38 protein-coding genes (1 of these 38 only partly in view) are annotated in these 42,422 nt (G+C 44.8%); 11 read left to right on the forward strand and 27 right to left on the reverse strand.

Going from position 1 to position 42,422, the window contains the following annotated elements:
- Together GVO63_RS17465 and GVO63_RS17470 are read right to left on the reverse strand one after the other, a co-directional pair.
- Window positions 1-259: the 5' portion of a hypothetical protein gene (locus GVO63_RS17465; RefSeq protein ID WP_159494907.1), read on the reverse strand. Its footprint begins 224 nt before the window's first position; the window shows 259 of its 483 coding nt (coding positions 1-259); the start codon lies at window positions 257-259; its stop codon lies beyond the left edge, outside the window.
- 34 nt (window positions 260-293) lie between these two features.
- A complete protein-coding gene (locus tag GVO63_RS17470; protein ID WP_025255855.1) occupies window positions 294-545 on the reverse strand; it encodes a succinate dehydrogenase assembly factor 2 in 252 nt (83 codons plus the stop codon).
- 188 nt (window positions 546-733) lie between these two features.
- Here GVO63_RS17470 and GVO63_RS17475 point away from each other — a divergent pair, with 188 nt between their 5' ends.
- A complete protein-coding gene (locus GVO63_RS17475) occupies window positions 734-1,780 on the forward strand; it encodes a folate-binding protein YgfZ (RefSeq protein ID WP_159581542.1) in 1,047 nt (348 codons plus the stop codon).
- A 78-nt stretch (window positions 1,781-1,858) separates the two neighbouring features.
- Window positions 1,859-2,344 carry a peptidylprolyl isomerase gene (locus tag GVO63_RS17480; protein WP_159494910.1) on the forward strand — a complete coding sequence of 162 codons (486 nt, stop codon included), beginning with the start codon at window positions 1,859-1,861 and terminating at the stop codon, window positions 2,342-2,344.
- A 96-nt stretch (window positions 2,345-2,440) separates the two neighbouring features.
- Here GVO63_RS17480 and GVO63_RS17485 read toward each other — a convergent pair whose 3' ends face one another.
- Together GVO63_RS17485 and nadE are read right to left on the reverse strand one after the other, a co-directional pair.
- Window positions 2,441-2,779, reverse strand: coding sequence for a P-II family nitrogen regulator (locus GVO63_RS17485; protein WP_159494911.1), 339 nt, complete (start codon window positions 2,777-2,779; stop codon window positions 2,441-2,443).
- Between the two features lie 2 nt (window positions 2,780-2,781).
- Entirely contained in the window at window positions 2,782-3,618 is an 837-nt protein-coding gene (nadE, locus tag GVO63_RS17490; protein ID WP_159494930.1) for an ammonia-dependent NAD(+) synthetase, read from the reverse strand.
- Between the two features lie 460 nt (window positions 3,619-4,078).
- Between nadE and GVO63_RS17495 the strand changes: the two genes are divergently transcribed.
- Window positions 4,079-4,660 carry a GspH/FimT family pseudopilin gene (locus tag GVO63_RS17495; RefSeq protein WP_201281928.1) on the forward strand — a complete coding sequence of 194 codons (582 nt, stop codon included), beginning with the start codon at window positions 4,079-4,081 and terminating at the stop codon, window positions 4,658-4,660.
- 23 nt (window positions 4,661-4,683) lie between these two features.
- Here the strand turns inward: GVO63_RS17495 and GVO63_RS17500 are convergent, their stop codons facing one another.
- Window positions 4,684-5,076: a type IV pilin protein gene (locus GVO63_RS17500; protein ID WP_159581544.1), complete on the reverse strand. Its 393-nt coding sequence runs from the start codon at window positions 5,074-5,076 to the stop codon at window positions 4,684-4,686.
- A 78-nt stretch (window positions 5,077-5,154) separates the two neighbouring features.
- Between GVO63_RS17500 and GVO63_RS17505 the strand changes: the two genes are divergently transcribed.
- The 4 genes from GVO63_RS17505 (at window position 5,155) to GVO63_RS19640 (ending at window position 7,585) form a co-directional block, all read left to right on the forward strand.
- Window positions 5,155-5,709: a prepilin-type cleavage/methylation domain-containing protein gene (locus GVO63_RS17505; protein ID WP_159581546.1), complete on the forward strand. Its 555-nt coding sequence runs from the start codon at window positions 5,155-5,157 to the stop codon at window positions 5,707-5,709.
- Entirely contained in the window at window positions 5,703-6,350 is a 648-nt protein-coding gene (locus GVO63_RS17510; RefSeq protein ID WP_236552200.1) for a potassium:proton antiporter, read from the forward strand. Before GVO63_RS17505 ends, GVO63_RS17510 begins: the two co-directional genes overlap by 7 nt.
- A 79-nt stretch (window positions 6,351-6,429) precedes the next feature.
- Window positions 6,430-7,260 (forward strand): hypothetical protein, encoded by an 831-nt coding sequence (locus GVO63_RS17515; RefSeq protein WP_236552201.1) that lies wholly within the window; start codon window positions 6,430-6,432, stop codon window positions 7,258-7,260.
- Window positions 7,247-7,585 (forward strand): hypothetical protein, encoded by a 339-nt coding sequence (locus GVO63_RS19640; RefSeq protein WP_236552202.1) that lies wholly within the window; start codon window positions 7,247-7,249, stop codon window positions 7,583-7,585. Before GVO63_RS17515 ends, GVO63_RS19640 begins: the two co-directional genes overlap by 14 nt.
- Before the next feature lie 87 nt (window positions 7,586-7,672).
- Here the strand turns inward: GVO63_RS19640 and GVO63_RS17525 are convergent, their stop codons facing one another.
- From GVO63_RS17525 to murJ, 11 genes are all read right to left on the reverse strand, one after another.
- Entirely contained in the window at window positions 7,673-8,137 is a 465-nt protein-coding gene (locus GVO63_RS17525) for a type IV pilin protein (protein WP_159581592.1), read from the reverse strand.
- A 2-nt stretch (window positions 8,138-8,139) separates the two neighbouring features.
- Window positions 8,140-12,210 (reverse strand): PilC/PilY family type IV pilus protein, encoded by a 4,071-nt coding sequence (locus GVO63_RS17530; RefSeq protein WP_159581550.1) that lies wholly within the window; start codon window positions 12,208-12,210, stop codon window positions 8,140-8,142.
- 8 nt (window positions 12,211-12,218) lie between these two features.
- Window positions 12,219-12,782 (reverse strand): PilX N-terminal domain-containing pilus assembly protein, encoded by a 564-nt coding sequence (locus GVO63_RS17535; protein ID WP_159494914.1) that lies wholly within the window; start codon window positions 12,780-12,782, stop codon window positions 12,219-12,221.
- Entirely contained in the window at window positions 12,779-13,639 is an 861-nt protein-coding gene (locus tag GVO63_RS17540) for a PilW family protein (protein WP_159581552.1), read from the reverse strand. Before GVO63_RS17540 ends, GVO63_RS17535 begins: the two co-directional genes overlap by 4 nt.
- Window positions 13,636-14,286: a prepilin-type N-terminal cleavage/methylation domain-containing protein gene (locus GVO63_RS17545; RefSeq protein WP_159581554.1), complete on the reverse strand. Its 651-nt coding sequence runs from the start codon at window positions 14,284-14,286 to the stop codon at window positions 13,636-13,638. The genes GVO63_RS17540 and GVO63_RS17545 overlap by 4 nt, the downstream gene beginning before the upstream one ends.
- 404 nt (window positions 14,287-14,690) lie before the next feature.
- The gene (ispH, locus tag GVO63_RS17550) at window positions 14,691-15,635 is read right to left on the reverse strand and encodes a 4-hydroxy-3-methylbut-2-enyl diphosphate reductase (protein WP_159494917.1); all 945 of its coding nucleotides are present in this window, start codon (window positions 15,633-15,635) and stop codon (window positions 14,691-14,693) included.
- 2 nt (window positions 15,636-15,637) lie between these two features.
- Entirely contained in the window at window positions 15,638-16,105 is a 468-nt protein-coding gene (gene fkpB / locus GVO63_RS17555) for an FKBP-type peptidyl-prolyl cis-trans isomerase (RefSeq protein WP_159581556.1), read from the reverse strand.
- Between the two features lie 14 nt (window positions 16,106-16,119).
- Complete coding sequence (gene lspA, locus GVO63_RS17560; RefSeq protein WP_159581558.1) at window positions 16,120-16,668, reverse strand: signal peptidase II; 549 nt, start codon at window positions 16,666-16,668, stop codon at window positions 16,120-16,122.
- On the reverse strand, window positions 16,661-19,480 hold the full coding sequence (gene ileS, locus GVO63_RS17565; RefSeq protein WP_159581560.1) for an isoleucine--tRNA ligase: 2,820 nt from the start codon (window positions 19,478-19,480) through the stop codon (window positions 16,661-16,663). The genes lspA and ileS overlap by 8 nt, the downstream gene beginning before the upstream one ends.
- Window positions 19,481-19,695: 215 nt before the next feature.
- Window positions 19,696-20,616 carry a bifunctional riboflavin kinase/FAD synthetase gene (gene ribF / locus GVO63_RS17570; RefSeq protein ID WP_159494921.1) on the reverse strand — a complete coding sequence of 307 codons (921 nt, stop codon included), beginning with the start codon at window positions 20,614-20,616 and terminating at the stop codon, window positions 19,696-19,698.
- A 185-nt stretch (window positions 20,617-20,801) separates the two neighbouring features.
- Entirely contained in the window at window positions 20,802-22,361 is a 1,560-nt protein-coding gene (gene murJ, locus GVO63_RS17575; RefSeq protein WP_159581562.1) for a murein biosynthesis integral membrane protein MurJ, read from the reverse strand.
- A gap of 548 nt (window positions 22,362-22,909) precedes the next feature.
- Here murJ and rpsT point away from each other — a divergent pair.
- Window positions 22,910-23,173: a 30S ribosomal protein S20 gene (rpsT, locus tag GVO63_RS17580; protein WP_012518968.1), complete on the forward strand. Its 264-nt coding sequence runs from the start codon at window positions 22,910-22,912 to the stop codon at window positions 23,171-23,173.
- 97 nt (window positions 23,174-23,270) lie between these two features.
- Here the strand turns inward: rpsT and GVO63_RS17585 are convergent, their stop codons facing one another.
- The 4 genes from GVO63_RS17585 to GVO63_RS17600 all read right to left on the reverse strand — a co-directional run bounded on the left by GVO63_RS17585 (window position 23,271) and on the right by GVO63_RS17600 (window position 27,162).
- On the reverse strand, window positions 23,271-24,023 hold the full coding sequence (locus GVO63_RS17585; RefSeq protein WP_159494923.1) for an SDR family oxidoreductase: 753 nt from the start codon (window positions 24,021-24,023) through the stop codon (window positions 23,271-23,273).
- On the reverse strand, window positions 24,023-25,153 hold the full coding sequence (locus tag GVO63_RS17590) for a phosphotransferase family protein (protein WP_159581564.1): 1,131 nt from the start codon (window positions 25,151-25,153) through the stop codon (window positions 24,023-24,025). Before GVO63_RS17590 ends, GVO63_RS17585 begins: the two co-directional genes overlap by 1 nt.
- Window positions 25,154-25,346: 193 nt before the next feature.
- Window positions 25,347-26,177 (reverse strand): SDR family oxidoreductase, encoded by an 831-nt coding sequence (locus GVO63_RS17595; protein ID WP_159494937.1) that lies wholly within the window; start codon window positions 26,175-26,177, stop codon window positions 25,347-25,349.
- Between the two features lie 94 nt (window positions 26,178-26,271).
- The gene (locus GVO63_RS17600; RefSeq protein WP_159581566.1) at window positions 26,272-27,162 is read right to left on the reverse strand and encodes a bile acid:sodium symporter family protein; all 891 of its coding nucleotides are present in this window, start codon (window positions 27,160-27,162) and stop codon (window positions 26,272-26,274) included.
- Window positions 27,163-27,282: 120 nt separating this feature from the next.
- On the opposite strand from GVO63_RS17600, the gene GVO63_RS17605 reads away from it, so the two are divergent.
- The 3 genes from GVO63_RS17605 (at window position 27,283) to GVO63_RS17615 (ending at window position 31,031) form a co-directional block, all read left to right on the forward strand.
- The gene (locus tag GVO63_RS17605) at window positions 27,283-28,188 is read left to right on the forward strand and encodes a LysR family transcriptional regulator (protein WP_159581568.1); all 906 of its coding nucleotides are present in this window, start codon (window positions 27,283-27,285) and stop codon (window positions 28,186-28,188) included.
- 92 nt (window positions 28,189-28,280) lie between these two features.
- A complete protein-coding gene (locus GVO63_RS17610; protein ID WP_159581570.1) occupies window positions 28,281-29,078 on the forward strand; it encodes a UDP-2,3-diacylglucosamine diphosphatase in 798 nt (265 codons plus the stop codon).
- Between the two features lie 234 nt (window positions 29,079-29,312).
- Window positions 29,313-31,031 (forward strand): lysophospholipid acyltransferase family protein, encoded by a 1,719-nt coding sequence (locus tag GVO63_RS17615; RefSeq protein ID WP_159581572.1) that lies wholly within the window; start codon window positions 29,313-29,315, stop codon window positions 31,029-31,031.
- Window positions 31,032-31,137: 106 nt separating this feature from the next.
- Here GVO63_RS17615 and dapE read toward each other — a convergent pair whose 3' ends face one another.
- The 7 genes from dapE to tig all read right to left on the reverse strand — a co-directional run bounded on the left by dapE (window position 31,138) and on the right by tig (window position 42,071).
- Window positions 31,138-32,337 carry a succinyl-diaminopimelate desuccinylase gene (gene dapE / locus GVO63_RS17620; protein WP_159581574.1) on the reverse strand — a complete coding sequence of 400 codons (1,200 nt, stop codon included), beginning with the start codon at window positions 32,335-32,337 and terminating at the stop codon, window positions 31,138-31,140.
- Window positions 32,338-33,042: 705 nt separating this feature from the next.
- Entirely contained in the window at window positions 33,043-34,935 is a 1,893-nt protein-coding gene (locus GVO63_RS17625; protein WP_159581576.1) for a SurA N-terminal domain-containing protein, read from the reverse strand.
- A 309-nt stretch (window positions 34,936-35,244) separates the two neighbouring features.
- Window positions 35,245-35,517 carry a nucleoid-associated protein HU-beta gene (hupB, locus tag GVO63_RS17630; protein WP_012518978.1) on the reverse strand — a complete coding sequence of 91 codons (273 nt, stop codon included), beginning with the start codon at window positions 35,515-35,517 and terminating at the stop codon, window positions 35,245-35,247.
- Between the two features lie 322 nt (window positions 35,518-35,839).
- Window positions 35,840-38,191 carry an endopeptidase La gene (gene lon / locus GVO63_RS17635; RefSeq protein ID WP_159581578.1) on the reverse strand — a complete coding sequence of 784 codons (2,352 nt, stop codon included), beginning with the start codon at window positions 38,189-38,191 and terminating at the stop codon, window positions 35,840-35,842.
- Window positions 38,192-38,689: 498 nt separating this feature from the next.
- Window positions 38,690-39,964 (reverse strand): ATP-dependent protease ATP-binding subunit ClpX, encoded by a 1,275-nt coding sequence (clpX, locus tag GVO63_RS17640; protein WP_159495452.1) that lies wholly within the window; start codon window positions 39,962-39,964, stop codon window positions 38,690-38,692.
- 74 nt (window positions 39,965-40,038) lie between these two features.
- Window positions 40,039-40,668, reverse strand: coding sequence for an ATP-dependent Clp endopeptidase proteolytic subunit ClpP (gene clpP, locus GVO63_RS17645; RefSeq protein WP_159581580.1), 630 nt, complete (start codon window positions 40,666-40,668; stop codon window positions 40,039-40,041).
- A 98-nt stretch (window positions 40,669-40,766) separates the two neighbouring features.
- Window positions 40,767-42,071, reverse strand: a complete 1,305-nt coding sequence (tig, locus tag GVO63_RS17650) for a trigger factor (protein WP_159581582.1) — start codon at window positions 42,069-42,071, stop codon at window positions 40,767-40,769.
- Window positions 42,072-42,422 lie beyond the last annotated feature (351 nt).

Genomic DNA, 42,422 nt, shown 5'->3' on the forward strand with positions numbered 1-42,422 from the left:
GGGTTCGGTGAGCGGCGCTTGGCAAGACTGTTTTTCCATCGTCAATGACCCGAACAATACCATCGCTCGAGAGGGAAAGAACGTATTGATTTGGCCCTCCATCGCGACCAGACGTTGTAAAAAAGCGCCATAAAAGCCAAGTTAGCGTTGCTAACGCGGCAAAGGCTAACGTGGCGGGATAATTAATCCATGTCAAGACGTTAAAGGGAAGACTCCATAGCACTGCATAGAAGCAAAGTACCAGGCACGCCTCCCCCATTACGGGTCTGTATTTGCTGAAGGAAATGTTGATTCTATACTTTAACACGATTTACGATGGTCGCTACCATGGCAGCTAACTCAGGGTCTTCACATTTTTGGTGCCCCATGATCCACGCAAACAAGTCAGGGTCATCACTGGTAAGTAACCGCTCAAATGTTTCTTGTTCCTCGTAGCTCAGAGAATCAAACGCCTCTTCTACGAAAGGTAGCAGCAGTACATCTAATTCCAGCATACCCCGACGGCAAGCCCATTTTAATCTCGCTAATCTTTTTGGTTCAAACATCTGTCATCCTTACCACTTATTATGTAAAGACAATAATACCATGGTGCGAGTGCGGGGATCACTGCTCTTTTGGTCTGATGATGAAACTAAATAGAACTTAATCTACACGCAATAGTAAGCTTCACCCTTGAATAATAATGGTTATGCCATACTTTGAGTACATAGACAGAATTTAACAAGTGATAAATATGACCTCTATCGCATCTTTAAACGACCTGCCGAGTGATTTTGTTGTTGCGCTTTCCAATACCATGATAATTTCTCTAGAAGGTGAGCAAGCCGACACTTACCTTCACGGTCAAATAACAGTGAATATCAACAAACTTGATGACATGACTGCGAGACACTTTGCACATTGTGACAATAAAGGTAAAACGTGGGCAACCGGTTATGTTACCCGTCATTCAAACAAGCTGTTGCTGATGACCAATGCCGATGCGGGTCACCATTCTCTCGCGCAACTTAATAAATACGGTGTGTTTTCTAAAGTCGATATAGTCGACGAAACGACGTCTTATCACGCATACTTTGTCTCTTCTAATGCAGCAAAAAACCGTCATTTTCAAACTATGCTTGAAGAACATTTCGCGAAAGTGGAATTAGACAGGTTGTTTGAATCCTCTCAAAGTGAGAGCAATACGCTTCAAAAAGTAGCGAGTGACCATGGCGTCATCTTTTCAGCCAACACAAGTCGTGAAGGTTTTTTATTACTCCTAGGTAAAGATGCTCATCAGCAATTTGAAGAGCACGTGCGGTCCCTGTCAATCCCCAGTTATTCCCAGCCTGTGTTTGACGCAATTCAAATTGAAAGCGTGCATGCCATGCTAGATAATGAAGCGATAGGTGAATACGTTCCTCAAATGATAAATGTGCAGGCCCTAAACGGTATTGATTTTGACAAGGGCTGTTATATGGGCCAAGAAGTCGTTGCTCGAACACGCTTTTTGGGGAAAAACAAGCGTGCGGCCTATAGTTTCAAGCTCGAAGGAAAGGTTGACGTGAAGCCGGGAGATAGCCTTGAAAAACAGCTAGGGGATAACTGGCGAGTAGCAGGTAAAATACTGAAAGTCGCCGCGCTTGAGAGCGAAACGTGGTTTATCGCTGTGCTTAATAATGACACGACTTCCGAAGATTTACACAGACTGGCTGATCATAGCGCTATTACCTGTTACCCTAATAGCTTGCCGTACAGTATTGAGCAACAAGCCAGCAATATTGTAAAAAAACGTCGCTAAGCAGCAATATTGCTGCATTTCATTTAATGCCCTATTTTTTGAAATCAGTTTAACAGTAGGGCCAAGATAGGATTTGTTATGACAATTACTTCTGACAGCGTTGTAACGCTACACTACACCGTATCAACCGAAGACGGCACAACGCTAGACTCTTCAGAAGGGAAATCGCCGCTAGTGGTTTTGTTAGGCCGCCGCTTTTTAATTGAAGGCCTCGAAGATGCACTTATTGGCAAAACGAAAGACGATAGTTTCAATGTGTCTGTATCGCCAGAAAAAGCCTACGGTGAGCGAGCTGATGAGTTAGTACAAACCGTTCCTCGCTCGATGTTTGAAGGAATGGATGTTGAAGTGGGTATGTCTTTCCGCGCAACTACGCCACAAGGCGAGCAGTCGGTCATTATTATCGAAACTACTGATGAAGAAGTCGTTGTAGACGGAAACCACCCGCTCGCGGGCATTCCGCTTACGTTCGATGTATCTGTTGTTGATGTGCGTGAAGCCACCCAGGAAGAACTAGAACATGGCCATGTTCATAGTGAAGGCGGTTGTGGACACGACCACTAAACCACACTGTTTTTGTGCTAAGCAAGTAACACAAAGTGTTTAGACGAAAAGGGAGCCATTGGCTCCCTTTTTCATATGTCAAAAGCGTAGACTATGTTAAATCGCGTCTTCGTTTTGCTCACCAGTACGAATACGCACGGCTTGCTCTACGCTGTAAACGAATATTTTACCATCGCCAATTTTGCCCGTTTTTGCTGAAGACTGAATAGCTTCAACGGCTTGTTCAACTCTCTCATCTTCAAGCACAAGCTCAATTTTTATCTTAGGTAGGAAGTCAACCTGGTACTCTGCACCGCGATAAAGTTCAGTATGACCTTTTTGACGGCCAAACCCCTTTACCTCAGATACTGTCATCCCTGCGATACCCACTTCAGCTAGCGCTTCCCTAACATCGTCCATCTTGAACGGTTTAATGATAGCTTCAATCTTTTTCATGACTACAACTCATCGTAAATTGTTGGAATTGGCACACGTTTGTGTTGTGTGCGCTCATAAATATAGAGCAATTTCTCTTCCACTTCTGCAGAAACAGGCTTACCTTCCAAAAAGTCATCGATTTGATCGTAAGACATCCCCAACGCCTGTTCGTCCGCCTTCTGCGGAGAAAGGCTCTCCAAATCCGCAGTGGGGGCTTTGGTAATAACGTTGTGAGGTGCACCTAAATGGGCTGCAACTGCACGTACTTGGCGCTTGCTCAAGCCAAACAATGGAGCCAAATCACATGCACCATCACCGTATTTGGTATAAAACCCTGTAATATTTTCAGCAGAGTGGTCGGTACCTAATACCAAGCCGTCAACCATACCGGCAATTTCATACTGTATAACCATTCGCGTACGCGCTTTAACATTTCCTTTGACAAAATCTTGCTTCGCTTCACTTGCAGGAAGTAGGTTCACATTGGATAGCGCTTGCAACGTTGACGCATGAATGGCATCGGCACCGGGCTTTACATTCACCGTAATGGAGTGAGTGGGCTGAATAAAGTCGATAGATTTCTGTGCATCTTCTTCGTCAGCTTGCGTATCGTAAGGCAAGCGAACGGCAATGAATTGATAGGTTTCATGATGCTCTTCGTTTAATTCATTAACGGCTAATTGAGCAAGTCGGCCCAATGTGCAGGAATCAATTCCACCGCTGATACCAAGAACTAGAGAATTCAGACCTGAAGTAAGCAACTGCTTTTTTATAAAAGAGACTCGACGTGCGACTTCATATTCCACGTCAATTTCAGGCAGCACTTTCATTTCATCAATAACTGCTTGTTTTTGCATTATAATATCCACGTATTTTTGAGGCGTCCTGGAGTTTGATTCTACGACAATATCACTTTAGATGTTAGTGTTATCATCGTCTCGACTAGGAAGATGTTGACCCACATAACGTTAAACAGGCCACGTCATCACTATTTTATTATGTTGCAGCGTAGGTGTATTACTTGATGCGCTATCAACCATAGGGCGTATGGTTGACGATGCGATAACACAGTAATACATACCTTTACCGTTGTTTTTTAGTTTACCCTAAAATAGAGAAGAGTAACGTATCATTATCTTTCGATTTCATTACATTGAAGATAGAAACACGACGCGATACAGTGTCCGCAGTGGCGCTATCTTTCTATCTTTACTGTTACACGGCGTTGGATGAGATAAAACCATTATTTTATTTATGGAAAGAAAAATGAAAGGTAGTACGGTTGATAGTTAGCACATTGGAAAATAGCGTTTTTACATGATAAAAATTAAGCAAAAAAAGCAACCTATGATAAGCGCTAAGCAAGCGGGACTTACTCTGTTAGAAATGCTTGTTGCCGTGGCAATTCTCGCCATAATTTTAACTACCGTTGCGCCTGGCATTCAAAATATTCTTATTAAAAATAGGATAACTGCTGACTTAAACAACTTAAGCGCCGTTGCACAGCGAGCGCGATTCACGGCTGTGGATGAACAGACTAATGTGGTGTTGTGCCCAACAAATAACTACACCGCATGCACGAACAACTGGAGAGATGCCAAAATGGCGTTTATTGACGCTAATGGCAACGGGACTCGAGACAACAGCGAAACATTGATCGTTGCTAGCGATCCCCTTAATAGCTCCAATACTATTTACGGCATTAACGGAAGCCTGATATTTAATGAACAAGGCGGTATCAACAATGCCGCTACGATCACCTTATGCCCTAATGATGGCGATACCGACTATGCGTCGGCCCTTTTGCTGTCCCTCTATGGACGAATATCAGTTGCCGTTGACAGTGATGGCGATGGAACGAAAGAAGACCTCGCAGGTAACGCGCTGACGTGCAGTTAGTCTATGCGGACTAGCGCTTTTTCTCACCAGCATTCTTTGGGCGCGAGCGTGGTTTCACTAATGCTTATAAACCGGCAACTATCGCCTGCCCTTGATGATAGGCGTGTAGCGACAATTTCATAACCTCCACTTTGGCTAGTTGACTGCGAAACACTCACGTTTTGTATATCAGCGCCGGGTAATGCATTCAAAGAAAGGTACTGCCCTGTTTCAAGCCACGTTTTCGACTGAATCGCTTGAATTGTTAATAGGTAAGCTTTAACTTTGTTTATCTCAATGAACTGCCGAGTCGTGTTTATAGCAGTTGTCATAGCAAGACCAAGTATTCCGATAATAGACACGGTTATTAATAGTTCCACAAGGGTAAAACCGGTGGATTTTGCAACGTTTTCATTCGTTTTGCATTTCCCTTCCATGGTACAGCTTCCTCTCATCAGTTTATTCAGTACATTAAGCCTATCAATTTTCATCGTTTGCTTTAACTGGACTTGCGCATGGCTTTTCAAATACTACGCAAAGGCGAAATCACTAAAAAGGTGCCTAGTACGATAGCGGGGATAACCCTATTTGAGCTTATTGTCTCCTTACTCGTTTTGAGCATTCTGTCTTTACTTGCTGCCCCGTCTTTTCAACAATGGCAGGAAAAAAATGCATTCAAACATTTCGCCACGCGCGTCGCTGAACTCGCAAAACAGACCCGTATACAGGCACTCGCCCAAAAAGAAACCTTCTTTTTGATAGCGAAAATAGAAAGTGATAATTGTCTCTTGATAAGCCGAGAAGAAAACTGCAGCTGTGCAACCTTTCAAACCTGCGCATTAAATGAGGCTTCATTTTGGGAGCTTCCCACTAGGTGGAATACCAAACTCAGTACATCAGATAACACTGACAAAGTTGTGGCTTTTAATCAGTATGGAACGCTTAACTTTGGCAGTAGTACAACATTTAACCTTTCCAGTGAGCACTTTAATGCAAAGCTAACCTTTAATTCTTTAGGCCGAGTCAGGCTATGCAGCGACCAGTATCTTGCGGGCATAGCACTATGCTAAGTTTTCGAATCGCGTCCTCTCACGGCAACACCGCTCGCAGCGTCATGGGTTTCAGCATCACAGAGCTTATGGTTGCGTGTGCGCTATCAGGCTTACTTGTTTCAATTGTTGCTTCCTATTCAGCCCGCTCTCATATCTCGCTCTCTTCGTTGCAGCATGCCACTAGCGTGGAAGAAGACATGCGCGCGTTAAAAAGCACTATTTCTCAACACCTAAGCAGAGCAGGTTTCGTTCAAACCCCAAATGTCCTTTCGTCTTTTTTAGCGTTGTCCAGCGGCAATATCGGTGTTGTAAATGTCACTCTTGGCCAACATCCAACTGAGTCGCCAAATAGCTGCATCACCTTTTCTTACGACAAAAATAAAAACGGCGTAATCTCGCAGCCCCAAGGTGAGTTGTTTGGCTACCGATTACACAACAAAGCGATAGAGTATCGAGTGAATGGAAAGACATGTGAACAAGGTGGATGGTTTGATTTGACCGATACAGATACGGTCTTGGCAACCCTATTCAGTGTAAACCGCATACAACAAAGCAGTTGGGGAGCGGCCTATGAAATACAAATAACGCTCCAAAGTGCCATCGATACGAATATACAAAGTCACGAAAGCTTTGTCGTAGAGGTTTCTAATGAAGGTTAAGAAAAGAGAAGCTTTTGACCACATTAGACTCAGTAGCCTGTGCTTAATTTATAGGGTAAAAATGCAGAGCGGAATGGCAATGCTTGCGGTCGTAGCTATTATTCTTAGCGTTGTCACGTTTGCTACCATAACTACGACACAAAGCGTCCAGCAGTTTTACACACATGAGAAAGTAAGGCGGGATAGCGAAAGTTCCAAGGTTTCACTAAAACAGCACCTTAAAAATGTGGCGGGTGCGCTGCGCTCGCAAAGCGTTACAAATGCATTGAACACAACCGATGTGGACTACTTGTCTACAACGATTGACGTGAGCGCGTTGGAAGGTACAGAGGGTCAACCCCTTACTCACTTTAAGGTAAAAGTATCTCACGACAGTGACAACTCGGCGTATACAACTCACTTTCTTCGCTACCCTTCCCTTTTAAGGCTGCCTACCCCCTCACAGCACCTTTCATGGGACAACCAAGTAACAAACTGGTTATTCAACCGTGATATATCATCACTGAGCGCTAGCTTTTTTGCAGAAAGCGAGAGCCTGACTCAATGCCATAATATGTTGCCAGCGAACGTATATTGGATAACGGGCAACTGTGTTTTGAACAGCAACGCTCTTGCTCATCACTCTGGTTCAAACCCTATATTACTGGTTATTGTAAATGGAAATTTAACACTTCAAGCAAACACGCATGTTCACGGCCTGATTGTCATGCTTTCAACTTCACATAATTCGTTTACGCTAAAAGTGTCTAGCTCCGCCTCTATAACGGGGACTTACGTAGCCAATACTCCTATTACTGAGCAGATAAATGGTGCAATAGTCCTTTCGACGCCACTACTTCAGACCCTACAAGCGAGTACTCCGTTAGCTAAAATAATGCCGATTCCAGGAACCGCGTATGACGATTTATAAAACAGAGACCAGTGATAGCAACATAAGTCTCTGCCCTCGTACCCATTCACCCATCAAACAATGGCGTTTCAATCGTCGTGATAGTCGAGGTGGAATACTTGTTGAAGTGATGATGACGTTACTGCTTTTTATGAGTACGAGTGCCTATCTTTTGAGCAGCCAAATAAGTTCGCGCGTGCTTTGGCAAACAATTCTTGATACCCAAGTCAATCGAACCGCAGTGATTAATTCAGCGCGCATGGATCACGCTAGCGATGATATAGACCAAAACTGGAGTGATATTGCTGTATTTGGTCTCCCTATCCTTGTCTCGACTTCTCCCTAATACCTTTCCTCAAAAGGTCTAATAAATGGTTATTACTTAGACGTTGAGAGGGCCGCAAGCCAGGCTTTCTGACATGCTCTACTGTGCTTAGCAAGACCAACAATATTCACTAGATTCGAGGCTACCATTATTATTTTTATCCCAGCCCTTTCTGCCATCACTGAAGTAATATAGCGCTCCATCTGCGGCCTGCCCTGTACTAGAGACGGGCGTCGCCTTTAGCTCAAAGCCCGTCGCATTAGCAGCAACGATAGAAAGTGTATAACGTTTATTGGCTTCTGGCTCGGAGGAGGGAGAATAAGGCGAAAAAATGGCCGGCGCCCCCGTATTCGCGCCGCCAGTGCCGGCTCCCTCGTAGCTAAAAGATCCGCTATGGTGGCGTTCCATGGCAGACGCAAGCCCCAATAAATCGGCCTGACCCGTGCCTCGGTATCCGTCGGCAATAACGCCCTGGTATGAGGGATAGGCAACTGCAGCAATGATGCCAACAATCGCAACGACAATCATAAGTTCAATTAGTGAAAAGCCCTGTTGGGATGCTCTTATATTCATCATTATTCTCTTTCTGTCTCCGAGTGCCAACTTCCACGCTGTACGCGTTCAAAGCGCCCATAAATATTTTCAGCTAAACACTCAAAAGCGTTTGTACACGCCTGCTCATTTCCGTCTTCGTCAACTTCTATCACCGCGGAAACGCATTCCGTACCCAGACACACGACTGGGCTGACAATGTCTTCGATAAGAATCTTCGTCTCAGGCGCAATCCCCGTTTGCTTTAAGTCTGCCGCACGGTCTAACGCATTCACTTCGCCGTCGTTATTAACATCCGTTACCGCGTTTGCGTTGAACATATTAACGAGATAAGCACGGCTGTTTCCAGTAGGCGGCGCACATGAGCTCGTACTGCTTACTGCCGGTACGTAAGTCGTAAAGAAAACTTTGTAGTCTATGATTAGCGGAGAAGACAAAACTTTCTCGCCGTTAATGGTTAAATTCAGATACCATCCATCTTTGTTGGCAAATTCTTGAGATGCGAGTTCACGCTCATTTTCATCACTACTGGTGAGTGCGTGACTTGACGCGTTGTACATATCGCTTTCGTATACCGTATCCATATAGGTATAATTGCCATTCGTGTCGCGATTAAATACGCCGCTATCTTTTAGCATATAAAACTTATCTTCAACCGCCGTATCTAGCGGTGACGCTCGCCAACCGCTTCCAAGCGCGACGCCATAATACAATTCACTACCTAAAGCAATTTCGGTCACATCTGGGCCGTAATAAAAACGACGATTGGTCTCGGCAGTATCCCCACCAAAATCAGCAAGACGCGCCCCTTTAATCAAGTCAGCTCCAGATTCTCCGTTGTAAATATCAAGTCTAAATAGCTGCCCGCCAGTATCAGCAACGTACATATGATCAGCAAACCCATCGTTATCCCTGTCAATTACAGAGATACGACCCGGAACACTGTACGTCATGTTTGTAAGATTTAAATCCGCATTCTCGTTGCTTGCATGCCAAAGAAGGCTTCCAGTATCAGCATCAAAGATAAATACCGCATTGCCAACGACATCATTCGCTCTTATCGCGCGATCATCCTGGGCGTCGTCGTAACCACCACCAACAATCATGACGTTTTTCACCTGACCACCCATATTAATTTTAGTGATCGTAGGCCTTGACCATGTTTGTCCCAACTTGGTCACGTTACCCTCACCGCCTTTAATTTCAAATTTTAGTTTTGGTGTGTCTTTCTGGGTAACATCAAAAACGTAATAGTTACGCCCACCCCTTCGCATGCCTACGTAAAGGTACTTCTTATCTTCAACGTTTCTTAAAATCATATCGCCATCGAGGCCATACTCGTGGCTTAACGACGGTGTATCTTTATAAAAGTGATGTAGGTTTTGAAGCAACGCTTTGGGCATTATGGCGAAGTTCTCTTCTCCCGTTACCGTGTCGAAAGAATGCAACATGCCCTGATTAGTGGCGACAAAGATGGCCGAATCGTTAGTCCCATAATTAACAATAATGGGTTGAGAATGGATAGGGTCGCCCATTTGTGGGCGATAATCGCTAGTACTGCCGTCACCATTACTGTCTTTTACATCCAAGCCTCTTGCCCACTTTAAAATCGCATCCCTTAATTCGTCAGCATCTGTTTCACCTTGAATGGCAAGGTCTGCCTTTGTAATAGTTGAATTATCCTCATGAAGCCGGTTAGCTTCATTAACAATTGATCCTGCAGCGTCGAACACATAGATGTTACGATTTGCGCCTAAACGGCTAGCCGCTCCCCCTTTGCTAACTTCACTACCGTCGACAAGTGTTGACCAATAGCTATGAGCGGTTTCAGCAAAAAATCCCGTTTCGCTATCTACAGCGCTTAGACTATTTTTGTCTAAAATTTTATCGCCACTCAAGCGATAGCGCTTTAAGTTTCCTGGCCACATGGCACCTTCGCTAGGCTTAAACAGTGCGAAATAAAGCTCATCTCGGTGAGTAAGACGGTTAAGTTGATTCACCGCTACACCAGGAGAAACAAAGGTTGCATTCACATCTTTAACCGAGCGAAGTATAGTGTTAAATGCTTCCAGCAGGTCAGTACTGTTATCAGCTTGATAAAAACCACCTCCGCTTTGCAAAGCGAGCTGATTGAGGAAATTGTTTGCTGTATTGTTTGCAGCAAAGCCGATGGTGTGCGTGATTACCCTTGGTCCAATTACAGATGTTGAGGAGTCACTGATATTTTTGACTAAATCCAAACCACATTTTTCGCCGCCACTCCCCGTGCAGTTTTGACCAAGCAATGTTTGAATTTTAGAGACGCTGTGGTTGTTGTTTGCTTCACCGTCAGATAGCAACACAATGTGGTTATTGGTCTGACACTGCAAATCTGATACCGGTGAAATATAGGTAGCAGGCGTAGGGATCTGTTCGTTAATGCAATCGCTGTCGGATAAGTTATCCTCAGAACATCCTGAAGGGAGAATCGAATCAGCCCCTAAGTAAGAACTACGATGACTCACTCGCGTGCTCCGTCTTACTGAACTATTGACGTCGCTTTCGCCTCGTTTGCGCCCATAATCGACATTTAAGCCCCCATAATAATTTGTCGCTTCCAAGAGCGTGTCAACAATCGGAGTGAACCCGTTAGCACTCAATTCATCTATTTTGCTCATAAGGTGCTCGCGCACTGATGCTGATGAGCCTGGCGTGGCGGAGCCATTAAACTTCACAATAAGTTTAGGTGCTCGTGAGGGCCAGTTGTTGTAGGTATGTGCGCCCCGATAAGAAACGAAATTATCAAGAACGAAGGCCATGTCATTGCCGGATATCCAACCCGAGCGATCAACAATTTGTTTGACGATGCTGCTGATATTCGGTGTTCGATAGTCATTATTGCTATAGAAGTCAGGCATTGACCAGGTTATACCTGAGGTTTTTGGCAGATTTCTTAACCGGTAGCGGCGTTCAGGGTGGAAATCAGAAGCATCGTTATCTGCAACGCCACGAATTCGCATGCTTGGATTTCCACTTGTTCTTGTACTGTAAGCAGTAAATTCCAAGTAAGCTTCTGTGATTTCAGCACCTTGTGGGATATTTACGTTCCGGAACCGAACACCAATATAATCGTTGTAGGAAGAGTTAAACGTCAGCTCATTTCCAGTATTGGGGTACCCATTCACATTTTCTTCTGAATTGTCTCTTGAACTCGCAACTTGGTATATGGCTTCCCCTTGGATACAGCCTGTAGCGGTAGAATCGTCGTAAGAAACGACTAATTGTGGAGCGCCACTTTGCCCTGCATCACTCGCACGGGCCTCTCGTGCACTTGCTGTATCTGAACTTGTACCTTCTATTAAAATATTTAAGTCTTTTCCACCACACCAGGCTGATAAATCGACGACTTCTTGGATGACGGCGCTTATATCTGGTGTCGTTATGACTTCACCCGCGCTAGGAAAACTGTTGTCAGTGAGCCACTCTACATTAGCGGCTGTCTTAACTCGGTCACTCAGGTTATTGCTTGACGAAGAAAACGCCGAGCTTGCTGCTGATGCTTCAGCCGATATCACTAAAGAGGTACCTGCAACATTAAACCTCTCAGACGTGAATCGAATGTTGGCACTAACTATCGTAGCCCCTTGCGGAATATTTAAATCGGTAAAGCGCAGACCGGAAGTGACCGTACTCGTGCCGCTACTCAAAACCAGATCGTTACTGTCTGTCGTTACGCTCCCGTCGATTTCATGTGCATCGTGGTCATCGTCATTGGTTGAAATGATAATTTCAGGCCGTACTGATTCATCGATATTACGAATAGGATATAAAATAGGCCCACCATAATCAGAGAAGCGCATCAGGCCAGCATTAATATTTGTTGCCGACGAAAGTGCCTCTTTAAGCGCGTTTTGCACGCGAAGCATCCTGGTTTGACTGGTATCATCGTAAGCCCCCATGCTTCCCGATGAGTCCATAATAAACAGAACATTAGGGTTATAGGTGACTGCACTGCTTGCGTTGCCTAAATAGATATCAAGGTCATCACCAAAAGCGGAAAAACCTATAGCGCTAAAAAGTGTAATAGAAGCGAGGTAAGACGTAAGTTTTTTCATGCTGATACCTATTGTGAAGCAGGGCCAAATACTGATGCAGCTAAGCTATTAGCGACAACTGCGGATTTACCTGCAACTTTGCCGCAGCCTCTTATAATAAAGACATGGCAGTTAACGTTACTCCCACCGATGACGTTACTAGAGCCTCGACAAGCTTGCTCGCGAATAAACGCAGTGCGCGACCAACTCTTAGACGATGCAGCGCTTTGGTAAGTGCCGTCGGTGGTGTGCCTATCACCCACAGATAGCCCACCTTCTGTCATATGGCGGTCAGTCCACTGTCCGTCATCAAAACAGCTCATCGTGTCAGCCTGAGGGTCAAACACATTTCCTTGACGAGCTTCTGACAATGGGTCTGTTTTAGTTGGGTCTGTGAGCAATGTCTCATCTTCGGACTCGAAAAACACACCGGCTATAGCGGCTTCAGCCGCATCAAACGCTAAACCACTTTGTTGCATCGATACCGCCATCTTAGATTGAGACAAGCTACTGGTCACTGCACTCACCCCTAAAACAGTGATAGAAAGCAATACTAGCAATGCAAAAACCATCACTAAGCCTTGTTGTTTCATTGCGAACTCCTGACAAAATTCTTCATATTCCGAAGTGCCAGCGTCTTTGAGAAAACCTGGTAATAATGTGCCGTATCCATGGTTTTAGACGCTTCATTAAGCAGTGCATATTTTTGTGCCTGAGTCTGCCTGACTTCATTCTGATAGCTTTTGAGCATAATGGCCCACCGCAGCGACACTACCTGCTGGTTTAAGGCTCTAAGCCCTGCAATTTGATCGGCGGTCACGTATGAAATGGCTTGTCCTCGTGAATTGGTAATCCTGTCAGACACACCAAATTGCACTTGAAAACTTTCAACATTATCAAGCAAAGTAACGGTGAGGGGTGCAACTGTCTGTGCTTTTAAACCACGAAGCACACGGCCATCATAGCCAGTACACTTGAGCGTACTGCCCGTCACGAAATAATGATTAACCACATGAAACTCGCTACCCACGGCATAACCGTGTGAATTCCCGGTGCAGTCTTCATCTGCTAGTAGGCTAACGACGAGTTTATCGCTACCGCCACTCGTGGTCTGTACACTGCCTAATGTGCCGTTTGTAGCGAAGTCGCCCACTATAGCGATGGGATGATTTTCCACATATGCCGCTTCAGCGACGACATCAACCGACGCATCAATATTTGCTGTTACTTGATCGTACCGACCTATTTCGTAAAATTCGGCGGATAAACGCCCCATGATAAATCGGCCAGACTCTTGCACCTGCGCTACAGCTTGATTGAGTTTATTTGTGACACTACTGCTTACCAGAACTTGAATAATTGCACCGGAGATCACTAAACCGAGCGTTAGCGTGATCATCAGTTCAACTAACGAGAAACCGCGCTGTAACCTCAACTGCCTCATATTCATAAAGTGATATCCTTAAACACACACGCATTGCTGTCGCCTGAATTTGGATTACACCTCGCGTTGAGGGTGTACGTTTGATTGCCTGATGATGAAACTGGCCAAGTGAGTAAAACTTCTACACGCGAACCCGCACTGCAGCTGTAAATATCCGCCGTATTGTTATCAGCGCAAGAAACCGAGACTTTGGTTTGAGGGTTAGTTTGCACAGCCGAACAGGAAAGTGCCCACCCGTCATAAGCAGCCATCTGTGCTTCGCTACAGGATTGTCCTTCACAATCAGGTACGCCTGCTGGTCTCGTCAAACAACAGCCGTAATAAGGCTGTGAAGACCCGGAACAGCTGAGTGTGGAAAAATTGTAGTTATTGCTGGAAAAGTAGGCATTATTCACCACCATGCCATCGCCAACGGTGGCCGGTCTCGCCGCTGCGCGCAGGCGTTCGGCAACTTGTGCAGCTACCATTTCAGCTTGTGTTCGACTTATCGCATCTTTGTTCGCAAATGACCCTGTGAACTGTAATGCAGCAACACCAAGCAAGCCCACTGCGAGGATGAAAAGCGTGATCAGGATCTCAATCAGACCAGCACCAGCTTGGTGGCGGCTAGTGTGTCCTTTCACGTGTTTGATTCCCATCTTTTCAGCTTTCATAACCTTTGACATATACCTAGCATTACAAATGGTTTTACTACCAATGTAGTATAGTAAGGCAAAAGCGCACAACGCTGGGTATCGTTGGTTATTAAAACGTATAATTTTAAGAATCCTTTCATATTGGCTTAGATAACCTGGTGCTAGTCTTCACTGCGGTTTTAATCTATACATACCCAAGATGCTCGTAGTTAACGCAAACGCGGGGAAACAGATATCAACACGTGGCCTTTCATACCTACAGGTACCACATCAAAAATTGAATGTGACGCATCTGAAGCGTGTTGGCAACCAGCGCTTGGGTATCATTATCTATCCGTAAGCCTCTGAATTTCCAGTAGACAAAAGCATAAAAAAACACCGCAGGGCGGTGTTCTTTTAAATTTCAAGGTAAGGATGAAAGGCTACACCACTTGCTTGACCCTAAGCTCTTTGGGCACAGCAAACTCAACATTCTCTTCTCTTCCAGAGCGCTCTGACGCTGAGGTTGCCCCCCACTCTTTTAGTCTATTGACAACGCCCTGTACCAAAACTTCAGGCGCAGACGCACCCGCTGTAACACCAATGTGTTCCACACCTTCTAGCCATTCCTTTTGTATGCAGTTTGCGTCTGCAATCAAATGGGCTTTAGCGCCAATCTTCTCCGCCAACTCGCGAAGACGATTCGAATTTGAACTGTTTTGTGCGCCAACAACAAGCAATATCTGACAATCTTGCGCTAAGTCTCGCACGGCATCTTGGCGGTTCTGCGTGGCATAACAAATATCGTCTTTTCGCGGGCCGTTTATTTTAGGGAATTTAGCGCGAAGCGCGTCAATGACATCAGCAGTATCGTCAACAGATAATGTCGTCTGACTACAATAATACAGATTTGACGGGTCTTTGACTTCAAGTGTCGCTACGTCTGCTTCAGACTCAACTAAATAGATACCGCCATCTTCATTGCTGTATTGGCCCATCGTGCCCTCAACTTCAGGGTGCCCCGCGTGGCCAATTAAAATGCATTCTGTTCCTGTTTTGCTAGCGCGCGTCACTTCCATATGCACTTTTGTCACAAGTGGACATGTTGCGTCAAATACCTTCAACCCACGGCTCTCTGCTTCTTTCCTTACCGCTTGCGACACACCGTGCGCTGAAAAAATCACAATACTGTCGTCTGGCACTTCGTGTAGCTCGTCAACAAATAGCGCGCCCCGCTCACGCAGTCCGTCTACCACAAACTTGTTGTGAACCACTTCGTGGCGCACATATATTGGCGGCTCGAACATCTCAAGCGCTCGCTCTACTATAGTGATCGCCCTATCTACGCCTGCACAAAACCCGCGAGGGTTAGCTAAATGTATTTGCATAACTAGTTTCCACCTTGTGCTGAAGCGCCAGGTTTAACATCAATAATCTCAACATCAAAAATAACCGTTTGGCCTGCTAGCGGGTGATTGAAGTCTACCGTGACAGAATCGCCAGCCGCACTTCGAATGATCCCCGGAATCTCTGAGCCATCTGGTTGAGAGAAAGCGAGTATCATGCCTTCTTCAATCTTCAGATCAGCGCCAAAGCGACTTCTATCCATATAATGGATGTTGTTCGGGTTAGGTTCGCCAAACGCGTCATTAGCCGCTAGCGTAAAGGCTTTCTTGTCACCTTTTTTAAGCCCGAGTAAACAGGCTTCAAAATTCGGTGTTAGACTTCCATCGCCCATTACCATTTTTGCTGGTTTGTTGTTTACGCGTGTACTGTCAGCTGCAGAACCATCTTCAAGCTTTAAATCAAAGTGAAGAATCACTTCGCTGTCAGCGCCAATTAATAATGAGTCAGTCATAACCTATCCAAATACTACTTTATGGTTTCGCTATTATCTGCAGAGCGAGCTCGCGTCTCTGCAGCGTTTGCTTCACTCTTTTTATCGCCATTTTTAAACATGTCGATAATCAGTAACGCCGCGCCTATAAATATCGCGCTGTCGGCAATATTGAACGCTGGCCAGTGGTAATTGTTTACGTAGAAATCGAGAAAGTCGATGACATAGCCGTGTACCAAACGGTCGTAAACGTTACCTAATGCGCCACCTAAGATAAAGGCAAAGGCCACCGGCAGCATTTTTTGAGAGCGAGGCGACTGCTTCAGCCACCATAGAATAACCACGCTAACTACGACAGCAATGGTGGTAAAGAACCAACGCTGCCATCCACCCGCATTCTCTAGAAAGCTAAATGCGGCGCCGTAGTTATGAACATACGTGAAATTAAAAAACGGCAATATCTGTATTGATTGATACAGTGACATGCTGTCGATGACCGTATACTTACTCCATTGATCAAGGATAAACGCAATTGCGCTTATCCATAAAAAACGCAAACCGGTCTCGCGAAAGAGCTTAAGCATAGTGGCGCTCTTCTCCATCACCGTCAATATTTGTTACACAGCGACCACAAAGCTCCTCGTGACCTTCGTGTGAGCCTACATCTTCACGGTGATGCCAGCAGCGAACACATTTTTCACCACTTGCTTTACTCACACTAAGCCATAGGCCGTCAATGTCCGTAGCTTTTGCATCAGATGGCGCACTGTCAACTTTCGTTAGCGATACGCCTGAGGTAATTAGCACGAAACGTAACTCGTCTTCTAGCTTAGCGAGTACGTTGTACAAAGACTCGGTAGCATAAAGCGAAATACTGGCTTCTAATGAACCACCTAGCTGGCCATCTTTACGCGCCTGCTCCATCGCTTGGTTTGCAGCATCTTTCACGCTTAGCACCTGATGCCATAAGGCATCGTTAAACGTGTCGCTTTGCGAAAAGTTATTGAAGCCCTCATACCAAGTCTCAGTAAATACAAACTCACTGCGCTCACCCGGTAGGGTTTCCCAGATCTCTTGAGCAGTAAAGCTGGTGATGGGCGCCATCCAACGAACCAAGGCTTCAATGATGTGGTACATCGCCGTTTGGCATGAACGACGAGCCAAGCCATCTGCTTTAGCTGTATATTGACGATCTTTAATGACGTCTAAATAGAAGGAACCCAGTTCAATCGAGCAGAAGTGCGTGAGCTTCTGTGACACTACTAGCAAGTCGTAGTTGTCATACGCTTCAATAAGCTCTTCTTGAAGTGCCTTGGCACGTGCAACAATCCAGCGATCTAGCGCGACCATGTCGTCTTCTGCAACCGCATCTTCAACAGCGAAACCATTAAGGTTAGCCAGCAAGAAGCGTGCGGTGTTACGTACGCGGCGATAGCCATCGGCAGCACGTTTTAAGATTTCATCCGATACCGCAATTTCACCGCGATAATCCGTCGATGCAACCCACAGGCGAAGGATATCTGCACCTAACTTGTTGGTGACTTCCTGAGGCGCCACAACGTTGCCTACCGACTTGGACATTTTTCTGCCGTGGGCATCTACCGTGAAGCCGTGTGTTAGTACTTCTTTGTAAGGTGCGTGACCGTGCATGGCAGTCGATGAAATAAGCGAAGACATAAACCAACCGCGATGCTGGTCAGAACCTTCAAGATATAAATCGGCAGAGGCAGGGATGTCGTCACGACGATCTACAACAAAGTAGTGCGTCACGCCTGAGTCAAACCATACATCTAGCGTATCGGTTACTTTTTCGTAGTTGTCTAATTCGCTACCAAGCAGTGCCGCATCGTCGAGATCCCACCACGCTTGAATACCTTTAGCTTCAACTTCCAGTGCCACTTTTTCCATTAATGCCGCAGACTCTGGGTGAATTTCACCGGTAAGCTTGTGCACATATAATGGAATTGGCACACCCCACGTACGTTGACGTGAGATACACCAGTCTGGACGACCTTCCACCATTTTTTCAATGCGGTTTTGACCCCAATCAGGGATCCATTTAGTTTGCTTGATTTGTTCAAGTGATTCAGCGCGAAGGCCTTTTTTATCCATGCTTACAAACCACTGAGGCGTAGCGCGGAAAATGATTGGCGTTTTGTGGCGCCAGCAGTGTGGGTAGCTGTGCTCGTATTTTACGTTTAAGACAAGATTGCCTTTCTCTTTCACCGTTTCGATAATTTCATCGTTAGCTTTAAATACAAACTGGCCTGCAAATAACGGTGTATTTTCAAGATACACGCCATTATTACCTACCGGGTTATACACTTCGATGTCGTACTGCTTACCGACATTGAAATCGTCTACACCGTGGGCTGGCGCTGTGTGAACACACCCCGTACCAGATTCAGTAGTAACGTGTTCGCCAAGAATTAGCGGCACTTCTAGGTCTAAGAATGGGTGACTCACTTTAAGCTTATCAAGCGCAGCACCGGTACACGTTGCTACCTCTCGGAAGTCTTCTACGCCGTAACGGTTCATACAGCTTTCTAGCAGATCCTGCGCTACCACTAGCCATTCATTTGATGGCTGAACTTCAACAATCGCATAGGTAAGCTCTGGGTGTAAGCTGATCGCACGGTTGGCCGGCAGTGTCCACGGTGTGGTGGTCCAAATGACAACGCCTGCTTTGTGTGTGGTTAAGTCGCCTTCAGACACGCCAAATGCTGCTGCAATAGCTGCGACATCAGCCACCGGGAATTTTACATCGATAGCAGGTGACACTTTGTCTTTGTATTCAACTTCCGCCTCAGCAAGCGCAGATCCGCAATCTGTACACCAGTGTACCGGCTTAAAACCTTTTTCAAGGTGACCAGAGTCAACAATTTTACTCAGTGCGCGAATGATGTCGGCTTCAGATTTGAAATCCATGGTTTTGTATGGGTTATCCCATTCACCGAACACGCCTAGACGTTTGAAATCAGCCATCTGGCCGTCAATTTGTTTTTGTGCATATTCGCGACATTTTTGACGAAACACAGCCGCTGTTACCTTGTTACCTGGCTTGCCGACTTTCTTTTCTACCATCAATTCAATCGGAAGACCGTGACAATCCCAGCCTGGAACATAAGGAGAATCGAAGTCAGAAAGGTTTTTCGACTTTACGATAATGTCTTTGAGAATTTTATTAACCGCGTGACCAATGTGAATATCGCCATTCGCATAAGGAGGTCCATCGTGAAGAATAAAGGGCTTTTTGCCTTTCTTTGCTTCACGAATTTTTGTATATACCCCTTTTTCCTGCCAGTCTTTAAGCATTTTCGGCTCGCGCTGAGCAAGGTTACCGCGCATCGGAAACGCAGTGTCTGGTAGGTTCAGTGTGGATTTGTAATCACTCATAAAATTGTATTATCCGGTTACCTTAATTTTCACCCAATGCACTAAAGCATTGTGAAGGCGATATTCATTTTGCGATATGTTGTTATTCTCGCTCATGCGAGAACTAATTCGATTTTTAGCGCAGTGATAAAATAAAGGTTTTTTGAGTACGCTTAATAAAAGCGATCAAAAAAACGAATACGCGCAGTTATTCACTGCGACTTTATCACGATCATCTATGCTAATAACAGACGAGCTTGTGCTGCATCTGCTTGAATTTGGTCTTTTAATGCTTCAAAAGAAGCGAATTTAATTTCATCTCTGATTTTTGCCATCGGGAACACCGTAATTGGCTTCCCATACAAGTCTGATGACAAATCGAAAATATGAACTTCCAGCTGATTTCTCACTCCATTGAGCGTCGGGCGTGTTCCAATATTTGCTACACCACTAAAGTGCTTACCATCAACGTCCACGCGAACAGCAAACACACCGTGAATAGGCGTTTTTTGGCGTTTCAACATGACGTTGGCTGTAGGGAAACCAATCGTGCGGCCTTTCTTCTCGCCGTGAACCACTCGGCCATGTATTGCAAAAGGGCGACCGAGCATTTCAGTCGCAAGCCCAAAGTCACTATCGGCAAGTGCATCGCGCACAGCCGTTGAACTTATGCGATGAGCGTGCATGGTGAAGCTGTGGGTACTTACCACGTCAAAGCCATATTGTTCACCTGCCGCTTGCAACATTTGGAAGTCGCCTTCTCGGCCATTGCCGAAGCGAAAGTCATCACCCACAACTAAAAACTTTACGCCGAGTTTATCAACGAGCAAGTCGTGCACAAAAGTATCCGCACTTTGTTTTGCAAATTCCGGGTTAAATCTTACCGCGAGTAATCTGTCCACCCCTTGCTGTCGCAGCAACTCGTATTTTTCACGAAGCGGACTTATGCGCGCTGGCGCCTTTTCGGGCATAAAGACTTCTTCTGGCTGAGGCTCAAACACCATAACGGTGGCAGGAAGTGATAGGGACTTCGCCTTTTCAAGCACATTAGCCAGCACAGCCTGATGACCACGGTGTACGCCGTCGAACTTGCCAATAGTGAGCACGCACCCTTTATGGTGCGGTTTTACATTGTTTAGCCCGCGGATAAATTCCACTGTTAGCCACTACCTTTTTACTGCTAGAAATTCGAGGCTCGCGATTATAGCCGACCCCGAGCACAATACCAAGGGCACAAGCCATACTTACCGCGCAGCTTCACAAGTATTAGAAACTTGTTTTCATTGATTATTACTTATACTGCTATGCGGCCTAATCCATGACGGTAAGGCACAGGGTAACGTCAACCTCCGCCACTTCTAAAGTGTCTAGGTCGCATACCCAAGATGACCATAGTGGCCATAAACAGTGTAATCGAGAGCGCAATAGTTACCCCAACCTCTAACATTTGGGCTGAAAGTGACAAATCAAAGAAGGATAGCCCCATATCTCGATAATAAATTAGCCCGCCCATGGCACCACTGGCAATCAATACACGTGCGATAAACAGTACTGAGGTACGACTTAGCGCGAAGACACCTTGACGGTGCAATGTTATGTAAAGCAAAGCAGCATTGAGTGTGGCTGACATGCTAGTAGCTACCGCCAACCCCACATAACCAAACGGAATAGCCAGCACGAGGTTGAACGCCATATTGGCGACCATGCACCAAATACCAAATTTAACCGGTGTTTTTGTGTCTTGTCTCGAATAGAAGCCAGGCGCTAAGATTTTCACGAGCATAAAACTGATAAGGCCGAACGAGTAAGCGGTTAATGAATATGACGCCATGATGGCCGTTTCAGCGGTAAACGCGCCACGCTGGAAAATAACCGTTAAAATGGGGCGCGCCATTACGCCTAGGCCCACAGCCGCGGGTATGCCTAGTAAACACACCATGCGAAACGCCCAGTCGATGTTTGCGGCGAACGCTTTAGGGTTGTTACTTACGTGATTTCGCGACAAGGTCGGAAGGATAACGGTAGCGATAGCAATGCCAAAAAGCCCTAAAGGAAATTCAAGCAGCCTATCAGAATAATAGAGCCAGCTTATGGAGCCGGTAACCAGAAAACTCGCGATAAAGGTGTCAAATAATAGGTTTATTTGCCCTACCGACACGCCAAACAACGCTGGGATCATAAGCGTGCGTACTTTCACGACGTTTTCATCGTGCCACCCCCACTTTGGCTTAACCAATAGTCCTGCCCGAAAAAGAAAAGGGAGTTGGAATACAAACTGTACTATACCGCCAATAAACACGCCCCATGCCAATGCATAGGCAGGCTCTGTTAACATGGGTGATAGGTAGATTGCACAGGCAATAATGCAAACATTGAGCAATACGGGGGTAAAGGCCGCTACGGCGAATTTATTTAGGGTATTGAGAATTGCGCCTGAGAGCCCCGTCAGTGAAATAAACGCCAAATAAGGAAAAGTAATTTTTAGCATCGTTGAGGCGAGCACAAATTTATCGCCGGCTTCATCGCCCTCTAGCCACGCGATAAACCATCCTGTACCAAAAAGTGCAGCAAGCACAGGTGAAGCGATCACCCCAATAATGGAAACAACAAAAACGATGGCTCCCAGCGTGCCGCTTACTTTGGCGACAAATTCCCGAAGTTGCTTTTTATCGTCATTTTCGTGAACTTCCGTCAAAACAGGAATAAAAGCTTGAGCAAACGCTCCCTCTGCAAATAAGCGGCGCAGAAAATTAGGGATTTTGTTTGCGAAAAAAAACACGTCGGCGGCAGCGCCATCCCCCATCAATCGAGCGACGACCACATCTCGTACCAACCCCAACACGCGAGAGACCAAGGTCATAACGCTAACTATAAGACCTGATTTTATTAACTTCCGTGACACGTCACATTTCCAGTTGAGAAGGTAAAAATTCGGCTTTTTAAAAAAGCCCGATTCATAAAACAATGCTCAGATGCGTTTGATAATGCAGCCTCCCAATTACGAGGTGAACATATCAACGAAGCCAATGTTATGTTTTCAGCAAGCCATCATAGCGAAAGGCTTTGGTAGGCGAAACGATTTCTTCAAAATAAGTTGTGCATCTTTACTTGGTTTCTTGCTATAATCCGCGCCCGATATGGGATGCTATGATTTCGTTTAGCTTTCCGCTCTGATGTTCGCAGGGAAATGTCATTAAGGCTCCTCAATTTATTGAGTATCGTTAATGATTTTTCTTTAAGTCGCTAAAGGCTGTTATACAAGCCACATAAGGCTTTGCTGTAAGAAAGATGTCGCAAAGAATGTGCAACGTGTTGAGCATGCTTTGTGTTCAATAGCTTGCGCGTTTTATCGCGAAACGATTAAAGTTTTAAATCGTTTGACATTTGGGCGTTTGGTAGGCACAATCCGCACCCTCGTTTTTGACATGAATTTATTTTGGGAGTTACACCTTGGCTAACATTAAGTCTGCTAAGAAGCGTGCAATCCAAGCCGAAAAGCGTCGCCAGCACAACGCTAGCCGTCGTTCAATGACACGTACAAGCATCAAGAAAGTTATCGCTGCAATTGCTAGCGGTGACAAAGAAGCGGCACAAGCTGCACTTTCTGCTGCTACTCCAGTACTTGACAGAATGGCAACTAAAGGCTTGATTCACAAGAACAAAGCTGCTCGTCATAAGAGCCGTCTAGCTGCACAAATCAAAGCACTAGGTTAATCTTTACGATTAGTAGTTAAAAAAGCGCCTCCCGGCGCTTTTTTTGTGTCTGTTTATTATCCCAGTCCGCAAAAGTAATTACCTATGCATTACTCACTCAACTCATTTTTCTTATTGAGCTAGCCGGTGCGATACGCATGATCCAGTGCAGAATTGCCCAAGGCCAACCTGGTACAAATGCATTCGCTTTTTCTTTGTTTATCGCATTCACCATCGCTCGACAGCCTACATCAGTATCCACAATAAATGGTACTTTCTCGACTTTTTCGTTTATTTCACTGCGAATAAAGCCAGGGTGTATACAAGTCACTTTGATCGGCGTATTCATCACGTCCATACGAATCCCTTCGGTCATTGACGTAAGACCTGCCTTTGTTGCCGCGTAAACGGTCATAGCACGTCTAAACCCGCGCACAGCGCTTATAGATGAAATCGTTACTAGATGACCGCTATTTTGCGCTCTAAAAATAGCCATAGCAGCTTCACATTGCGCCAATGCCGACACAAAGTTAGTTACCGCCGTTTGCTTATTGGCGTGGAAATATCCCGTACCAATTGAGGCTCCCTTCCCCATGCCTGCATTAACAATAACTCTATCAAGGGTTCCCATGTCGGCCTTAAAGGCGTCGAACACCTCAAACACCGCATCGTGGTCATTTACGTCAAGCGAGCGAATATAGACGTCAATGTTTGGGTTAATTGAAAGCAGTTCTTCTTTTAGTTTTTCTAAGTTCTCAAAGCGCCTTGCGCATAGCGCTAAGTTACAGCCCTGTTTGGCAAACTCGATGGCCATGCCTTTGCCTAGGCCCGAACTTGCGCCTGTGATCAGAATATTGCGTCTTGTTGTCATTATCGTTTTCCTGATGCTTTGATGGCCTTATTACAACGCCACATTAAGTAATGAATGAAGATCCAAAAGTTTTTGAATGCTGGGTTATTAGTTTGCTTGTGGTGATAGCGATAGTAGATTTGCTGGGCAATACCGGCTAGACGGAAAAGTCCATACACTTCGTAAAAAGTAAAGTCATCGACATCTATCTCCATCTCTTTGCAGTAGTATGCAACCACCTGCTTTCGGGTTAGCATACCGGATAAGTGAGTAGGCTGACGACGAGTAGATTGTGCTAAAAAATCATCATCAGCTTGCACCCAATACGCCAAGGAGTTGCCTAAGTCCATAAGCGGGTCACCCAACGTAGCTAACTCCCAATCCAGAACGCCGATAATTTGGGTATAGTTATCAGGCTTTAACACCACGTTGTCGAACCTGAAGTCATTGTGCGTAATACATATGCGTTCTTTGGCAGGCATATTGTTCTCTAGCCAGCGCATAATTTTTTTACCCGAGGGGACATTCCAGGTTTTTGCTTTGCTATAGCGCTCACTCCATCCACTAATTTGCCGCTCAATGTACCCAGCACCTTTCCCTAAGTGTTCAAGCCCCGCTTTTTTATAATCAACCTTGTGAAGTTCAATTAAACTATCAAGCACATTGGTACAAAGTTGCTTGGTTTGCTGCTCAGTGGTGTTTAAGCCTTTAGGTAAGTTCTTACGCGGTATAACACCGGTAAACTTCTCCATTACGTAAAACTCGGTGCCAATAACGTTCTCGTCTTCACAAAGCCCAAGCATCTCTGGTACGTAGCGATAAACGGGCTTCAACGCATGCTGTAATCGATATTCCCGCCCCATGTCGTGCGCCCCTTTTGCCTTAGTACCTGCCGGTGCCCTGCGCAAAATTATTGACGTTCGCCCACTATGGTCTTGTTGACTGCCTTGATAGTCCAAACAGTAGGTCCAGTTAGAAGCGCCACCAGAATACTGGGTGACACTAGGCAAACTATCACTACTCCGTATAGCGGCTGCCACTGATGGACTCGAGGGACTTATATTTTCCTTGAGCCAATTATGCACTGCGCTGATGTCTAGCTCTTCGCCCTCTCGCACGCTGTCGGCTTTATCTACTACCTGTTGTTGCATATCTCATTCTTCTTTTAATTCTATTTCAAGGGCCTATCCAAAGTGCCTACTTAAAATACCTACTCAAAACCTTTACTTACAATCTTTGGTTCAACGACGCTTCTGCTTTCGATTTGTGATTGCTCATGTGCACATTAACAGTCAGTTATAGATAGTTTGGCGGCAAAAATAGATGGGCTTTTTTCCGTTGCACCTAACCCTGCTTTTCCATTACACGTTTCATCGTCTTCGTTTGATTAATCATATTAGTGATGTAACGCTGGGTGGGTAGCAGTTTTTTTAACAGGAAAGCGCGCTTACCCAACTTGTGAGTAAGGATAAGAAACTGCTTTTTACCAACTTGTTGATAAATCGACTCGGCCACGTCTTCTTTTGACATGTCTGCTTTTGCAAAGAACTTATTGAGCATCTTGTGTGATGCGGGGTTGCTGCTACGCATCGACTCATCTAAATTCGTTTTAAAGAAGCTAGGGCATACCACACTAACGTCAATATTATCAGGTGCTAATTCCAACTTCATGGTTTCAGAAAACGAGACCACTGCTGCTTTAACCGCGTTATAACTGCCCATATAAGGAATAGGCGTCAGCCCTGCTTGTGAGGCGACATTGATGAAATAGCCACCGCCTTGCTCGCGCATGAGAGGTAAAAGTGCGCGACTGACTCTCACCATACCTAACACGTTGATATCGAATACCCATTGCCACTGCTCAATAGTCTCGTCTAAAAGACTGCCGCCCGTAGCGACTCCAGCGTTATTAAACACATAGTCAACGCCGCCCCAACGAGTTTCGATAGTTTGCGCGAGGGCTTTAACTTCATTGTCAAAGGTTATATCGCAGTGAACATAAAACGCACTTGCACCTTGTGCAGAAAGCATATCTACCGTTTCATTTCCTCTCTCTTGGTTAATATCGGCAATGCAAATATCTATACTTTTATCTTTGTTACTCCATTTTTCCGCCCATTTCAGGGCAATGGCCTGGCCTAATCCGGTTGCACCACCAGTAATCAATATGCGCATCATATGTTTCCTACTTGTTCTTGTGTCATTGCTCTAACTCTATTTTTCTTATTTTTTATTAGTTCGTTGCGTCATAGAATTAAGGACGCTGATGTCAAATTTTTTGCAATGCTATGGGTTCAAGCCCACTTCGCATTTTGCGTTTTGCCCACACAGCTAATAATGCTGGGCCTATGTACATTGCTATACCGTAGACACCAGGAGCTATGGCGTAGTCAGGCGCTTGTAAAAAGGTGATACATATGAGCATGGCAAGTGCCGCGTTTTGTACGCCTATTTCAATGGCGAGGGTAAGCGAGTCTTTAAATGCCAATGCAGAGATCTTGGCGAGCGCCAGCCCTAACAATACTGATAAAAGGTTCAACGCTAAACAAATTAGAAAAGCACTTTCAAAAGATGTCGCTAAACTATCTCTTTCTGAAACAAGCACACCAATAATCATGAGCAACATAAAGTACATCGAAAATTGACGAAAAAAGTTCTCTGTTTTGATAGCGAAAGCACAATTAAAGTGTCGGATAGTCATACCTATTACTACCGGTAATATTGATATGCCCACTAGCCCTATCACTGTTTGGATAATCGAAAACTCAGGCGCGTTTTCTTTTACAAAGTAGTTAATGGCAAATTGAATAATAAAGGGTGTAGTAAACACGCAGGCAATGGTTGAAATTGCGGTTAAGCTAACTGAAAGGGCAAGATTGGCTTTTGCAATGTGGCTTATTAAATTACTGGTAGTGCCGCCGGGGCATGCTGCCAAAACCATAATACCCACGGCTATATAATCTGGCACCCCAAAAGCAGTACATAAACCTAAGGCCAACAAAGGTAACAGGATAATTTGGCCTATGAAGCCTGTTATTACTGCTCTGGGCGCCTTAATCAATCGAGCAAAATCGGCAAGGGTTAGGGTCAACCCCATGCCAAGCATTACAAATGCCAAAGCGAGAGGTAACAGTACCTCGGTAAGTACAGATGCCTGCATGCACACGCCTTTTACAAAAGAAGCCTTCTATTAAAGAAACCTTTTATTAACATTTGAGCCAGTGTACTCTGTTTAACAATAAATAAAAATGATGACTTATTATGTGATTCCATAAATACCATGCATGGAAAAATAGATTTTAATTTATTCGTGGTGCTACGTGCGGTCTATGAACACGGCAGCATTACTAAAGCCGCCAATGCACTGCATATTACTCAGCCTGCGGTAAGTCACGCGCTAGGTCGGCTTAGAGACAAATTTGATGACCCGTTATTCACGCGCCATGGACGACAGGTGGTCCCTACGCCGTTCTGTCAAGGCATCATTACATCGGTCGTGACATCAATTGAAACCCTTGAGAATACGTTAAAAGGCAAGGTGGAGTTCGACATAGGTGATAAAGCACGCACGGTTAACGTTGGACTCCGCGATATTCTAGAATCTATATTTTTTCCAACCTTAATTCCTGAACTTGTTCAAAACACCCCCAATATCACGGTAAATAGTAGACAGGTAACCTGGCCCGAACTTGCGCCTGCACTTACCAACAAAGAAATCGATATTGTTATTGATGCTCTCGTTCCCACCAGCAGTGAGATACGTTCACAATTTATCTGCGAAGAAACCTTTGTGGTGGTATGCGCGCCAACAAATAGCTACCTAGACAACCCAAGTATTGAAAACTACTCAAGTGCGCAGCATGCCCTTGTATCATTGAAAGATTCAAAGTTAGACACCGTAGATCTCGCCCTTGCTCAACACAATTTGCATCGAAAAATATCCTTACAATGTGAGCACTACTTTGCCGCTGTTAATGTGGTGAGTCAGTGCGATCTCTTACTGACCATGCCGGCGCGATTCGCCCAACAATTCAGTAATAAATTCGATATTGAAATCTTGCCCCTTCCGTTTGAGGTACCGCCACTCCCCGTACACATGTACTGGCATAAAAATGCCGATGAGGATTTAGTGAATGTTTGGATGCGAGAGAAGCTAATAGAAGTGACAAAAAAACTGGGGCTTTAATTATGTGTAACACAATGGTCAAGCAAGCGTCACGGTAGTGTCAATTTGCAAACCTATAGTGACATTCCGAGGCATTGCTTTGGGAAAACGCTATGAAAAAGACACACTATCGTACGCTTTGGCTGTCAGATATCCATTTGGGGAATCGCGACTGCAAAGCCGAATACTTACTTTCCTTCTTAGATAGCATCACAGTAGACACTTTATATCTGGTGGGTGACATTGTTGATATGTGGCAAATGACCAAGCAATTTCGCTGGCCAAAGGCGCATAATCAAGTCATGCATAGATTCATGCAAATGAGCCAAGACGGCACACGTGTGGTGTACTTACCGGGCAACCATGACGAGCCAATTCAGTCTTATTCGGGTATGGCCTTCGGTGATATAGAAATAGAGCGGGAGCTGGTGCACACCACGGCGCTAGGGAAACGTTACTTAGTGTTACATGGTGATCAGTTCGATGGCGATGTGACCATGGGCAAATTCCATGCGTGGATTGGCGATAAAGGTTACGACCTATTGCTCTTTCTAAATCGTGAGTTCAATCGTCTACGGGCCTGGCGCAAGCGAGAATACTGGTCACTTGCGGGCTATATTAAAAAGCACATTAAGGGCGCGAATGAAGCTATCGCCCGCTACCGAGAAGCATGCTGTAAGCGCGCCGATGAAATGGGGCTTGATGGTGTAGTGTGTGGTCATATTCATCACCCTGAAAGCAGCGTTGAAAACGGCATTCACTACATTAATGATGGGGACTGGATAGAAAACTGCAGTGCACTGTCAGAAGATATGAACGGTAACTTATCCCTTATTCACTATCTTGATTCATTAGAGTCAGCCACCGTAACTCCAATTACCACCAAAACCTCTCGCTCAAAAGCAGCATAATATCATTGGACAAAAGGGGCTTTAACGGCCCCTGACTTCTTCGATTCGACAAGCGGACCGTTTATTTCAGACCCATCTATAAAGACTATGGCCTGTCGGTTCTACTGTACATCGAAGGTCAAAAGGCCTTAGTTACAACATTTTAACACTGTCAAATAACTGCCATTAAACTGTGTAAAAAGCGTCATATTGTCCTGCTATTGTTCGCCAACAACCGAAAGAGAAACAGGTTCTATGTTTACTGTAAACGACGTACTGAACAAGCATTATCCTCAAGTCGCGAACAACCCTATTTTGTTCAAATCGCTGTCTTTCGTATTAAGACACCTTCTCCACGAACGTGAAATTACCGAATTTGGTGAAACCTATCCCCACTACGAGGACATCGATTTCGTAGAGCAGGTACTGGAATATTTCAATGTCAGCTACTCAACTCGCGATGTAGAAAAAGAACGCATTCCGAGTGAAGGCAGAGTAGTGATTATTGCGAACCACCCTATTGGCTCTCTTGATGCCCTTGCGCTTGTTAAGCTGGTTAGTGAAGTACGTCACGACTTGAAAGTGGTCGCCAATGAAATGCTTATGGCCATTGAACCGCTTCACGATATGCTTCTACCTGTAAACAATATGCAGGGAGGCACCCCAAAACAGCATTTATCGGCAATTCAAAAACACCTTAACAGCGACGGCGCCATACTTATTTTTCCCGCAGGCGAAGTCTCTCGATTACGCCCACAAGGTGTTCGTGACACCAGATGGCACACAGGTTTTCTACGGATTGCACGGCAGGCAAAAGCACCGATATTACCGGTTTATATTGATGCTAAAAACAGCCCGCTTTTCTACGGCGTCTCCATGATATACAAACCCCTAGCTACCGCCCTGCTCGTCAAGGAAATGTTCAAACAGCGTAAGAAGCATTTGCCTATGCGCATTGGCGAACTTATTCCATTTGAAGCGTACCAGCAAACTAACATACCGCTAAAAGAGCAGGTAAAGCTGTTTAAGCGCCACTTATATCGCATTGGCAGCAACAAAAAAGGCGTATTTGAAACACAGGCTTCCATTGCCATGCCAGAAGACAGAAAAGAACTGGCCCGCGCTATGCGAGAATGTGAGCATTTAGGTGAGACGGGTGATGGAAAGTCTATTTACCTATACCAACACAAAAGCTGCTCACCGATCATGCGAGAGATTGGCCGCTTGCGTGAAGTGGCGTTTCGCGCGGTGGGCGAAGGCACGAATAAGCGCAGAGACATTGACCAATACGACACCTATTATTATCACTTGGTGCTGTGGGATGACAGCGATCTAGAAATCGTTGGCGCCTATCGTTTTGGTGATGCGGAACTTCTGACAGCGCAAGACCACCCTACCGGGCTCTACTCTGCCACGTTATTTAATTACGGCAAGAACAACGACAAACTCTTTAAAGAAGGCTTAGAGCTAGGACGAAGCTTTGTACAGCCTCGCTACTGGGGAAAACGCAGCTTAGATTACTTGTGGTTTGGTATTGGGGCATTTTTAAGCCGCTATCCAAAGTATCGCTATCTTTTCGGTGCGGTGTCACTCAGTAACGCCTATCCTGAACCCGCTAAAGATTTATTGGTACAATTCTATTCTACCTATTTTCCTGCCAAGTTTGGCGAAGCGACTTGTAAGCGTCCTTATCAAATGACGAACGATGCCTTGCATCAGTTCACAGGTAACGACTATAAGGCCGAATTTACGCAGTTAAAACATCTACTGGCTAACATGGGCGTTAACGTGCCTGCGCTGTATAAGCAATATTCCGAAGTGGCTAAAGATGGCGGTGTTGCGTTCCTTGGTTTCAATGTCGACCCTGACTTTAACGATTGTATTGATGGTCTGGTAGTGGTTGATATGCAAAGCCTTACCGAGAAGAAGCGCAAACGCTATTTAACCGACATTCAGCTTAAAGCCACAGCCTAAGCAAGAGGGAGCGTCTGATTAACGCTCCTTTCTTCAACGCTAGTGCTTTCCAATCTTCTTTTTTCTAATCTGCTTCTTTCCGATCAAATGGAAATATCAGAAGTTATCATCGGCCGCCAACACATTTGAGAATATCGGTATAGATATCTTCAAGGGTAAGTAAGTCAGACACATGAATATGCTCGTTTATTTGATGAATGGTGGTATTTGGCACACCTACTTCAACCACTTGTGTGTGCTCACTTGCAAAAAAGCGTCCATCTGAAGTACCACCAGATGTGCTGACCACAGGATAACGACCTGTGGCGCCTCTTATCGCCTTTTCTACACAGGCAATTAGGCAGTATTCTGCATTACTCTTGGGTTTGCTTAAGTAAGTTTCACAGGGTCTTGAAAAGCTCACTTGGGCTTCTGGATCAACGCTATTGATAATACTGCTTAGCAATGTTGACAAACCTTTTTGGTCAAACTGCCACGAATATCTAACATTAAACTCTACACGAACGGCACTAGGCACTATGTTATCGGTGAAGCTTCCCGTTTCCACGTGTGTTATTTGAAGCGTAGTGCCAGGAAAATCATCACTCCCCTTATCAAACGGGTGCTGTGTTAACGCGTTAATCACGTTACTCGCTTTATGAATAGCATTCACTGCTGTCTTGGGGTAGGCCACATGACCTTGCTTTCCTGTAATATGAATAGTGCCTGAAAGTGAGCCCCTGCGGCCAATCTTGATAGTATCGCCGGTTGTCGCAGATGCAGAAGGTTCGCCGGTTGTCGCAGATGCAGAAGGTTCACCTACTAGGCACATGTCAAGCTTAACACTTTTAGATGCTAAATATTCAGCTATCCATTTAGAGCCCCATTCAGCTTCTCCTTCTTCATCACTGGTGATTAGCCACCAGAAAGAAACTTTACTGCCATCTAGAGAATCAGTGGTGCGCTCTGTTGCCGCGAGCATGGCGGCGATACCTGTTTTCATATCAGCAGCACCACGCCCATATAGTTTATTTTGGCTAATTACAGGGCTAAAAGGCGGTGACTTCCACTTATCAAGGGGGCCTGGGGGCACAACGTCAGTGTGGCCGCAAAATGCAAAGTGATTCGGGCCCTGCCCCCACCTAGCGACGAGGTTACTCACACCATTAATCGTGTGCTTTTCACAGGAAAAACCAAGTTTTTCGAGCTTGTACATGAGGTAACTTTGGCAACCAGCGTCCTTTGGGGTAATCGACGCTCTTGCCATTAGTACTTCGGCAAAATGAATACTGCGAGCTGGCGCTACAGGTAAAGGCTGGATTGACATGCATAAAAAACCTTTATGAAATATGGGTCTATTACACAAATGTAAAGTGACACGCTAATAACAGATTTACGACAATGCCATGACAGCGGACAAAGTAACCTGAAGCTAAAAATGTTAAAGGATGACAACAAGGAAGGCGACAATGGTTGCTATAGCGACTAGGACTGGCTCGTTAAGATTTGTCTAAATCAACGCGCGTTGTTATAACTAGAACATAACTTACATAAAGGCATTGCTGTGTTAAAAATCATTGTTTTAATACCTCTTATTTTGTCACTACTCTGGTTTGGCTATTTACAAGCCAATAAATACACTCTGGAACAGGGCAAACAAGGGTTTCTTTATATATTCGTGTTGTCTGGTGTCATTGCGGCATTTTATACACTAATGCTGTTCTTAACGAACTAATACCAATCCGCATAGATATTTGCCCACTCAGAAGGCGCTGGCGAGTTTAAAATGTCCGTACTCTTTGTTGTGTCACCTTGATGTAGAACCACTATACCTGCGGTAACACGCCGCGATTACGAACATTTTAACTCTCGCTGAGTGGGTAATGATCTATGCGGATTGGTATAAAACGTCTCATATAAACAATAAGACACTCAGTTGAATGAAAAAAGCCAGCGTCTATCAAAGAGGCTGGCTTTTTAGTTCTTACTAATGCTGCTGCTAGTCGCAGCGACAGCTTTTTTGCAGCTGTGCTTATAATGTCTGTGAAATAGTCACGTCAGCATTTGCGCGAAGCGCGTCGATATATTGCTGATAAACGCGTTGACCTTGCACTTGAGCAAGACGCTGTCTAAGGCTTTCACCTAGCTCAGCTTCAAGTTCAGGTGCAGCATTTACGCCTTCTAGCATCACAACTGCAACGTCGCCATTAACTGTTGTTGCTACGTCAACCTTATCTTCACCTTCAAGGCCTAGTGAGAAAAGCGTGTCAACCAACGCACGTGCCAGCGTGCCACCTGATCTTGGCACCGCTGCAGCCGTTTGCCAAGCTACAGATTTTTCAGCTAGCTCGCCTTCAACGCTTTCTTCGGCACGTACTTTTTGAGCAATGTCAAAGGCCCATGCTTCTGCTGCTTCTTTCGCTTTTTCCGCTTTTACTGATGCTTCAATTCCTTCGCGAACCTCATCTAATGACTGAGTGCGCTGTGGTTGATGCTCAATAACGCGTGCAACAACAACCGTTTCGTCATCCAGTTCAATGATATCGCTATTAAGACCTTCTTCAACTAACTCTGAAGAGAAAGCGGTATCGAGTAAACCCGGTAAACTTAATTCAGCAGGCGCAGTGTTTCGGCTGAAAAGTACAGACTCTTGAACGGGTAGGTCTACCGCGTTAGCGGCATCTTCTAGTGTATCCGGAACTTCGAACGCAATTTCAGCAAGCGTATTTTGAAGTTCAAAGTACTTTTCCATTGCCGCGTCATAAAGAAGCGAATCGCGAATATCGCTGGCCACTTCATCGTATGACTTAACTTGTGCTTCTTTAATGTCTGTCAGCTTAATAATGTGAAAGCCGAATTCGGTTTCAACAACATCAGATATGTCACCAACATTCGCTAGAGCAAACGCAGCGTCGTTGAACGCAGGGTCCATCATTTCTGGCGTTATGAAGTCTAAGTCACCACCATTTTCAGCAGAAAATGTATCGTCAGAGTTCTCTTTCGCAAGTGCCGCGAAATCAGCTCCCGAATCCAATTCTGCTTTTAACGATTCCGCTTTTTCTCTCGCACCATCGACGTCGTCTCCTGACTCAATAAGAATATGAGACACACGGCGCTCTTCTTCGGTGCCGTAACTCGAAATATTATTGTCGTAATAAGTACGAACTGCCGCATCATCGACAGAAACACGCGCTTTTAAGTCTTCAACGCTTAATTTTATATAAGCTAGCTTGACCTTCTCTTCTGTATCAAAAGACGCGATATTATTGTTATAGAACGCTTCAACATCTGCATCAGTGACTTCAACAGAACCTGCAAATTCATCAGCACTGATCAACACGTATTTTGCGTTACGAGTTTGACGCTGCAGTGCATTCGCTTGCTGCACTTCGCCATCAAGGGCAAAGGATGAATTTGTTAGCGCAGCCGCCAACTGATTTTGCGTCATTTGAACACGTAAATAATCACGAAAATCTGCTACTTGGAAACCATTTTGACGAAGAATAGCTTGGAAACGTTCATTATCAAACTGGCCACCAAACTGAAACTCTGGCATTTCAACTATGGTTTCACGAATTTGCTCGTCACTTACGCGCAAGCCCATATCTGAAGCCTGTTGCTGAATAAGTTTCTCAGCAATCAGCCTATCCAAAACGTTTCTTCTGAAATCTGCGAGATACTGTTCACTGGAGAAAAGCTGAGCAATGCTCTCGCCATATTGTGATTCCATTTGTGCACGCTGATTTTGATATGCACGTTCTAGTTCTTGTGCCGAAATCTCTTCGCCATTGACCGTAGCTACCGCAGTAGTACCAGATGACGTGAGGTAACTACCTACGCCTGCGAATACGAAACTTAAAACGATAAGCGCAATAATTGCCATCGCCCAAGGGCCTTGAGAACCTTCTCTGATTCTTTCTAGCATGATTGTTCTTCAACTCCGTTGCTTACTACCGTTACCTCGCCCCATCACAAGCTGGTGAACGCAAGGTAAAATAAGCGCTGATTATACCCCAATGCCACCGAATATAAACGCTAAAACACACTTATTCTAACGCCTTTTATTTTGTGACGGCACGGCGATGATTAGCGTAAAACGCGGTTCGCCCTCGGGGTTCTTTCTGTTCTTAAATATTGAGGACAGGGTCACGACTTTGACCCCAATATTGAATTCTATCGCCTACAAATAAAAAAGGCGATGGACTAGCCATCGCCTTTTTTTTTAATTTTGTGCTTAGTTACAAGCGTCTTTCAGTGCTTTACCAGCTTTGAAAGATGGAACTTTCGCTGCTGAAATCTGAATAGTCTCACCAGTTTGTGGGTTGCGGCCACTGCGAGCTGAACGTTCGCGAACTGAGAAAGTACCAAAGCCTACTAGTGCTACTTGGTCGCCGTCTTTAAGTGCCGCAGTTACTGAGTCAGTGAAAGCGTCAAGAGCGCGGCCAGCAGCTGCTTTAGAAATGTCTGCACCAGCAGCGATTTGGTCGATAAGTTGAGACTTGTTCACAATTATGATCCCCTTCGATTGTTATTATACTGTTTGTCCAAAACGATTTTGAATGGACGTTATAGCAAGCTTGCTTGTTAACATCAAGCTTCTGTCACAATTAATTAACTTTATTAATGAATCGCTGCAATCCCTTTTGTGGCAAGGCTTCAAGCGAATACCACTTTAAGGTAACACAACTTTTGAGACTTGAAAGCCCTAATTTTAAAAAAATAGACTTTTCTTTTCGTCAACGCTCAATTTTTAAGCAATTATTGCAGTTTTATCGAAAAAATATGGCTGTACGCCTTTAAAATTAAAGGATTACAGCCACCACGGCCTGTTATTTTTTAACCACTTCAAAGCTCTCGACCGGCTCTTGAAGCGCAATATCGAGGACCTCATCAATCCACTTGACGGGGTGAATTGATAAATCCTTCTTAACGTTATCTGGAATTTCTTCCAAATCGCGTTCATTTTCTTTAGGTATAACCACGGTTTTAATGCCACCACGATGCGCTGCAAGTAGCTTTTCTTTGAGACCACCAATGGCTAATACTTCACCGCGCAATGTAATTTCCCCTGTCATTGCAACATCGCATTTGACCGGGTTTCCTGTTAATGACGAAACTAAAGCCGTACACATCGCGATACCTGCACTCGGGCCATCTTTCGGTGTCGCACCTTCAGGTACATGAACGTGAATGTCGCGTTTTTCGTAAAAATCGCTGTTAATGCGAAGCTTTTCAGCGCGACTTCTGACTACCGTCATCGCAGCTTTAATCGACTCCTGCATAACATCACCGAGGGAGCCAGTGGATGTCATCTTACCTTTACCCGGTACCGACGTCGTCTCAATGGTCAATAAATCACCGCCAACTTGAGTCCAAGCTAAGCCGGTTACTTGACCAATTTGATTGTCTTTGTCTGCTTTACCGTAGTCAAAGCGTTGAACGCCAAGATAATCTTTAAGGTTATCTTGTGTGACGACTACTTTATCTTTGCTCTTCTTAAGCAGTATATCTTTTACAGCTTTACGGCATACTTTCGACACTTCGCGCTCTAAGCTTCGAACCCCGGCTTCACGGGTATAATAGCGAATCATACCAATAACCGCAGAGTCGGTAATTTCAAGCTCTTTTGCTTTAAGCCCATTACGCTCCATTTGCTTACCAATTAAATGGTTCTTCGCAATGTTGAGTTTTTCATCTTCTGTGTAGCCAGATAGGCGAATAACTTCCATACGGTCGAGCAGTGGGCCCGGAATATTCATGCTATTAGAGGTCGCAACAAACATTACGTCAGATAAGTCGTAATCGACTTCTAGATAGTGATCACTGAAGCTGTTGTTTTGCTCTGGGTCGAGTACCTCAAGAAGCGCGGATGCAGGGTCACCTCGCATATCTGATGACATCTTATCGATTTCATCTAGCAAGAAAAGTGGGTTTTTAACGCCGACTTTTGCCATTTTTTGCACGAGTTTGCCTGGCAAAGACCCAATGTAAGTACGACGGTGACCACGGATCTCTGCTTCATCTCGCACGCCACCTAGCGCCATACGTACATATTTACGGCCTGTCGCTTTAGCTATTGACTGACCTAGCGAGGTTTTACCCACACCAGGAGGACCAACAAGGCACAAAATAGGGCCTTTGAGCTTTTTAACACGCTGTTGAACCGCGAGGTACTCAAGAATGCGTTCTTTTACTTTTTCAAGACCGTAATGATCTTCGTTAAGCACGCTCTCTGCTCGGGAGAGGTCTTTCTTGACCGGCGAACGCTTATTCCACGGAACGTTGGTCAGCCACTCGATATAGCTTCGAAGCACTGTGGCTTCTGCCGACATCGGAGACATCATCTTAAGCTTTTGAAGTTCAGCTTTCGCTTTGTCTTCCGCTTCTTTTGGCATTTTAGCGTCGGCAATCTTTTTAGACAGTGCCTCGAATTCATCAGGTGCGTCATCTAGTTCGCCTAACTCTTTCTGAATGGCCTTCATTTGCTCATTCAAATAGTATTCGCGCTGACTCTTTTCCATTTGCTTTTTAACGCGGGTGCGAATTTTCTTTTCGACCTGCAGCAAATCAATCTCACCTTCCATTAACGCCATCAGATACTCAAGACGTTCATTTACGCCCTGCATCTCTAGCACTTTTTGCTTTTCAGTAAGCTTAAGCGGCATGTGAGCGGCCATCGTATCAGCCAAACGCGCTGCGTCCTCTATACCGTTGAGCGATGTAAGCACTTCTGGTGGTATTTTTTTGTTAAGTTTGACGTAACCTTCAAACTGAGAAACGGCAGAGCGAATAAGGACTTCTTGCTCGTTTTCATCAATGCCTTCGTCGTCTAACTTGCCTACGTTGGCCACAAAGAAAGGCTCTGATTGCTTGTAGCTCTCTATTTCACCGCGGACACTTCCTTCTACAAGTACTTTTACTGTACCGTCAGGTAGTTTTAGAAGCTGCAGAATAGTCGCAATAGTACCCACATTGTAGATATCGCCTGATTCAGGCTCATCAACACCTGCATCTTTTTGTGCTACTAAGAAGATTTGTTTGTCATTCTCCATTGCCGCTTCAAGGCAACGGATAGATTTCTCACGCCCAACGAATAGGGGTATGACCATATGCGGGTAAACGACCACGTCCCGCAAGGCAAGCACAGGAATTTCAATGCGATTTTCACGCTCAACTGTCATACTTGTTCTCAATTTATTTGAAATGTCATTTTTATATGGGGATGCAAGAGCAAAGTTCAATCGAAACTTATTAAAGTGTGTTAATCCCTTTTCTTACTTTCCCTGCTCTAGGGCCTGTTGACCTATACTATAACCATTATCGATTTTTTCGTTTAAGGCAACACTTAACTGGAAAATCTAGCAGAAAGGATAGATAGGACGACTTTAAACGATTAAATATCATCCAAACACTCAATTTACCGTAATACCAATCCGCATAGAAAATTGCTCACTCAGAAGGCGCTGGCAAGTTTAAAATGTCCGTACTCTTTGTTGTGTCACCTTGATATAGAACCACTCCCCCCGCGGTATCACGCCGCGATTACGAACATTTTAAGTCTCGCTGAGTGGGTAATTATCTATGCAGACTGGTATAAGACTTTGTGCCTAAAAAATAAACCAATAGACGTTAAAAAGGTCCCGAAGGACCTTTTTAAACATGTTTACTAACGTAGCCTGTTACTCAGAGACTGCTTTCTTTTCATTACTGTCGTAAATCAAAATAGGCTTAGACTCGCCACGAATAACCGTCTCGTCAATGACCACTTTACTCACATCATCCATTGATGGTAGGTCGTACATGGTATCAAGCAGTACTGCCTCAACGATAGAGCGAAGGCCACGTGCACCGGTTTTGCGATCCATAGCCTTTTTCGCAATCGCGTTTAAGGCATCGTCACGGAACTCAAGCTCGACATCTTCCATCGAAAACAGCGCACCGTATTGCTTGGTAATTGCATTCTTAGGCTCACGTAGAATTTGAATCAGCGCTTCTTCGTTCAACTCCTCAAGGCTGGTTACAACCGGTAAACGACCAATGAATTCTGGTATCAAACCGTACTTCACTAGGTCTTCTGGCTCAACTTGCTTGAACAGTTCGCTAATTTGCTTGCTGTTGTCTTTAGACTTCACAGTGGCGCCAAATCCGATACCGGTATCTTTTTGTGCACGCTGCTCAATAACTTTATCAAGACCTGCAAACGCACCACCACAGATAAATAGAATCTTAGAAGTGTCAACTTGCAGAAACTCTTGTTGCGGATGCTTGCGCCCACCTTGCGGTGGTACAGACGCTACCGTGCCCTCGATCAACTTAAGCAGTGCTTGCTGAACACCTTCACCCGATACATCACGAGTGATTGATGGGTTGTCTGATTTGCGAGAAATCTTATCGATTTCGTCTATGTAAACGATACCGCGCTGCGCTTTTTCGACATCATAATCACACTTTTGAAGAAGCTTCTGGATGATATTTTCTACGTCTTCACCCACGTAGCCAGCTTCAGTAAGCGTGGTTGCGTCAGCCATGGTAAATGGCACGTCAAGAAGACGAGCTAGCGTCTCAGCGAGTAACGTTTTACCACTACCTGTAGGGCCGATAAGCAAAATATTACTCTTGCCTAACTCAACGCCATCATGAACGTCACCGTTGCGCAAACGCTTGTAGTGGTTATAGACCGCTACTGACAATACCTTCTTTGCATGTTCCTGCCCGATAACATAATCGTCAAGATGAGCATGAATTTCACTTGGTTTAGGTAAAGCGTCCTGCTTTTGCTTTGGCGCGATTTCCTTTATTTCTTCGCGAATGATATCGTTACATAACTCAACACACTCGTCGCAAATGAATACCGACGGGCCTGCTATTAACTTTCTTACTTCGTGTTGGCTTTTGCCACAAAACGAACAGTACAGTAGCTTGTTATCACCGTCACCGCTTTGCTTATCACTCATTACTTTTGCCTCTGCCTTACCCGAGCCGAAAACCAAAACGTGCTTCGCACTGACTCGGGTCTACTATAACTATACTACTTAGTTCCGGCTACGTCAGATCGATTTGCTAAAACTTGGTCAACAAGGCCGTATTCTTTAGCCTCAGTTGCGCTTAAAAAGTTATCGCGATCTGTATCGCGCGCGACTTTTTCATAGTCTTGACCGGTGTGGTCTGCCATCAGACGATTTAATTTCTCTTTGATAGACAGAATTTCTTTTGCATGTATTTCAAAATCAGACGCCTGCCCTTGGAAACCACCCAGTGGTTGGTGAATCATAACACGTGAATTGGGTAGACAATAACGCTTCCCTTTCGCACCTGCAGATAGAAGAAATGCGCCCATACTGGCAGCTTGCCCCATACATACAGTACTCACGTCAGGTTTTATGAATCGCATCGTGTCATAAATTGCCATACCTGCAGTAACGGAACCGCCTGGTGAATTGATGTACAAGAAAATATCTTTCTCTGGATTTTCAGCTTCTAAGAACAACATTTGAGCAACGATGAGGTTGGCCATGTGATCTTCAACTTGTCCTACCAAGAAAATAACGTTTTCTTTTAATAGGCGAGAATAGATGTCGTATGAGCGCTCACCTTTAGAGGTTTGCTCAACAACCATAGGAATAAGTGCATTCATTGGGTCAAACGGGGTATTAGTCATAGCTACCTTGATTATCTAGCGTTAAAAACAAAAATGCTCGGAAGGTTCCGAGCATTTAAGCAGTTGCTGACAAGTATTGTCAATCAGACAGTAAAAAATTACGCCTGTTTGTTCATAACCTCGTCAAAAGCTTTAGTTACTTCAGTAACTTTTGCTTGCTCAAGAACCCACTCAATAGCTTGCTCTTCAAGCGCAACGTTTTGCATTTGCTGCATAAGCTCTTGGTTATTGTTGTAGTAATCAATAACTTCTTGTGGGTCTTCATACGCTGAAGCCGCAGTTTCGATCATCTCGTTTACTTTAGCTTCGTCGGCTTTAAGTTCGTTCTGCTTGATCACTTCGCCAAGTAGAAGGCCGATTGATACGCGACGCTTGGCGTTATCAGTAAATAACTCAGCAGGTAGGTCTGGAAGATTCTGACCGCCACCTTGTTGGCTAAAGCGTTGTTTAGCTTGCTCGCGAAGTGCGTTAACTTCTTGATCGATTAGCGCTTGAGGAATTTCAATCTCGTTAGCTTTTACAAGCTTAGCGATAACATCTTCTTTAACTTGCGCTTTAAGCGTTTGGTTCAACTCACGCTGCATGTTCTTGCGAACTTCTGCTTTAAGCGCGTCAACACCACCTTCTTCGACACCAAACAGTTTAGCAAACTCTTCGTCAACTTTTGGAAGGTCAAGACCTTCTACTTTCTTAACTGTCGTTTTGAAAACTGCGTCTTTACCTTTTAGGTTTTCAGCGTGGTAGTCTTCTGGGAACGTTACTTCAATAGTCACTTCTTCACCCGCTTTCGCGCCAACAAGTGGCTTTTCGAAACCTGGGATCATGCGCTCTTTACCAAGCTCTAGTGCGAAATCTTCTGCTTTACCGCCTTCGAACTCTTCACCGTCGATAGAACCAACAAAATCAATAATTACTTTGTCATCTTTCTTCGCTTTACGCTTAACTTCTTTCCAAGTTGCGTGCTGCTTCTGAAGCGTTTCCATCATGTTATCTAAATCTTCGTCAGTAATCTCTACTACTGGCTTTTCGATTTCGATATCGCTAACACCTTTTACTTCTACTTCTGGGTATACTTCGAAAGATGCTGTGAATTCTAGATCCTGACCGTCTTCATCTTTGGTCAGTTCAAACTTCGGCATACCAGCAGGCTGAATTTTTTCTTGGATCACTGCTTGGTAAAAGTTTTGCTGCATAACATCGCCAGCAACTTCTTGGCGAACTGCTTGGCCGAAACGCTTTTTGATTACGCTTACAGGAACTTTACCTGGACGGAAGCCGTTGATGCGTTGTGTTTTTGCCAACTGCTGTAGACGTGACTTAACTGCTGAATCAACCGTATCAGATGGAACGGTGATAGTAAGACGGCGTTCTAAACCCTGGGTCGTCTCGACTGAAACTTGCATTATGTTACCTCAACTATACGCCTTTGCAGGCGTTTTGTTCTCAATCCCCTCTCCCGTCATGCAGTATTTGCATATCACGCCGGGGTAGAGGTCGTTAATCGACGTTTATACAATCAAAGTTAGGACACAAAGTTGTGCCAAAAAGCCAACCTGAAACAAACGTACTGGTTAAAAAAAGACGCGGTAGTATACAGCCGCACATTGCAAGAGTCGAGAGGCAAACACAAGTTTGTAACACGCATTTGAACGCATTTTAAACAAATAAAGGAACTATTGGTCGCTATCGCGACAAATAAGCGCATGTTGCAGTAAGTACTGAAGTGAACTGAAAAAGAAAATAAGAAGAAATAA

The sequence above is a fragment of the Alteromonas sp. KUL106 genome (assembly GCF_009811415.1).
In the GTDB taxonomy this organism is placed as follows: Bacteria; Pseudomonadota; Gammaproteobacteria; order Enterobacterales; family Alteromonadaceae; genus Alteromonas.

Bases quoted from the DNA above. Each gene is read 5' to 3' on its own strand.
- dapE (WP_159581574.1), bottom strand. From the start codon at position 32,337: ATGTCAATCCAGCCTTTACCTGTAGCGCCAGCTCGCAGTATTCATTTT.
- GVO63_RS17505 (WP_159581546.1), top strand. From the start codon at position 5,155: ATGGCTTTTCAAATACTACGCAAAGGCGAAATCACTAAAAAGGTGCCT.
- GVO63_RS17495 (WP_201281928.1), top strand. From the start codon at position 4,079: ATGATAAAAATTAAGCAAAAAAAGCAACCTATGATAAGCGCTAAGCAA.
- GVO63_RS17485 (WP_159494911.1), bottom strand. From the start codon at position 2,779: ATGAAAAAGATTGAAGCTATCATTAAACCGTTCAAGATGGACGATGTT.
- ileS (WP_159581560.1), bottom strand. From the start codon at position 19,480: ATGAGTGATTACAAATCCACACTGAACCTACCAGACACTGCGTTTCCG.
- lspA (WP_159581558.1), bottom strand. From the start codon at position 16,668: ATGCTTAAGCTCTTTCGCGAGACCGGTTTGCGTTTTTTATGGATAAGC.
- GVO63_RS17475 (WP_159581542.1), top strand. From the start codon at position 734: ATGACCTCTATCGCATCTTTAAACGACCTGCCGAGTGATTTTGTTGTT.
- fkpB (WP_159581556.1), bottom strand. From the start codon at position 16,105: ATGACTGACTCATTATTAATTGGCGCTGACAGCGAAGTGATTCTTCAC.
- GVO63_RS17615 (WP_159581572.1), top strand. From the start codon at position 29,313: ATGTTTACTGTAAACGACGTACTGAACAAGCATTATCCTCAAGTCGCG.
- GVO63_RS17510 (WP_236552200.1), top strand. From the start codon at position 5,703: ATGCTAAGTTTTCGAATCGCGTCCTCTCACGGCAACACCGCTCGCAGC.
- GVO63_RS17540 (WP_159581552.1), bottom strand. From the start codon at position 13,639: ATGAATATGAGGCAGTTGAGGTTACAGCGCGGTTTCTCGTTAGTTGAA.
- GVO63_RS17600 (WP_159581566.1), bottom strand. From the start codon at position 27,162: ATGCAGGCATCTGTACTTACCGAGGTACTGTTACCTCTCGCTTTGGCA.
- GVO63_RS17530 (WP_159581550.1), bottom strand. From the start codon at position 12,210: ATGAAAAAACTTACGTCTTACCTCGCTTCTATTACACTTTTTAGCGCT.
- GVO63_RS17590 (WP_159581564.1), bottom strand. From the start codon at position 25,153: ATGCAACAACAGGTAGTAGATAAAGCCGACAGCGTGCGAGAGGGCGAA.
- GVO63_RS19640 (WP_236552202.1), top strand. From the start codon at position 7,247: ATGACGATTTATAAAACAGAGACCAGTGATAGCAACATAAGTCTCTGC.
- clpP (WP_159581580.1), bottom strand. From the start codon at position 40,668: ATGACTAATACCCCGTTTGACCCAATGAATGCACTTATTCCTATGGTT.
- GVO63_RS17500 (WP_159581544.1), bottom strand. From the start codon at position 5,076: ATGGAAGGGAAATGCAAAACGAATGAAAACGTTGCAAAATCCACCGGT.
- GVO63_RS17480 (WP_159494910.1), top strand. From the start codon at position 1,859: ATGACAATTACTTCTGACAGCGTTGTAACGCTACACTACACCGTATCA.
- GVO63_RS17515 (WP_236552201.1), top strand. From the start codon at position 6,430: ATGCTTGCGGTCGTAGCTATTATTCTTAGCGTTGTCACGTTTGCTACC.
- lon (WP_159581578.1), bottom strand. From the start codon at position 38,191: ATGACAGTTGAGCGTGAAAATCGCATTGAAATTCCTGTGCTTGCCTTG.
- GVO63_RS17535 (WP_159494914.1), bottom strand. From the start codon at position 12,782: ATGAAACAACAAGGCTTAGTGATGGTTTTTGCATTGCTAGTATTGCTT.
- tig (WP_159581582.1), bottom strand. From the start codon at position 42,071: ATGCAAGTTTCAGTCGAGACGACCCAGGGTTTAGAACGCCGTCTTACT.
- GVO63_RS17470 (WP_025255855.1), bottom strand. From the start codon at position 545: ATGTTTGAACCAAAAAGATTAGCGAGATTAAAATGGGCTTGCCGTCGG.
- GVO63_RS17595 (WP_159494937.1), bottom strand. From the start codon at position 26,177: ATGCGCATATTGATTACTGGTGGTGCAACCGGATTAGGCCAGGCCATT.
- GVO63_RS17625 (WP_159581576.1), bottom strand. From the start codon at position 34,935: ATGCTAGAAAGAATCAGAGAAGGTTCTCAAGGCCCTTGGGCGATGGCA.
- clpX (WP_159495452.1), bottom strand. From the start codon at position 39,964: ATGAGTGATAAGCAAAGCGGTGACGGTGATAACAAGCTACTGTACTGT.
- nadE (WP_159494930.1), bottom strand. From the start codon at position 3,618: ATGCAAAAACAAGCAGTTATTGATGAAATGAAAGTGCTGCCTGAAATT.
- GVO63_RS17605 (WP_159581568.1), top strand. From the start codon at position 27,283: ATGCATGGAAAAATAGATTTTAATTTATTCGTGGTGCTACGTGCGGTC.
- GVO63_RS17545 (WP_159581554.1), bottom strand. From the start codon at position 14,286: ATGAAAGCTGAAAAGATGGGAATCAAACACGTGAAAGGACACACTAGC.
- ispH (WP_159494917.1), bottom strand. From the start codon at position 15,635: ATGCAAATACATTTAGCTAACCCTCGCGGGTTTTGTGCAGGCGTAGAT.
- GVO63_RS17610 (WP_159581570.1), top strand. From the start codon at position 28,281: ATGAAAAAGACACACTATCGTACGCTTTGGCTGTCAGATATCCATTTG.
- GVO63_RS17585 (WP_159494923.1), bottom strand. From the start codon at position 24,023: ATGACAACAAGACGCAATATTCTGATCACAGGCGCAAGTTCGGGCCTA.
- GVO63_RS17525 (WP_159581592.1), bottom strand. From the start codon at position 8,137: ATGAATATAAGAGCATCCCAACAGGGCTTTTCACTAATTGAACTTATG.